Consider the following 44,903-nt stretch of genomic DNA (forward strand, 5'->3'; position numbering starts at 1 on the left):
CTGGGCCTTGTTTCGCTTGCGGATCGGGCGCGATTGGATGGGCTTTCCATCATCGCGCAGCAGCGGCTTTGATCGAGGGCGAGGGGGCTTTGTCATAACACCAGCCTGCGCCCGAAACCTTTACAATTATTTGTCAGGCACCCATGTCAGGAGGCATGAAGAAATATCCCGACGATCCCGGACCGGAACCGCGCTACCGCTGGCGCGAAACGTGGCCAAACGAGGGTCATGAAGATTATCGTGCATGGGACGGCGACCGGTCATTCGGCCGCATTATGCTTGAAGTCACCGGCACCATGAGGACAAAGTGGCGCTGGTCTATCAGTCATATTGACGGCGTAAAACAGACCATCTTGCCGCATAATGGCTGGGCGGATTATCCACGGGTCGCGGCGGCAAAGGTCGAGGACACATACGAGCAGATTGCAGCGCTCAATGGGTTGCCGATCAATCAGCCGCCACGAAAGCCCTGAAGGAAAATCATTTCAGCATTCGCCGGCGGCCGAGACGCCGGCATGAAACATTCGTTCGCAATCTTGTAATTTTATTGCTGCCGCGGATCCGCTCGAGCGCGCGATCGACGCTAGAAATTAGAATGTCATTCCCGAAGCCAGCGCCAGAAACGCAAAAAGCCGCCCGGCGTAACCGAGCGGCTTTTTTTGTTCATAGCAACGGCAGGTTTGGGATTGCAGGCTCTTTGCCGTCAAGAATGACGACTTCGCCAACTTCTTTGCCTTCGCCGCCCCGGATGGTGTAGGTGAGCGAAACCGGCGTCATTGGATAACGGCCGAAGATTTCACGCACTTCCGGCCGGTCATTGAGCGAGATCATGAAGCGGCCCTTGATCGTGCCGAGACGTTCGGCCATTTCCGCGAAATCGTCCCGCTTGAAGACGTTCTTTCCATAGTCGTTCTCGCAGCCATAGTAAGGCGGATCGAGGTAGAACATTGCGCCCGGCCGGTCATACCGCTCGATGAGCGTACGCCAGTCGAGGCATTCAATCACGACGCCGGCGAGACGTTCGTGGACTTCCTCCAAGATCGGCGTAAGCCGCGTGACATTGAACCGAGCGCCGCCCGTGGTATCGACACCAAAGGTCCGGCCGGAAATTTTGCCACCAAAGGCCAGCTTCTGGAGATAGAGGAACCGGGCCGATCTATCGAGATCGGTCAAGGTCGAGGGATCGCACGCGGCCAGCCGCTCGAACTCCCGCCGTGACGTAATCTGGAATTTCATCACCTCCAGCAGCTGGGGCAAGTGACGCTGCAGAATGCGAAACAGCGTCGTCACGTCGCCGGAAATATCGTTGATGACTTCCGCGCGAGGCACAAGGCGACGGCGGAAGAATACCCCGCCCATGCCCGTGAATGGTTCCACATAGAGATCATGCGGGATTTGTTCGAGCAATGCAGCGATCCGGCCGGCGAGCTGCTTTTTGCCGCCGAGATAGGCGGCAGGGGGAGACACCGGCCGCACTTCAGAAAACTGAAAGAGATTTTGCATTTGTCTAAGACCATCTTTTCTGACAAACCGCACCGGCCTGCGCAGGCGAAGGGTGCGGCAATGATCTTTGATGTTGTCGGGCGGGGTATGACGCCAATCTGCACCCGCTGTTGCAGCCGTGAGGCTGCGGCCACCCGAGGGCAGCTATAGAAACGGGCCGGGCGGGGGATTCCTGCCGGCCCGTTGTTCTTGCAAGGTCAGGCGACCTTTTTGCTAAACCAGCGTTGGAAGAGAACTTCCGTTCCGCGCGGCCCGAGATAGGCGAGCGCGGCAATAAGCCCGGTTGATGCGGGCTGGCTCATGCCGAGGTATGACGCAACGCCTTCACCGATTAGCGCCATACCCACGGCCACCGGAAATTCCCAAAGCAGCTCGCGCCCGAAAAACTTCCTGTTGCCCTTTCTGGCTTCGTTGCCGTGCCACATGAAGCGGCCGGCAAGTGCGCCAATGATAGTTGTGAATGCCCCGCCGCCCCATGCGGTCAGCATTTCGTTGAACGAGTTGAACTTGTCCACCTTCAGCCCCTTGGCTTCCCTGAAGCCTTACGATTTCTATTTGCGGCAGGCAGGGTCTTTCATGCACTGCTGGTTGTTTGAGTGGATGGCAGGGCCAGCCGTTGCATCCTGCGAAGCCAGCCGGGCCGCCTTCGCACTTGAAAAGCGCGTAATCTGATATCCGCTGCCTTCAGTCGTCGCAGGCGCTGTCAGGCAACCCGCTAGAGCGCATGAGAGCGAGGCAACGATGGCGAGGCGAAAGATCGCGGAACGATGCATTGTTTTTCTCCATGTTGGTGATGCGTTGGAGCGCGTTTTTTGCGGCCTTCGCCTCGCCCTCTGCGCGCTCGATGGAGCGCCCTTCGTGCTTTCCGAGGTGATAGGAGCCAGCGGTGAGGGCGAACGCGCAGAAAAGCCCCCCAGCCGCCATTTTCAGCCATCCGGCATCCAGTCCGAACATTAGCGCGCGGCACTCCGGTTGATCGTGATCCGGCCGGAACTGACAAGCCACGTCAGAACCACCGCTCCGGTTGTGGCAAAGACCAGGCTTCCGAAGGCCCACGGATTTGAGATCGCGCCGAACAGGGTTGCGCCGCTTTCAACAACGCCCTTCAGATCGTCCACCGCGCCGAGGCCGATAGCGCCGAGGAAGCTGCCGATGATCGTCAAGAGCGACTTGCTTTTCATGGCCGGAACATTGTCCGGCTGCGCATCGCGCTCGGCAACATCATCGGGCTGGCCCTGATGGTAGGCGAGGGCGGCGGCCTCCAAAGCATCAAGGAACGATTTGTAGTAACCAGCGATCAGCTTTGCTTTGTCCCGGCCGTTGACGACGGCGCGCGCACCGACCGGATCATCTTTTTTGAGATTGAAATATGCCAGCAGCTTTTTGCCGGTAAACAGGCCTTCCAGCATGCCCACGATGGCAATTTCTGCGCTGATATCGAGATTAAGGGCGAGCGAAGGATTGCCGACCAGGTCAACATCGATCCGCTTGCCAAGGGCATCGTAGTTGACCTTATGTGTGAGCTGGATTTGGCCACGTCCGAACCAGCTCTTTTTGTCTGCATCCTTGCGCCAGTAGGCTTCGGACACCTGCCCCAGCCGGCCGGCCTTAAATGCCTTATCGAGAGCAGCGATAGCGCCGGCGTCGGTCGAGGCGAAGGTTTCGCGCACCGGTAACATCGTGCCGCCCGTTTCGTGAAACACCGACGCCAGAATGTAGGCGAGGTGGCGATTGTCCGGACCGGGGATTTTGTGAGATTCCCAGCACCGGAACAGTGCATTCATGCCATCAATCTGGCCCTGCGTGAGACGGCCGCCAAAAGGCGCGCGCCTCGCATATGCGAAAAACGTTGTCGCATCCATAAGGATAACTCCGATTTTGATGAGGATTGCCCGGAGGCGAGGGGAGAGATTGAACCTTGTGGTTCAAGCGCCCGGCGAGGCCGGACTTTGCCAAGTCACGCGATGCGACCAGACAGGAAAGGCCGACGCATTGCGCCGGCGATCAGTGATTTAGTTTTCGTCTGTGCGCCCCAGCCGAGGCGTCAGGAAGTGTGCCGGCGTTGCAGGTGTACCAGGTGCGCTGTTCGGCGCGACCTTGCCGCCGCCTTCCGTTCCGCCCTTTGAACCGCCAGCGCCGCCAGAGGAACCGCCGCCCTCGTCATCGTCGCCTTCCGTCGATGATTTGCCATCGTAGAGCTTGCCGGAAATGTCGGTGGTGAAGGTGCCTTTCGCGACATATTTGTGCGTGGCCGTGTCGATGATGTAGGGCACCCCATCAAGGCCCGGCCGAATGCCGGCGTAGAGCAGGGGAGCGCCGGCGCAGATCGAGGTATCGCCAATCACCGTGACCGATGTGCTACCCTCGCCACGCTTCAGGCTTTTGGCTTTCGCCTGCGCCGCCCTGTCGGCTTCATCAGGCGAGGAAAACGGCTCCGGAATGCGGTAGACGCTTTCGCCGTCCGCATCCGCGTCCGCTTCAATTTCGACGCGCTGCGCCTTGTCGCTGTCCTGATAGTAGGCAACCACCTTGCTGTACTTGGTGCGGTCGCCGATATCGAATTTCAGGCTACCGAGCTGCACCATTTCACGGGTGACGATGACGCTACCGATATTGTTGCCGCTCGCCGATCTGCCCGATCCCAGCCTTGAGAATAGCAACCGGCCCTGCTTGATCGAGAAAAGCCCGTTATGGCGCTGGGCGAGCCGGCGCAGGAAATGCAGATTGCTTTCGTCCTGCTGGCCGATCCAGTCATAAACGAACTTCGATAGGTCGGAATCAATCGCCGGCGTCAGCCCGCTTTCATCGGCGATCTGCGAGACGATATCGCCAAGGGATTTTTTGTCCCATGCCCGCTCCTGCCGTTCCTTCAGCTTGCCGCTTCGGAAGTCCACGGCCTTTCCGGAGATCGACAAGCCATAAGGCAGACAAGAGCCGTTGATCTTGTCGGCCGTGAAAGTGCCGAGCGAACCGAGGTTCTGGCCGTAGCCCATCCGGACCGCAATGATGGCACCCTTGCGGGGCAGGGCCAGAAAATCGGGCGAGCCATCGTTAAGCTCGATATCGACCGTGTCGGACTTCAAGCCTTCCTTATCGGTCACGGTGATGGACTTCAGACGTTCATAGAACGTGCCGGCCACGGGCTGGCCGTCAATGGTGACTTCGACGCGCGGATGCATGGCTCAATCCCAAAGGCTGACAAGACGCGGTTGCGTTGTGGTGGACGGCATGGCCGGCATGATGATCGTGGTGCCGAGCGGCAGCACCACGCCCAGCGCCGCGAGGCCCGGATTTGCTTCAAGCACGGCCTCGACGACTTTTTCAGTCCGGCCGTAATGTGCGAGGCAGGCGAGATCGACGGTTTCACCCTGCCGCGTGATGTATGTGTTCGACATGGATAATCACCGGAAGAGATTGGAAAGAAAGCTTGTGGCGCGATCCAGAATGGAGCCACCGGGCAGAGGCATTGTGTCCGGCTGGCGCTTGAGCTTGATGGTGTAGGCGTTGCGCGCAGCCTCGCCACGCGCGTTGTGGTGGGACTTATCTTCCTCAATGCCCTGCACCGTGAAAATGCCTCGAATGACACCCTCGACCGCATCACCCGTCACCAGCATCATGGGCACGCCGGCGAGCGCTTCAGCGGCGATCCCATCGAGCTGCGATTGCCCGCCGAATTCTTCGGTGAAGATCACGCCGGCGATGGTGATTTCGTCTGACGTTGGGCCGGTCCATTGCTGGGGGTTGAGGGTTTGCCCCACGGCCACTTCAGTCCATTGGGTATTTAGGGAGCGTTTGACACCCTGATAGCCGAAGCCCAGCGCCTCGAAACCGAAGCCGCCGAGCATCATTGACGTGTAACCGGACATATTTTACCTCTGGCGAAGCATGATGAATAAGAGGGGGAACAGCGGTGAAGCCAACGCTGATACTTGCACCGCTGCTGATGTTCGCGACGGCAGTTTATGCCGCGCCTGACAAGGTTTCCGGCCAGATTGCAGTCCAGCTCGGGACGGTTTTGGCTGCTGAGGATTTTTGCGGCCTAACCTACGATCATAAGATGATCGAGGCGTACATCGAGAAAAACGTGCCGGCCGACGACATGGGTTTCCCATCATTCCTTGAGCTGATGACATCAGGCAGGAAGGCAAAGCAAAAGAGAATGACGCCATCCGCCAAGGCCGCCCATTGCGCTCAAATAAGCAGGGTTGCCAAGGCGAATGGCTTTATTCGCTAATCGCTATAAGAGCTTTCAACACCCTGCCGCACTTTTTCGCCGACTTGTGCAGCGGCCGCATTGCCGGCCGCCTCCGGATCGGAAACGCCCGTGATGCTGATCTGGTTGTGAACCGTGACGCTAACAGGCTCACGGTTTGTCACCCTGACATCTTGCGTGCCGTTCGGCTTCACCATTTCAGCAATCGAGCCAGCGTCGATGCGAGCCAAAACGGGCTGACCGGAGGCGGCACTTGCCGTGACCGGCGCACCGCTCGCTGGTCCACCGACGCCCGAGATACCGGCATGTTCGCGAAAGCTGAAATCCGGTTTGGCCGCATCGCCATACCAGAAGCGGTCCCAACCCGAGACGCCCGAAGCGTCCTTGTCGAGGCCGAACAGCTTTTGCAGACCTTCCTTGTATTTCTGCTGGTTATTGACCTGGTCTTGAAACGTATCGCCGGGTGTATCGCCGAGGCTTTGGACGGATAGACCGAACGCGAGCTGCGAACCGAAACCCTTCAGCCATTGACCAGCTTGGCTATACCAGGGCAAAACCTCTGGAACATTGCCGCCCCCGCCTTTGGGCGATTTCCCGCCCGGTTTTCCACCGTCGCCACCCAGCCCCGGAAACTCGCTCAAGGTTCCTATAGTCTTCAGGATTGAAAGCGCTGTACTCGCGCCCGAAAGAAGCATCAGCGCTCCCGCAAGCTTGCGGACAGTGCCGGCCAGCATCGCAATGCCTGATGCGTACAAGAAGAGCTGAAAGCCGTAGCCGGACATTTCCGCTAGGAACTTGGCAATCGGATTATCCTTGATTGCATCATTCAGCTCGCGGAGCGCCGCACCCCACTCTTTGGCTTTCATAAAAATGCTGCCGATGCGATCTGCCGCGTTCGCGTCGATTTCACCGAAAAGCAAGTCACCTAAATCTTCCGTCAGCTCGCGAATGCCGCCTTCGTAGCCCAGCCCCTGCATGAACCCCTTCATGGTCGCCGTGGCCTTATCGAGGATCGTCACGCGATTTCCGAGCGTATCGATCACATAGCCGATACCTGCCGCACCCTCTCGGATCGCCGGCAGCATGTCGTCACCCATTTCCGAGAACACGTTCGAAATCTTGTTGCCCAAGAGATCGAGGACGTTGCGCGTGGTGTTTGCGCGCTGGACATACTCGGCAAAAGCCGATCCGGAATATTTCGTCCGGTCGGCCACGGATGCGAGCGCCTGGTCGAGCAACTGAATGTTGCCCACCAGCGGCATGAAGGCGCTGGCTTCATCACCGAAGAATTCAGACAGGAGCGAAGTTTGCTGATGCTTCGGAGCCTTGGCGATGGCTGTAAGAACCTTGCGCAAGGTGCCCTTGGCATCTTTCTGCATATCCTTTGCGATGGTGGGCAAATGCAGGCCGAGGGCTTTTGCCGCGTCACGCTGCGACTTCTTTGCAAAGTCGCCCCGTGCCAAAGCGCGGATAACGTTCTTCATCGCCGTGCCGGCCGTGCTGGCATCCGAGCCGGCCGCGATCATGGCGCTACCCATGGCCGCGACGTCTTCTTTCACAAAGCCGCTCATCTCACCGATGGCGCCAACGCGCAGCATGAATTCGGTGACGTCCTTGGCCTTGGACGCCATGTTGTTTGACAGATGGTTGATGGCGTCGGCCATATCGCCCGTTTCAGCGACATTCAATCCGAGCTGGGTTTTGAGCTTGGCTAGGCTTTCGCCGGCGTCGGCTGCCGTCATGTCGAAGGCAACGCCGACACGCGCGGCCATTTCGGCAAAACTTTGTAGATCCTCCGTTGCCACGCCGGACTCGCCGGCCGCCGCGAACAGGGCTGCAATGTCGGTTGCGGCCAGAGGGATTTCGCCCGACATGCGCCGGATGCTACGGCGCATGTTTTCAAACTGCTCGTCAGTCGCCTCGACAACCTTTTTCACGTCAGCGAAAGCGGTTTCGAACTCGATGGCAGCGCCGGCCGTCGCCGAGATACCTTCGGTCGCGCCGAGGTAGCCGGCACCCAGCGCGATGGCCTGCCCCATCAGCCCGCGCATCGGCGCGAACGCCTTCATCTGCTGGCCTTGCAGCCGGTCGAGAGTGCGGAAGATAGGCGCGGATTTTGCGACGACATCTTCCAGAAGGGAGATGCGCAGGGTGCTTTGCACGACAGACATTTATTGCCTCATGATCTTGGAAAGCTCACAGGACTTTTCGAAGTAGGCCAGCAGCTTTTTAGGAGACCATCGCTCGATTGCTTCAAGCGATGTGGAGTGACGTTCGGAGACGAAGACGGCGATTAGCCGCCAGTCGTGTCCTTCTTCTTCTCGTTTCCCAAGAGGCCGGCCGTCGCGGTGACGATCTTGGAAAAGTCCTTCGCACCAATCTTCTTGAACGCCGGCAGGGGGGTGTCAGAGATTGATGCGAGGATCGCGGTCATCTTGGAAAGCTGGCCGTTCATCTGGTCGCCGATGATCAGATCACCCACGGTCGGCTCGCGGAAGGTCAGCTCGGTGATTGTGGTTTCGCCATTGGTGACGGGCTTGGCGAGGGCAACAGTTACAGTCTCGGTCATAGTAGAACCTCAAAGAAATGGCCCGCATTAAAGCGGGCCGGATGAAAGGAAAATTTGGGAGGCGTGACGCGCCCTTAGATCAAGAGCGCGCTCCGAATGTCGGCGTTCTGCGAAACGCCACCGACCTTGAATTCGAAATCATCCATTTCGTAGATTTCGTCGCCGTCGATTTCGAGCTTGTAGTAATTCACGTCCACGGCGTAGTCGTTTGCGGCCAGATCGCCACCCTTCCAGGTGCCCGGATCGGGCTTGTAGAGCTTGCCACGAATGGACATGACGGCGCTGTGCGTGGTGCCATCTTCATCGACATGCGCGCCGGTCACGAGGAAAGGCGTGTCAGCGCCGGGCTTCAGGCCGAAGAGCTTCAGAATGTCCGGATCGAGGCCCGGCATCTTGAAGCTGAATTCGAGCGCATTGTAACCAAGGTGCACGTTGCGTTCCTTGATCATGCCAGCGTTGCGCATCCCCTCGCGCTTGGCTTCCGGCACGGGCGGCGTGATTTCGCCGATCTGACCAAGCTGGCTCTGGCGATCTGCCCACAGCATGCAATCGCGAAGGATGTAACGGGGTAGGGATTTTTCTGCCATGTCTGGCTACTCCTTATGCGGCAACCGAGAGCGGGCCGGTTTCGATAAGCCCATTCACTTCATCCAGCAGAAGCCGGTAGTAGAGAATGTTGCGGTGAGTGGTGATGTGGATTTGCTCCATGATGGCAACAGGCTCGAACTCGACGTGCAGGAAGATTTTGCCGTTTGCCATCAAGGTTGGATCATTCAGCGCCGGGAACCAGCACCGGCCGCCGAGAATGTCATCATTGTTCTTGAAGACACGAAGGGCGGCGTTCCCGTCCTCAATCATCATCTTCATATTCGCCTTCGTGAATTTGCGATCCACGTATGCGAAATAGATATCTTCCAGCGACTCGTTGATCATGTCGGCCGTCGCGCGGACGTTATCGAACTGCCAGATGGGATCATCAATCGCGAGACGGCTACCCCAGGTGCGGAAGCCGCCACGCTCGTTGATGATCGTCGCCACCTGATTTTCGTTCAGGTAGTTGGAATCATCGGGGTACATGATCGTGCGGGCAACGCCGTCGATGGTGCGGATGACCTTGTTCGAAACCGAACCCGACACGCCCTCGCTGGATGCCACGACGCGAGAGCGCACGCCGGCAAACACAGCCGCAACGGGCTTTGTCACCGGAACGCCATCCACGTTCTTGATGACCTTCGGATCAATGACCAGAATGCGACCACCGTTGATGGTGCGACGGAAGCGCAGGGCTTCGGCATTTGTCGTGTTCGGGCCGCTGATATAGGCGCGAGCGCGGATTTTCGGGGTGATGGCATTCAGCGCCGAAACAAACGGGTTTGCAACGTCACCGACATTGGCCGTCGCTTCCGGTAGCACCTTGGCGGCATCAGCGCCGCCACCCTCGAAGGTGATGACAGGCGGTTCCGAAAGCTTCTTGCCGGGCTTGACGACGCGAACGGCCACAACCTTATCCGCGTTGGTGCCTTCACCCATGACGGCTTCAAGCGTCGGCAGCTCCTTGCCCTGATCATTCCCGCCGCCCGTGGCCTTCACGATTGGCGGCTCGGTCAGCTTGGAACCTTCAGCGACAACGGAAACAGACACGACGCCGGCTTCCACCCAAGCGCCAGTGTTGCCGGCCGTAACGATGACGCGCGGCTGGTAGCTTGTGATACCCTTGGCCCGCAGCGCCGCATATAGACCAGTACGGGCAACAGCATCGCCGATCAGGTTCGCTTGCAGTTCCGCAGGATCGGCGCTGTGTTCCACGCGGTTGATGATGCACCACGATCCGCCTTCGCCGAAAACCGTCTTAACGTCTTCGAGCAAGGTGCCGTCAGCGCCGAGGCCGGTCGCTTGCGTCAGAGACGTAATAAGCGTCGGGGTATTCAGCGGGAAAGCAGCCGGATCGGCGTCAGGTGCCGTACCGTTGATGAAAGTGATGCCTTGGCGCTGGACACGGAGAAGCGACGGGGTTTCCGTGCTTTCGGTCAAGGTCACGCCATGCGCATAGGCCAGGTCAGCCATTATGGACTCCTTTGAAGTTTCCAGATTGTGAAGGGAGGGTTCCGGCTCATGCCCGGAAATGCGGAAACGCTCCGCCCGAAGGCGAAGCGCGGTCTTAGAGATCAGGAAGAGTTTCTGCTAAGCGATTTCGGCCTGTCGCCACATTGCGTCAACCTGCTGTTCAGCCAGATCGAGCGCGGCGGCAATCAGCATTAGCGTTGGGTGGGTGCGCTCAAATTCGGTCGCGTCAGCCCATTCGATCTGAGCTTCTTCCTTTTCCAACCCATCGGGCATCGTGCTGATAGCTGTTTCTACAGCGGCAAGGGATATGCCGTTTCGAACCAGTGTAAGCCGCAACTGGCGACGGGTGATGGGATTGAAGATAAGAGGCTCGGGTGGAGCCGCTACAAGGCCGCCTCCCTGATAAAGCATCCCCTCCGCGATATCGCCCGCATCAGCGTCAATGCCCAAAACGATCTTGTCATTCGGCACCATGCGGGACGGGTCCTGTTCGACGTTGGTAACTTTGAGGGTTACCGGATCGACCATCGCCCAAGCACCATAGATCGCAGTGAGGAAGTTACCCTGCTCGTCCCACGTTGTGAGGCCGCGCCGCAGGTCGTACCAGTCTTGGCCGTCCTCATTTGCAAAGAACTGGATGCCGGTCGTGCTGGTAAGCTTGAAGTGCCCGAAGTCAACGATTTCCATGTGTTTACCTCAAGCGTTGTGTGCTGTGATCCAGCCGCGCACTGGGTCAAATAGTTGGAAGTAGCGGAAATAGAAGTATTGGATTTGGGTGGTGTTAACTGTGTAGCCACCAGTGAGCGCTGCTCCAGCCGGAGCTTCCCACCACGTATTCGCTTGATAGGCATTCACCGTGCCACGGGACACCCATCGGGTGTTCAGGTTAGCCACACGGTCATTGGCGACAGCCCAAGCGCGGGAATCGGCGTGGGCGGCGGCGCGGTCCTCGATGCGGTTGTTCAAGTCGCCAAACTGTGACGTCCATACAGCCCCGTCAAAGTTGACCGAGAAGCGTCTGCCGCCGCCCGAGTTGTCCCAAACATGGAAGCCGCCTTCTTCACGAACCTGCAACGTCCAGTCCCTAATGCCGGGGTAAAGCAAGCGCACAGACGGATAGGCCTTGTTGATGGTGATATCCCCTGTGAGGGTACCACCGGCCAGCTTCAAATATCTGCCGTCGAAAAGAGCCGTAAGCGCGGCCTTGATATTCCCCCACGTCCACCTGAACATGGTGCCCGTGCCGGATTTCGTGCCCGCCAATGCATCGCCGTCATCCGGCGTTGCAAGGCCATTCGCTCCTGCGATGGCTGCGCCGACCGTGGCGGTCGTGGTCAGTGCCGGAAGATTGGCCAGCGGAACCTTGCTGTCTGGGCCTAGCGGAGCAATGCCATCAGCAACGTTTTTCTGATCGGCGCGCAGGTAGTCGGCGAGCTTGGTATCAACAGCCTCCGAAGCGCCCTGCATCGCGTCCTGCACGGCCTGCGCTGACGCATACCATGCAGCTTCTTTTCCGCCGAGCTTGAGGGCGTTCGGCGCTGTACCGCCGACAATGATCTGGTCAATTTGCTCCTGCGCAAGCGAAATCGATTGCTGCAGGGTTGCGATTTGCGGCGCAACATTGACCTGAATGTAATCAAGTGACGCCTGCACGCCCTCTTCCATGAGGCGTTCAAACGATGCTTCCAGCTGCTCGCGGGCTTCAAGCCGAGCATGAATGTCCGCCATCGTAGAATTCCACAAGGGCCGGTCGATGAGCGTCTTTGGCCACGATGGAAGCTGATAGGCGTCAGACCTCTCTGGCATAATCAAGCACCTCGTCGCCTTCCTGCTCGATAATGGCCTCTACGACCGTACCGCGCATCGTGATTTCGTTCAGTGGCTTGTATGTGAACGCCCCGAGCTTGACGGGGCGAGCGAGCTTCACCTGATAGGATTTTTCAGCGTTGATCTGGAAAGCCATGAGAACCCCTTAGAGTGCGGCAATAAAAGCGTCCTGCACGAACGGCACGGAGGCAACATTGTCGGTAGTGGCGGCCGGACGCATGCGAGCGGCATTTGCCGCAGCGCCGAGCGTGTAGGTTGAAAGATAGGTTCGACGCGCAGGCCTCTGCGGATCGATTGTGATTTCGGTCGTGTTCGGATTGACAACCGTGTTTCCGACCATGATGGCCGGGGTGAACGTGTGACGGTCGGGATCGAAGCTATCCAGCGTGTATTGCGTCTGGATGCTTGTGGTCGCAAAGCCGAATTGAAAGCTCTTCGTGACGGCTCGCATGCTGTTGCGATTGCGGGCAACACGGGAAACCGCTTTCTGGTCAAGCTGGATCATCGGTTGCAAGTCAGCCGTACCCATCATCACCATCCGCAATTCCACCGAAGCGGGAAGCCCGACAAGCGGGTTCGTCGTCGGGTCACCATCATCCAGTTCAGTCCAGACGGTCGAACCGGATGGCCGGATTTCCCAGCCGAGCGAGCAGCCGCCCGGCACCCAGCCGGCAAACAGCATATCAATCTGCGTCATGCCGTCCGCGAGGTTCAGCGCCTGCATCGGAATAACCGTGCGCGGGCTGCGATAGCGGGCGGCGTTCAGCCGGAAGCAAATATCCGTTTCCGTCGATCCTTGCGCGAACGCGCCGTCTGTCGTCAGGAACTGCGTCCCGCCCGTGTACTTGTTCGACCCGGAAATATGCAGCGCGTGTGCGCCGGTCGTCACAGTCACGAAAGCATACCGCTTTCCGCTTTCCAGCAATGTGATGGGCAATTCCACCTTGTTCCAGCCGACGGTAAGCTCCGCATGTTTCAGCATGCCTTGCGCCAGCACCGCATCAAAACGCGGCACGCCACCGGTCGTGGTTTCCACGATGAACACATGAACATCGCCGTCGATACCAACGCGAGCAAATGACAGGTCCAGACTTGTGACCTGCATAGGCTGGGCAACCAGAAAAGACTGCGCGCAAATTGAGCCGTTGATGCCAACCTCTTCGGTGACGTACTCCCAATAAGGTTCGCTGTAGATTTCATAGCGAAGCTGGCGAACGCCGTAGGTCTGGTGACCGGGGCCATAGTTGCCGCCGACATAGACCACTTCGAAGGTCTCGCCACCGACATTGAGCATCTGTCCCACCCTGGAATCGCCGCCGAGACCAGCCCACCCCGCCGCGTTTTCGCATGCGCCCATTGTCGGGCCATAAGTGAGGCGCACGCGAGAGGCTTCCTTGCGAACCAGCGTGGTTTCCGTGTGCACCAGCTGCGAAATGTTGAGCGTGGCATCCAGTGACGTGTTCGCAATACGCGTCACCTCGTCAAAGGCAGGCACCATGCGCCGGCCACGGAAGTAGATCTTCGGATCGTCTTCCGCCTGCACCTCGAGTCTTGCCTGCGCTTCGGCGGCAAAGCCAAAACGCACACCCTCTTCGATGCGCGCCAGCCAGTCCACATGCGTCATATCCCACCGGTCGAGGATAAGCCCGTCATCGAAAACGTAGGCGCGCGCCTCGTCCGGCAGATCAACTTTCAGCCGGGCCGCACCGATATCTCGCTGCATCTGGCGGATGACTTCACGACGCGGGATTTCGGTCAGCTTGGCCGTGATATTGACGATCTGCGTCTCGATCGTCTCGGTTCGCATAAACAGGCCGTCCAGATCGACTTCCAGCGCGGCAACGCGACCTTCCACTTCGAAGAGGGTTTTTACGCGGTCGCCGTTGCCCGGTTCAATGGCGTCAATGCCGGTCGACTTCAGCAGCACGAATGCAATGCAGGCGTCGGTGGAGTCTACGACCGGCTTGGCCGGAACCGGGTTCGCTTCGCCCGGCTGCACGATCAGCTCGACAACGCGGCGGATCGTCTTCGGCGTGGTGCGGTTGACGATGACGCTGGTTTCCGGATCGTCCGAGGTTTCGAACGGGCGGGTTGCCGTGTCGATGACTTCCTTGCCGCGCAGCAGGATAGCGACCCAACGCTGGTCAGATGCGGCGACGGGAATATGAATCTGGAGGTTCATATCCTTTGGCGCTTCGTGCGCGTAGACGATTTGCCCGGCAACATAACGGCCGGCCGAAACCGTAATTTCCTGCGCCGATTTCTTCGCCACCGTGAAGGCCGCCCAATGGGCGGGATATCCAATCGCATCATGCCAGAGCTGGTCCGTGGCGTCCTGCGCCTGCTGGCCGATGGCGTCAAAGTCCGCGTAATCTGCGATTTCCGCGTCTGCAAAGGAAGTGCGTTGCATGTCTATTTCCTCAATCCAGCCGCTTGCGGTCCATGTAACCGCCGAAGGCATGGCTTCCATCGATGAAGATGTTGTCGTTAAAGGTGATGCCGCGCCGCCATGCGAAGGAAACCGAGTAAAGCGTTTCCGGTGTCTTGGCGGTCGTCATGGCGCGCTTGGCGCGGCGGATGGGTTCAAGGTCAACCGTGGTCATAGCCGCGCGCCCGAAGGCGCTGCGGCCGATCTGAAAACGGTTCTTTGGAGCCGTCAGCGTGACGCGCACCAGGTAGTGCGCAACGAACGGCCGATGCGCTATTGGCGTTCGCCCGATAACCGCCCGCCCGAAGGTGAAGCGGTTTGGGTGCGCGATGCGATCCACAATGACCGCATCGACAAAGGCAAGGTAGCGTTTCAGCCCGGCAAGTGTGCCCTTCAGCGCCGCCAAGGGTGACGCAGGGTAGACCGTGGAAACGCCGGCGCATTGCGCGATCATTTCCCGCTTTCGCTCTTCGGTCCAATCGTCAAACCAGAGATCGACCGAATGATGCACGGCAAGCCAAGGCAGGAACCGCGCCGGCGTCCGGTATGGGTCCATCAGCACGGCGTAAGGGATCGGCAAGTCATCCGACATTGCGGCGGCAAGCGCCTTCTCGAATTCTTCCGACGATGGCGGAAGCAAAACGCCTACATCGCTCATGCCCGCACCTCGATCTGAACATCAAGGCTGGCCATGACGGGAACCTTGTACGGGTCAGGCTCGATGACAACGGGGGCGAGATCGCGAACCCGGATTACGCCATCGCCGAAGGCAGCGCCCGAAAGGAGGGCTTCCGGGATTTCGCCGCCAATCAGGATGCGGGAGGTTGCCGCTGCGATGATGCGCTTTTCCGCTTCGGCCTTGATGATGGCGGCGCTGGCGCTCGCGGCCACGATTTCGAGCGAGAGCGAAACCGCATATTCGATGCGGCCGGCCGCCATGACCGAAATGGCAACGGCTTCAGGCGCGCGGTCCGGATGCGTCACAGCAGCCCGGATAATGGCCAGCTCGGCATCTGTCGGAAGCCTGCCCATCGGGCCAGCGATGACAACATCCGTATCACCGCGCCGGCCGTGGACCGCCCGGCCATTCACCCGCGCATCCCAAAGCCCTAACGACTTGTCAGCGGATTGCGGCCACGCCGTCCAGGCATCGAAGAGATAGCGACCGGCCGAACCAGCAGCCGGCAAATCGAAGGACAGGAGATAGCGGCGAAGCAAGGCGTCATCGCTTTCCATGATGGCGGGCGAGCTGGGCGTGGCAGGGGAAACGACCAGACGGACAATATTGCGGCCGGCTGTGATGGCTTCCAGATTGCCGCCCTTGGCATAAGCCGCCAGCAGCGACCGGAAAGCATCGTTGACGCGCTGGCGATCCATCAGGCGCAGATAAGACCACGCTTCGCCGACAATGCCGGCAGGATCGGTTTCAAGGTTTTGCACGTCATAGACCGGCAGGGCCGGATTGATGGCGCGCATCTGATTCCAGAATTCGAGAAACCGGACCTTGAAGGCCGAATAGAGGGTTTCGAAATCCAGTGCCTCGATGGCATCCGGAGCCGGCAGGCGCGAAACGTCGATGGCGGCCGGCGCGTAAACAGCAAGTGTCATGATGATCTGCCCACTATGACGACCCGCGTGCTTTGATCTTCCGCAATGGAATAATCGCCGCGATGGCCGAGAGGATAATAGACGCCGAAGATTTCCAGCGAGATTTTGCCGCTCGCGTCGGCACGGCTGACTTTTCCGAACCGCATCCGGAAACGCGGTTCCCATTTCTGGATTGCGATTGCGGCCGAGGAATAGAGCGCCAGCACGTTGCGGCGCGTCATCTTCGCATCGACCAGGTCCGGCAGCTCCGAGCCGAAATCACGCCGCATGACGCGCGCGCCAATCGGGGTGTTGAGGATTTTGGCAATTGACTGCTGGGTATGATCCCAATCAGTCAGGGGCGCGCCGGTTGCGGCGTTGACGCCGGTTGAGCTTGGCATCCTCTTTCCCCTTTTCATCGATTGGCGAAACGACATCGCCGAAGGGCGGCGCAAGCTCGCGGGCCTGATCGGCAGACAGTTGGATGGGTTCGCCGGCATCACGCCAGCGCCCGGCAATCTCGCAGCCGGTACGAACCTTGTAATTTTTCATGGGGGTTCCTCAGTCTATCGCGAAGACTTTTCCCGAGCCTTCGACAATCGGCCATTTTCCGGAAGAAGAGCCGGACATGACGTGCACCAGGTCGCCGATCCGCGCGACCTTTTTGCCGCCGTCGCCGCCGAGCTGCACGTTGTCGGATTGCACAATGACCTTGTCGGCGGTCACTTTCACAAGGCCGCCCGTCGCCTCGATGACGGTGTCGCCGATCTTTACGTGAAACGGCGTGTCGCTGTTTTCGCGGGCGTTCTCGTCGCTATAGGTCGAGAAGTCGATCTGCGCGTCTGCGAGATCGCCGCTTTCTGACACCACGTCCACTTGCTCGCCGACGCTGTAAAGCACATCGACCTTGACGCCACCGGCAGAAAGCGTGCGGGCCTTGATCCATGGCGTCAGGTAAGGTTCCTCACCCTGCCGAGACAGCTCGACGCGATACCTGCTCTTGTCGTCGCTGATTTCGGCAATCTTGCCCTTGCGGCGACGGTTGCGCTCGCGCCGTTCGATATCGGCAATTCGGTAATTCAGTTCCTCAATATGGTGGGCCAGCCACTCGGCACCTTTCATGGCGCACCCCCATCCGGAAGCGTCAGCAACATGGCGTCGGCCTCGCTATGCGTCATACCGTAGCGCCGCATCGCCGCCGCCAGCTCTTCGTCATTGCCGGCGATCTGCGCTTTCATGAGTGCGATCTTTTTGACCATGTCCGGCTCGCGGTGCACCAGGTCGCTCTCGCATTTGGCGAAGAATGCGGCCATCGGCGTTCCCGGCTTCAGGGGGTGGCCGGCGACCGGCTCCGCGACGGGTTCGACCGTAATCTTGATCTGGTGCGCCGCCAAACGAACGCCGTTCGTGTCGCCACTAATCCGCGAACGTTGGGATTTCACGAATTTCAAAACCAGACGATTGAAGATCGCTGCCCACTCGTTTTTGGGATCGGCCAGAGCGTCGGCAATCTGCCGAAGCGTCATGTTAAGATAGAACTCGAAGTTGGCGTCGGTTGCCGGCAGGCCGGCCATAATCACCTTTTCGTCGGTTTCGGGATCGGAAACCAAATGCGGCGTTGCTACGCCGGCCTCAAAGACAAGGTCGATTTCTCCGCTGGCGATCAGAGAGCGCAATTCAAGGCCGGTCATCTGCCTCCCTTCGTCGGTATAGACCGACACGAATTGCTTTTCCTCCGGGGTATTAAGCTCGCCGGCAGAGCTGGTTTCCAGAGCGCCAATTTCGCTATCGAGAACATTGTCGCCAACCAGCGTCCGGCCTTTCACGGCTTGAACGGCGCAGATGCGAAGGGCGATACAGACAAGGGACATGGCACCTACCAGCGTCAGGCTTGATTAAGCCCGGCGATCAACCGGGTGTGATTTCGGTCATCGACCGTGGAAATTTCAAAGAGGGGTTCGCCCGGCCGATCCAAGGCGCGCAGCTTGTCTTTCTTGCGAAGGACGATATCGGGATATTCGGTGCGGTCGATGTAGAGAGCCGCCTTTCCCGCCGCGATCCGCGAGTGCAGGGAGCGGCCGCCGCTGACATCGAGCGGCCCGGCCGTTTCGTCGCCAGTCCGCAGAACCGCCATGATGACGACTTGCGGCCGGTCCGGATCGGCTTTCTCGTTTTTCATGGGCGACAGTCGAATGCGCTCCGCAAACCTTTGGTCGACTCCGGACACAACCGCATCGCGCGCGGCCCGAAAGGAAGAAGCAATCGGCATGGCAATCCCCATGGAGTGCGCCCGGCCGCCGAGCTGGCGACCGGACGATTGTTGATGATCAGTTGCTGGTTTTGAGCTGCACCAGGCAGTCAGGCTGCTTGCAGATGGCCAGCATGTTGGACTGAGATTTCATTTCGAGGCCGGTTCCGTGATCGAGAACCTTGGTCGAGATGAAGATCGAACCGTCTTCACCTTCCGTAGGCGCCTGATTGACGCGGTCGATATGATAGGCGGGGCCGTCATAGGTGCGGAACATGGATTGCGTGCCGGTCGGATAGGCCGTGCCGCTGTTGTCATCCACATTCTTGACCGTCGAGATAGCGCCATCGTTCGCCTTGACCGGCAGACCGCCCTTGTACTCGCGGAAGAGAATGTCGCCGAATTCGAAGACTCGGCCCCAATTGCCGCCGAGGCGCTGGCGTTCGAGCGTTGTGTGAAGGCCTGAATTATTCGCCTGCACCCAAAACTTTTCGACCTTGGCATGCGAGATCAGCTTGGAGAAGAATTTCGTATCGACCACGGCTTCCACCGCGCCGACCGTTTCGCCTCTGGCATTGCTGATGATGTGGTCGCTTGCTTCCTCGCACTTGGCGCGGACATCGGTAGCGGCCGTGCCGAGCGCGAAATCGATTTCCTTCTTTTCGACGCCGAACGTGTCGTAAAGATTGTAGAGCGTGCGAAGCTTGCCGTCCTTGATTTCGCCGCGGAGCATGCCCAGCCGCAGGAACTCGCGGGTAATCGCGTGGTTCTTACGGATGATGACAAGCTTGCGTTCAAGCTCGGCGTCGAGCGAGCGCTCGGTGATTTCGCCGTTGACCACTTCGAGCATGCCGTCGATATCGCCGACAAGGATGTTTTCGAAGTGGGTGAAATGGGGGATCGCAATGATCATGCCGTTCTGGTCATCATCGCCGGCAACCTCACCAGGTGCACCCGGCTCCTGATGCGAAAGAACCACGATCTGGCCGTCGCGGAAGTCGATGCGAACCATGCGCGAACGCTTCGGTTCGCTCGGCGCGATGTTGAGCGCGTTCAGGAGGCCGAAGGTATTCGGCAGTTTGTTGACCTCGTCAGTGAGTTCAACGTTGGAGTAAGGCAGCAAGATTTCAGGCATTGCCGATTGTTCCTTGTGAAGAAAAAGGCGCAGGACATCGCGTCCCGCGCGCGCAGGCTGAAAGGCCGGCTATTGATGGAAAGGGGGGATCAGGCGCGCAGGATCAGGCCGAGGCGGTCTTCGATATCTGCGATGGCAGCGGCCTTTTGCGCGTCGGTCGCGCCTTCAGGCCAGACGACAGAGGCGCGGTTGAGAACCGAGAAGCGACGAGAATAAAGCAGACCGTCAACGCGGTCCACGCCGTCCGGCGCTTCGCAGTCCTTCAGGCAAACGCCGTGCACGATCTGGCTACCGTCCGTCGCGGTCGGGTCCCATGCGACCAGCTTGCCGAGCTTGTCGCCGGCCGGCGCTTCTTCGGTTCCGGCGATCCGGCCGACGAGCTGGCCGAGCTTGACCAGGCGGGCTTTACCGCCAGTGCCGCCGAGCAGGGTGCCAACGGCACGCGAGATTTCGGGATCTACTTCCTTCTTCAGCAGCGTGGACATGCCGGGGGTCTGCTGGAATTTCATGACAGGCAAAGTGCCCATGGTTCTTTCCTTTCGAAAGGAATTGGAGTTTCAGGGGTGGCGCACGGAGCCGATCAGCTCTGTTTCATCTTGGCGGCGCGGGCATCCATGCGAGCGGATAGACCGCCCTTGGCTTGCGGCTTGCCGTTCGGCTCGCGGTTGAGGTTTTCCGCATTCATCATGCGGCGCGGCGGCTGGTATTCTTCCTCGCCGGCGTCCGCTTTCGGCGCGACGGAAAGTGTAGCCTTGGCGGCCTCGACAGTGTTGCCGGCGTTGAACAGATGCTCGGCAAGCGCCTCGCGGCCCTTGGCTTCATCCAGCGCCATGATGGCGGCGCGGCGATCAAGGGCCTCTTTAACGGCGTCGTTCGCGGAGGCCGTCAGTCTCGCAACCTGTTCTTTCAGGCCATTGTTTTCCGTTTCAAGCAGCGCGGCGCGCTCTGCGTCGGTCATGGTGGTTTCCTTTGGAGGGTTTGGCGTTTGGGTCTTCGGCGGATGGCTGGATGCCATCGACCATTTCTTCGTTTTCGCCAGCGCGACCAGTTTTTTGGGCGCGTGCGCAAACAGGCTGTAATCGAAGGCCGCAACCGGCTTTGCCTTTGTGGTGGCCGTCGCATCGGCGAAGCCTTCGGCAACCGCCTCATCGGGGGTAAACCAGCGTTCTGCCTTCATGATTTCGCGGCAGTCTTCAGCGCTCTTGCCGGACTTTGCGGCGTAGACGCGCGCATAAGAGGTCGCCAAGGCTTCCAGCGCCTCGATTGTCTTGCTGTGTTCGCTGGAATTTCCGAAGGTGAAACCGCTCGGGTCATGGATCATCATCACGGAGCCGGCCGTCATGGTGACGGTTGCGCCGGCCATGGCAATCAGCGAGGCGGCCGACGCGGCGATGCCTTCGATGACAATGTTCGTGATGCCGGGGCGAGCCGACAACAGCGCGTGGATTGCAGCGCCTTCGGTCGCAACGCCGCCCCCCGAATTCAGATGAACATCGAGGTCGGACTCGCTGTCGATCTGCGAGAGCGCAACGATCACATCAGCGGCGGTAAAACCGTCATCATAGTAATACTCGCCGACATAGCCGGAAAGCCGAAGCTTTCCGTCTTCAAGAATTGCAGCCATTTGGGATTACCTCAGTAGGGCCGGAAACGACCGCTGATTGCGTGCCGCCGAATTTTGGGTTTCTCGCCGCGCGCAATCTGGCAATTGCGGAGGGCTTCATTCAAAGCGCGCTGCACCTGGTCGAGCGAGGCAGTGGAATAGCGCATCATGTCTTCGCCGAACCGGCCTTCCGTCAGCATCTCGCCGGTCAGCAACGCTTCCTCGACGCGGCGCAGTTTGGCTGCGCGCGCGCACCAATCGATCTTTAGGGGATCGTCATTGTCGGCCATTAAGCGGCCTCCTTTGCTGGATCGCGGTTGCCTACAGCAGCAGCCCCAAGCGGCCCGCCACCCCCGCCCTGCGAGCGGCCAAACGGATGGGGAACGCCTGCGGCCTCAAACATCTTCTTTTCGATGCCAAGCTGCTCGATCTGTTCTTCGCCGTTTTTGCCGGCCTGAGCGCATTCGTCATGGAATGTGGAAATACCAGTTTCCAGACGAATTTTGACGGCGAGCGCCGCCTTGTAGTCATCGGCAGATGGTGCAGCCGGTCCGCTCCATTCAGACTGGTAAACGCTTTCGCGGTCCCGGCTGAAGGCTGCATATCCGCCCTTGAACGGAATGACCTTGCGAAAGATCATTTCATCAAGCCAGCGCTCGAAAACACCCTGAAGGAACGGGGCAACGATCCGCGAGCGGCGGCGCATGACGATAGGCCAGATGGTGGCAACGGCCATGCGAACCGACGAATAAGAGGCGTTGGAATGATCCATCGCCAGCGCCTCGTATGTGATGCCGAGGCAGCGGGCGATTTCCTTCAGGAGACTTTGGAAGAACGGCAGATATTGCGCGCCCGGCGTCGCCGCCGTGTGCATCTCGAAAGTTTCGCCCGGCCCAAGATGGTTGATCCGGCCGGACTCTGACATCGAAATGCCCTTGTTCTTCAGGGCATCAATGCGATTGCCCCAAACGTCCATCAAGTCTTCCTGCAGGCCGCCGATGAATGCGCCCCAATCACCCTCATAACCTTCGGGCGGTTCCATTTCGGAAAGCGTCCGGATGGCGTCGAAGGCGGTTTCGCTGGGTTCGGGACTTTTGATCGTCGCCGCGAAGATGGTTTGCATCAGCGCCGTGGCCAGCGTTGCATCCGCGAGCTGGTCGGATTGTGCGATGACCTTCAGCGCCGGCGCAATGACCGAAATCCCGCGCGGGCTGTTGAGGTTCGCGGCACGGTCCATGACGTGGATAACGTCAGCGCCATCAATAGTCCGATCGGTCTCGATACCGTTTTTGCGGACGCGGAACTTGTAGCCAATCGCCCGGTTATGTTCGTCATGGTAGACGCCCTGATCAAGCCCCTCGCTTTCGTTTGTCGTGCGCGGGCAACGATGCGAGGCGAGAACGGAAACCTTCAGGCCGACGTTCAGGCCAAGGCGGCGCTGTACGTCGAGCGGCAGTTGATCGAGAACCGCAAAGCCTTCGCCCGTGGCAAGGAAGCTGCGCAGAAGCGCTTCCGCCATATCCGCTATCGTCGCCTTGCCAGCGAGATCGCATTCCTTCGGGTTCCACGCAAAGCGCCGCCATGCCCGTTCAACCTTACGGCACCACGCCGAGGCCTGCTTTTTGGTGTAGCCGAAGGCTTCGAGCTGGGAGCGCAGATTGAGTTTCAGTTCGTCGCCGATGGTGTCGGTGATGATCTGTTCAACCGCGCCCGATATCCAGCCGCTGTTCTGCATGAAGTCGAAGGCAAGCGCCGAGGCGCGTTCGGCCGACTCGCGAACATCGAGCCGGGCATCGCGCGTGACGGCGCGGCGCATGGCAAGGGTTCCTGCCGTGTCGCCGCGCAGATATCGCGCAGTCATCTTTCGCGCCATCGGCTTGTTTGCGGCCGGGGCAGTTACCCGAACCGAATTCGCCTTGACGCGATGGCGAGGTTTTTCGCTCAAGAGTATGACCCCCAACGTTTGCGCTGACGCGACTTTTTGCCGGTTGCTGGCGCTGGTTTCGGTTTTTGCTTGCTGAAGGGGCTTTCGTCGGCCAGGTCAAACAAGTCGTTTATCTGTTCCGGTGTGCCGTGAAGATCACGGAGCAAATCGGCCCAGCGATCCGTGGTCAGCCGGCGCTTGTTTTCGAGGTGCCAAGCCAGTGCGTAGGCGTAAACAGTCACGTCAAACCAGTCGTTCTGGCGACCGTTGATCTTTTTCCATTTGCGCCCGGCTTTTGGACTGACCAGCTTTTTAGAGCTGCGCTTGAGGCTGGTTCGCGCCTCTTCGGCCTCATCGACCAGCCGTTCGGCCGTTAGCTCCTGAGCGAATTCACTGTCGCAAAGGTTGGCGGCGAAATGGATGGTGCCCCGTGGCCACTGTTTATCCTCGCCGACGCCTTGCACCAGGTTGGCGAGAGCGGCGGTAACGGCAGTTTTCACATCGTAGAGGCCGACCGGATATAGTAGGACTTTCGCAATCACGCGGTTGCGATGGTCCTTGATATCCTTCTTTTTCGGCGTTCCGAGCCATGGCAGGCCGATGGGTTCGCGACCGTCGAGGGCAAGCACATTCGGCCGGCCGGCGCAGAACCGGTAAACGCGATCCGTTGCCCAACCGGTATCGACACCGGAAATGTCGATACTCTTTTCATTACCGCTCGCCGTGACATAGGTCCGCGAGAGCGCATCCGAAAGCTTGATCCAAGGTTCGTCCGACTTGTCGGGCGATCCCTCGAAAACCTCACGGTCGATAAGGCAATGTTGCCCACGCGGGCCGATGGCGTAGACACCCCACTTGATGCCGTAGCCTTGAACGTCAGCCGCCGAGACCAGCAGAGCCGCCCATTCGGGTATGACGTTATTCGGTATGGCCTCGTCGCGGGCCGCCTGAACGATCTTTTCGTGATCGATTTCCTCGCCGCCCGGATCATATGGCAACGCCAAATCCTGCTGATAGAACGTCTTCAGCTTTGTGGTGTTGCCTTCGGCGTCTTTCCAGCGCTTCCAGATTTCGGACCACTTTTCGCGCGGCGCATAAGCCGCCCAAAGGTGATAGCTCGGTTGCCAGTCTCGGCACCTGCCCTCTAGCGGAGGGCATAGCCATTTCGGCAGATCGGCCGGCGCTATCGCGAACGGCACGGGATTTTCATCCTCCTGAACACGCCGCGCGATCCAGTGCGCCTGTTCTTCCATCTGGCGCTTGTGGCCGTCAAGGATCGGTTCGTTACACCCGAGGCAACGAATGTGGACCGGCAAGCCGCGCTCCGCATCGGGACCGCGCATCTGATCGAATTCGAGCGCCTGATAGGTGCCGCAATGAGGACAGGGCATGTAGCGGTAACGCTGGTCGCCAGCCTCGAAGTCTTCGGTAATGGCGCATTCGCCAGCGATGCCCGGCGTTGATCCCTGCCATTCCTTGGCAAGATCGCCGTACATCTTCTGACGCGCCCGCGCCTGATCGCGAGGACTACCGCGACCGTCAACATCGGCCGGGTAGCCCGTGACTTCGTCCATCGCCAGATACTTGATGGACACCATCTGCAAGCCCTTGGAAGAACCTGCATTGACGATCTGACAGAAGCCGCCGGCGTAACGCTTGAACGCTGACGTGCTGCCCTGTTCGTCGCGGCTGTTGACCGGCAACACCTTGTGAGCGATGCGGGGCGATACCTCGATTGTCGGCTGCAATTTGATGCGGTTGAACTTCGTCGCTTCTTCCAGCGTCGGCAGCACGATCATCATCGAGCCGGGCGCTTGATCCACGATGAAGCAAAACCAGTTTTCAATTGCGGTCGATTTGCCGAGCTGGGCGGCCCAGCGGCACGTCACGCGCCGCGCCGGATGATCCGGATGCAGGCAATCTTGAGGCTCGCGCAGATATGGAACGCGGTCCGTCAGGAAGTCACCCGGCCACGGGGAACCCGATTCCGGCGACACCTTGCGATAAGCGTCAGAAAATTCGCTGATCGTCAGGTCTTCAGTCGGCCGGCTGGCGGCGGCCATTCCGCGAAAGAGGACCAATGCGCCATGGGTAAGCTCTGGAAATCGTGCGCGCGCATTGTGAATGGTCACTGTTAAGCCCGCCCTGATTACTCTTGCTGAACGAGTTCACCGCCTTCGGCTTGGCGCTTCAGCGCTTCAAGCTGCTTTGTCACCTGCTCATTGAAGGTCGCCAGACCGAGTTTCGCGAAGCCCTTCAGGGCGAGGCGAACGGTTCGTTCGTCCCAGCCGAATTTGAGGGAGAGCGTTGCGGCTTCCGGCTCGATGGCGCGCTCGAATGCGCTTTGCATCAGGGCAACCGCATCGCGCCCGGCCTGATCGACTTCATCGACGGTGGTGAGTTCACCCCGCCGTTTGGCGAGGTCCATTTCTTTCAGCTCCGCTTCGGCGAGCGCCTTGCGCGCGCTGCCATCGGCTTGCGTTTTGTTGCGGCTTTGGATGCTGCCCGAGGCAGGTGCCGGACTGGCCACGCTACTGAAAAGCGTCCCGGCCGGGGCAGAGCGGATGCGGATGTTGCCAGACCGATGTTCGACCAGGGCGATGTAATCAACCTTGTTCGACTTTCCGTCTTCGCGAAGCGGCAACGCTTCCGCGTGCTGCTTGAGGTAACGGGAGAGCGTCGAGCGGTCCACCTTGTCGCCGGATTGCGTCAATCGCGCCGCCGCTTCGGTGATGGAAATCCAGTCTTCGTCCATCAAATCCATCCGTGCAAGCGTGCGTGCATCGTGCGTGTATGCGTGTACCGCTTTTCGAAAGTGCAACTAGTGAAATCCCGCAGTACCCCTGTCCCGTATGGTCGATTTTCTTCGAATACGGTCCCTAAATGGGGGGGGGTGGGGGGTGCCGCCCCTCAAAGGGGGCAGGGTCGAAGGGTCACGGGACCAGCTTATCAAGCACCGCCGAGACACGTTGATCGAGGAGCGGCGCGGCGATCCGATGGAAGGCGGCGGCTGTTGCGCCCGTGGACATTTCCACGGGAATGAAGACACCCGACCGCGCGAAGGTGATTTTACTGCCCGACGAATTCAGCCGGTAGTAAACGTGCCCGTTGAACTTCGGAACCTCTTTGCGATCCGGGAACAAGCCGCCCCGCATGAAAGTGCCGGGGTAAAGCGTTGCCTTGCCGAATGGCCTTGCCACCACGCCAGCCGGCGTTTCCTTCGGCCGAAGATACTTGAGGCGAATGTTTCCGCCCCGCGTCGTCATATCGTAGACATACCGACCGGGCCGAGCTGCCGCAGGATTGCCAATAGCCTTGACGATAACCTGCCTTGGCAAGCCGGTCTGTTTCGTCAGCTCACGGATGACAACCGTTTTCGAGCGGTTGCCCACCTGGTTGACGATGCGCGGCAAGACTTTCGGGAATTGCGCATTCAGCGCCTGAAGGCGCTTGCCGTACTTGGCAAGGTTTCTGTCGGCCCATTTGATCGTCAAAACACCAGACATGGCCGTGCCTCCGGGAAATTACCCCTATACAAACGCAAAAGGCGACCGGTTAAGGTCGCCTTCTGAAAACATAGCTATCGCACCGACCCTGACTCGATGCCTCAGAAGCGAGGCCGGCAAGGCTGGGTTCCGGATCGCCTGTTCCCTGTAACCGTCTGGTTAGCTTTGGCAGCGTCTAGCGCTGGCATATGAGGGTGGCGAATCCGAAATATCCGTTGCCCAAATGACTCTCACACCTTTTTCAGAAATGCAAGCGGCAGTGTGACGGGCTTTAAACGATCCCCAAAAGCCTCAATCCAAACGGTTGCTCTGGCGTTTCTGGCGGCTGTTACCTGCACCACGACGCAATCATGACCGGCAAAAGGCCCGTGGGTGATTTGAACTTTGCTGCCCTGCCCTATCGAACGATCAACGGCCATGCGGCTTACATCGTTCGTGTCGCAGATGGCCTTCAGCTTCGTAACATCAGCCAGCCGGACTTCGTAATAGCCCGTGGAACCGCCCACGAAATCCACCACGCCCTCTTGCAGTTTCAGCCCAAAGAACGCTTCGGCCGAGGGCAGCACCCTAACCAGCATGTAACCGGGCAGAAGCGCGCTTTCGCCTTCGACCTTCACCCCTTTTTTCACAGCCGTCCAACGCTCGCGTGGCACGAAAACGTCAACGCCGGCATCTTTGAGGTTTTGTTCAAGCGTCAGTTCCCGGCCTCCAAAGACCGCCATGCAGAACCATTTTGCCCTTGTCGGCTCATCCTCGAAACGCGCCATGGCGGCGGCGCTGAGTTGCTGGATTGCAAGTCGCAGCCGTCGCGTCATGCGCCTTTTTTGCCATTCCGATGGCTCGTTTTGTGCGCAAACGTCCACTTGCGCCCCTGATTTCTTTCCCCGCATCCGCGTCAAACCTTGCTAATCTGTGTTTCAAATTCGGTGATAGCGGCCTCAACAGCCGTATCGAGATTGGTTTCGTCCGGATCGACGGGCGGAAAGCGCATTCCCATAGGCGGCACCCATGAGAACCATGGCCAGCATCGACGTTCGTGCAGACGCTTCCACGCCGCCAGCAGCTCGCTATCAGGCGCGACCCATTGGAACCGTTCGGAAACCGGCTCCAAAAACGTGGAGCATCGCCAAGGCTCGCGCCGTCTGGCCGCAAAAAGCATCCCCTCGACAACGCTTGCGCAGTAGTCAATCAGCTTATTGCGGCTGATTTCCTCAAAAGACTTTTGGCCGGAATCGACCATGATCTTTTCGATAGGCGCTAACCGGATTGGCTGGTTTGAGGCCGTCAAAAGCATTTCGAGCCATGTCGCCATCCAGAGATTGGAAAATGATTTTGCCGGCACTTTCGCGACCGGACCACTCGCGGGTGGCAGCTCTTTCCATGCCTTTTTCCGCAAGTAGATGGCTGGGCTGTAGGGCTTCACCCTGCCCTCAATCCACCTGAGATACGATGGCGTCAAACGGATGCAGTCACGCCGATCCGCGTCAGCCAGCTTGTCCCATTCCGCTTTCGCCTCGTCACGGCTGTAATCTTCGTGGCGCGGCCAAGTCGGTTTCCACCGCTCAAACTCGCGGTTTATCCGCTTTCGCTCTGTCGGCGTCAGTGCGCGCTCGCCCGCGCCTCTTTCTGGAGAGTTAATTGGAGAGGTAAGTGGAGAGTTATTATAGAGGGGGCGCTCTGCCCCCAGCTTATGGGGCGCAGCGCCCCCAGCTTCGGGGCGCAATTCCCCCACCTCGCCAGTGCTGGCATCGTCATAAGGTGAGGGCATGACGCCGCCACCTTGCTGCAACAATTCTGGATGGCTGTAGCCGTCTGGCCAGCGTGCAACGTACTTCTTTTGACGCCATTTTTGACCCTTCATCCCAGCGCTTTCCACCCGCAACCAGCCTTTTTCTTCGGCAGCACGCAGATGAATCCGGATTGTCTTGCGGTCACGCCCGCTTTTTTCGACCAGGTCGCCAATGGGAGGAAAGCAACGGTCGCCCTCGCGGTTCATGAATTCGGAGAGCACGCGCAGAACGTCGCGCGTCGTCGCCGGCAGATCGGAATTACCGATTGCCCAACGCCACCGCCACATCCGCGATTGCTCCTTTCGTGTTCTGTTTTCGCTCATTTTCTGTCCTTAATCCCCGACATATGCTCGATTTCACCCTTTCCAGTTTTCGTAAGCGCGGCGCAGATCGAGCCATCTGCGGGCCGCTTGCGTGTCTTCGTTGAGTTGATTTTTGGAACTGATCGCGAGAACGCTTTTCAGCCGCGTATCGGCCGCCGTTTGCGTTCGGACCTGACCGCCCGCCGTGGTGGCCTCTAGGAAGCGCCAGAACGATGGTTCTTTCGCCGTAATGGCTGCATTGGCCGCGTAGTTCTTTTCGCGTTCCTTGCGGTCCTCATGGCCCAAGGCGCGGCGCAGGGCGGCGATGATCTTGCCGGCCCTTTCACCAACATCGAGAAGCAGTCGAGCGACATCGAGGCCGAGCGCGACCAGCTCGATTTCGTGTGACAAGGCATCCTTGCTGAAGGTTGCGATAATGGTCGCTTCGTCCATGTGGCGAAACGAGACCAGGTGCACCCGGTCATCGTCGGTTTCGACAACCCATTTATCGCCGGCCAGCCGGTCCGCGAGGTAGCGAACCCGATCAACCTTCCGTTGTTCGGCTTGATGATCCCTCATGCGGCGACCGCCTTGACCGCGAGGTGATTGCAGTTTGCCGCCGCGAGTGCTTTTGCCACGGGCGGGCAAACGCTATTTCCAACACAGGAAATCTGCACTTCCTTCGTGAATGGAACCCACGCCGGGCCGCCATTATGGCCTATCTGCGAGCGATCGTAGTAACCATCGATCTTGTAATCAGCCGGGAAGCCCTGCGCCGTGTAAAGCTCGCGGGGCGTGAGCATACGCATGCCGATATCGACAACAACAAATGTCAGGCCGTCGATATCCAGCGTGACGAACTCGCGATCATCCCAAAGGCCATGGGACCGCATGAAATCCGCCACCTGCCGCGCGCGAGCTGCTTGCGCCTCCGTGAATGGCGGAATGCCAATTTCTGCCTCAAGATGAGCGTGGCGCGCCTTACAAGTCGCGGTCCGCATCGGCTCATCGCCGCGCGAACCTTCGCCAGTCTCGTAATAGGATTGAAGGAACGGCAGTATCAGACGGCTTTTGCCCTGCCCTTCCGGCATTACAGTGCCGCAAGGCTGTTTCATGCTGTGGCCGGTAGAGGTTCCGAAATCCCGCGCCACGTAAGCGGCAACGAGTTGTTGATGGCTTCCAGTTTGGGTGACGGCCGACAAAGGCGCGGACGCCGGACGGCCCGGATTTACTCCGCCGATGCGTCGGCTATCGTTATTGTGCTGGGCCATGAACGCGCAAATGACGGCGTTTTGATCCTTATCGCTGGCAGTGATGGTATGCGCGGGCGTCCGAACAGAACGGTTTGCCCCTCCCTGCTGGGCGTAAGTCAGCACAGGCGCGACCAAGGCATGCTTGCCGCTACCGGCAACAACGGTTCCTAATGGTTGATCAGCTGACATGCAGCGTGGCGCTTGCCCTGCCCGCTCACCGTATCCGACCTGCACCAGGTATGGCCGACCGGCACGCAACACAAACCTGTCAAAGCCGCGCGCCACCCGAGCCAAGGAATTGTCAGCAAGGGGCCGCTTGGCTTGCACGCCGTGCTTTTCCTTGATTTCTGCAGTCGTGTCGAAGATTGAAGGGCAAGGAATGCTGTAGTCGATGCAGTCACCCACGATAGGCCACGGGAGCTTGCGGCCGGCAATTACTTCCGGATCATCCGGACGGCCATGCGTTGGCACCGGCCATACAATGGGCTGGCCGTCAAAACGAATGATGATGAACAACCGCTTACGGATCGTCGGCGCGCCATAGTCGCACCCGCGCAGCTCGCGGCTTTCCATTTTGCCGCCAAGCTTGCGGATGGCCTTGCACCACTTCCGATAGCTTTGCCCTTTCTTTTCAGGATCAGGCATTAGGCCGCGCGGGGTCATGATGAGCGGGCCGTAATCCTTAAATTCCTCGACATTCTCCATCATGACGACATCGACCTTGCCGCCGCTTTTCTGGATGCGTTCAATCCAGCCGGGAATGATCCAGCAAAGGTCACGGATATTCCGCTCTACAGGCTTGCCGCCCTTGGCTTTGCTGAAGTGCTTGCAGTCAGGCGAGAACCACGCCAGTCCAATATGCTTGCCGCGCAGATGGTCTAGCGGATCGACCTTGTAGACGTTTTCCGAAAGGTGAATTGTGTCCGGGTGATTTTCCTCATGCAGCCTAAGCGCCAGAGCATTGTGATTGATGGCATAGTCTGGCGACCGGCCAAGCGCTTGCTCAATGCCCGTCGAAGCGCCGCCGCCACCCGCGAAGCTGTCTATGATGTACGGTCCATTTGGGCCGATGGCAGGCGTCGCCGCCAAAAGCGTGCTTGCGAAAAGTGCACCAACATGAGCGTTCATGCCGCACCGCCTTCCGGCGCGCCGGCTTGATTGCCCCAAAAATCCCATAGGCCGTTGAGTCGAATATCGCTTTCGGCCAGACTGTCTTTGCGCTGAAAAAGTTCAAGCTTGCGCAGATTAGGCCACAGCCGGTCAATCTGCTCGGCGAACCATACCGGTTTGCGGCTATGCTCGGTCTTGGCCTCACAGTGTAGGCTGGCTGGCTGGGTGCCCTCTAAAGGAGCCATCGAAATGGAGCCGCGCTTTCCTATCAACAGCAGCTCGTGACGATCCCGAACCCATCGACCCATGCCGATGTTGACCTTGTCCCAAGCCATGCAGGTGACGTACTCAAAGCCCCAAGCTTCAAGCACGGCGATGCCGTCAGGCAGGCGATTGGCGGTCACCCAAAGATAAAGCACCGCATCGCGTGTAAACGGCGACTTGTCGCCAGCGCAGAGCGCCTTGATTTCCTCTACCGGCATAGGAGGATAAGGAAGCCCCTTGTCCTGCCCGGTTTCGTCGCTCCAAGCCTCTTGCTTCCATGGCGGATCAGCATAACCAACCGAATACGCCGCACGCGGCATTTCGGCCGTGGACCTGCGGCCCTGCTCAGCAATCAGGCTGATCATCCGAAGGCGTGACGCCCGACTACTTGCGCGCTCGGCATTGCGAACGACCTTGTTTTCCGCCTTCACCGCCCTGTCAGCAGCGAGTAGCGCGCGGACATAGCTTTCCTGCGCTTCGGGCGTCTCAATCTTTTTAAGATGATCGAGCGTCACCCCGTTGTTGTGTCGGGTGCCGATGAGCTGCTGAATTGCGGACTTGGAAATCTTTTCGCCACGCTCGACATCGCGCCGGATGGAACGTTCATCCCTACCAGTCGCCTCGGCAGTTGCGGCGGCAAACGACTTGGCGTCACGGACAACTTGTCCGCCACGTCCCTGCGCTGCGTTTGAGGCCAGAGCCTGCGCAACCCCTTTGGCCGTTTCCGGGTATTTGATGAGATGCAGCTCTTTGCGCCGAGCCATGAACAAAGCGCGCTCGGCGACACTCAAATCGGAGCGGATGAGGTTCTCGTCAATTTCCCATAGCTCGCGATCCGTGTCGTCGCCCTGCTCATGAAAGCAAAGAATGGTTGACATGCCCAACCTGGTGCACGCTTCCAGACGATGACCGCCGGCGCTAAGGCGAACCGTCGCATCCGCCTCATCGCCATACACCGTGATAGGGGTTTTAAGACCAACCGCTTTGATTGAATCCATGAACGAAAGCACTTTGGCTTCATCCAGATTGCGCAGCCGGGTTCCGATGATGATCTTTTCAATGTGCCGGGCGACGGCAATCTTCTTCTTTGGTTCGAGGATCATCGGCTAGGCTCCGTCCGAACATAGTTCCCGTGATCCGACGCCTTCAGCTTTTCGGCGACGCGCTTGCCACTCATTCCGCGCGCGAGCATCTTTTCGGCCGCCTGCGGATGAAACTGGAAAGCCGCACCAGAAATGGCGCGGCGAGCATCGACCGGGAGAGCATCGAAGCGCCGCATCGTCGCGGCCTTTTCTGGATTTGGGGGAGGAAGCCGATCTGGACCGTCCATCAGTCAGCCCTCACGATGACATCGAGATATCGCCGGCCGCTATCCTTCAGATAGACGCGGGCTGGCCCGGTCTTCGGTTCTTCGATCCGGCAATATCCGGCCTCGTGCACGCCTTGGCACGGTCGCGATCATAGATGCGAATGAGGCTCATCTTTCCGCCCGCCACATCGCGCAGCATGAAAAGAAACTGCCGATCCAGCCTGCTAAGTGGCTTCTGGAAAATCCGGGTGGCCGGTGAGTTGCGAGCGGGCTTCATTCGTCACCGCCGATCATCATCGCGTCGAGGCGGGCCAAAGCGATCTTTGCGGACGCAATTCGCTTGCGGATTTCCTTCCGCTCGTAAGCATCCGCATGGCCGTCCGACAGTGCGTTCGCAACCTCATCGACCACATCGTCGAGTACGCGATCAAGCTTGAGCAGGCTCAGCGGGCAGAGCTTGACATCATCCCCTTCCGGCAGATCGTCACGGACCAGCGCAAAGCCCAGCTCCCTTGCCATCGTGGTGACGATGAACGGGTGCGGCGATCTGCGATCCAGATCGACAGCAAGATCAACTCGAATGAAATTCTCTTTCCACTGCTCGTCTTGCGATGCGTATTTCGACAACGCGGAAATGCCGACGCCGAGCAACCCGGAGGCGGAAGATGTTCCGCCGACCGCATCATATGCTGCCTGCGTATTAGCCTTGAGAGCACTTTCAAAAATCTTGGAATTCTGACGCACTTAGAGACCCCACAAAAGCAAGGAAAAAAAATCTGGAAATGATTCCGTGAATGCCGTTCGCAGGCGGCGTATTCAGGTGACAGCTACAGAGTTTTGGAGATCACCCGATGCGAAACAAAGTTAGAAACCCGCGCCAGAGCATCAGTGAGATTGCGCCCCGGCGCGGGCCGCAGCAGGCCGGGAGGAAAGGCCGCGCGATTGGAAACTATGGTGGTGCCCGCTCTATTCATTTGCGGCACCTGCCGGTTCAGAAAACAGGTCCGAGCGATTGGCTTTCAACCATTCAAGACGCTGGTTGTGCATGTCGATGACGGCAACGTCATTGTTGGTCACATCACGGATGCGCTCGACCAAGTGAGCATCGGCGCGATTTTCCCCGTCCTCGTAACGCTGATAGGTGCGCGCCCTCTCGATACCGAGAAGCGCCGCCATGTCAGCCAGGGTCTTTCCGCGCGTCAGTCGCCACTCTTTCAATCGCATGGCCGGGAATATGTCGATAAACGACAATAAATGTCAATCAAAATACTTGTCGAAAACCGACATACCGCATTTGTCGAAAATCGCTATAAAGAAACCATGACAAATCAGATCAGAAAAATCCGGGAAATGAGTGGCAAGACGCAGGCGGAAGCGGCTGCGGTGCTTGATATCACTACTGAAAATTACAACCGGCTGGAAACGGGCAAGACGCAGTTAACCCTTTCCAAGATAGAAAAGCTGGCCGAGTTTTTCCACAGGCAGCCGGCCGAACTGATCGCCAGCCACGGCAATGTGCGGACGGTTAGGGTGCGTCAGCATGTGCAGGCGGGGGAATGGGCAGAATCACTGCTCTGGCATGAAGACGATTGCTATGACGTAATCGTTCCAAATGATCCAGAGTTTCAGAATGTCATGCTTTATGGCGCGGAAACGCGCGGACCGTCTATGAATAAGCGTTATGCCGAAGGTTCGGCAGTCATTTACACCAGCCTGATGGAAACGGGAGAATCCCCTATCCCCGGCAAAAGATACATCGTGGAGCGAGAGCGTGCAGACGGCTTGCGCGAAGCCACGGTGAAAACGCTGTTCAAGGATGACGAAGGGAAATTCTGGTTGCTGCCGGAATCGAATGATCCCCGTCACCAGCAGCCCATCGACTTGAGCGGCGGCGATAACGACATCGTGAGGATCGTAGGTAGAGTGACGTTCTCGGTACAACGCGAGACGTAAAGCAACCAACCACAGCACCCGAATTTTTCAAAGACCTATGTCATTGATCGACATAGGTCTTTTTTTGTTCTCCTTATGTATTGTCGAAAATCGACATTCGGTTGCTTGACTTTGATTGTCGTTTATCGACATATTCCCGCCATCCCGAACCGTTGAGCCCCCTCACGGCAGAAGGGTTCCCGGATGGGCGGCTTTCCTCGAAATGTCATGCCGCCCATCCACCTCAACAGGATGGAGAACCAGGCATGAAACAGCGCTCGCAGGAAGAGAACAAGATCATCAACAAGATGGCGGATGCAATTTTGGGCCTTGGCGAAGGTTGCACCGAGAACGATATCGCCGACCGATTCACCCGCGAACAGATCAAAAAGTACGGCGAGGAGGCCCGCGAGCTGGCCGGCCGCCTCGCCCGTCGCGAAGCGGCCTAACGCCCCTTCCGGTTTCCGCACCTTCGCCTGCGCAGGCAGGTGCGGTTTCCCGAATAGACGGACAGGCCATGCCCAAAACCCCAGCACCGAGCGACTTCCAAATGAATGCCAGCCCCAGCCGGAAGCCAAGATCGCTTTTCCGCGTCACCTATCGCGACGGCGCGACGTTGACGACAACAGCCGCCACTTCGGTTCTGGCAGGCGCACAGGCCGAGCGACAACGCCCCGGCGCGATCAAGAGCATCAAGTTTTTGAAGAAGGTTTCCCATGGCTGAAACAACGAACATTTCGTGGGCAGACATGACGTTCAATCCTTGGATTGGCTGCACGCGGATCGCGCCGGCTTGTGATGGCTGTTACGCTGCCCACCTGATGGAAACCCGCATGCACCGCGCCGAGTGGGGCGGGCCGGGCAAAGGCAACGGCACCCGCGTCCGCACCAGCGCCACTAACTGGCGCAAGCCGCTTGCATGGAACGCCAAGGCCGCAAAGGAAGGCACGCGCCCATTTGTGTTCTGCGCTTCGCTCGCTGACGTGTTCGATAACGCCGTCCCGGATGAATGGCGCCGGGATCTATTCGATCTTATCCGCGCCACGCCTCACCTCGTCTGGCTGTTGCTGACGAAGCGTCCGATGAACATTGCCAAGATGGCCGAAAAGGCCGGTGGACTGCCGGAAAATGCAGCGATCGGAACCACGGTTGAGGATCAACCGCGGGCGAATATCAACGTGCCGGCATTGCTGCAGGCGAGCGTCGATCTATGGCACGCCAAGACGCGCCCGCTCTTCCTGTTCCTGTCATGCGAGCCGCTTATTGGCCCCGTCGATCTGACGGCGTTCAAGGAATACCAGGCATCCAAATATCATACCGACGCTTTGCGCGGCAAAGTCTGGATGCGGCCGGAAGACAACGACATGCCCAGCACATCCAATGTCCACAACGGCCGAGACTATGTCGGCCTTTGCCACAGCATTCAGTGGGTAATTGCCGGCGGCGAAACCGACCAAGGCGAACACAAGGCGCGGCCGGCGCATCCGGATTGGGTTCGCGGCCTGCGCGACCAGTGCGCGGAAGCCGGCGTTGCCTTCCATTTCAAGCAATGGGGCGAGTACGTGCCCCAGCTCGGCTCGGTCACACTCGATGATGACCCGGAAATCAGCCGGTATGATTGGATGGAGTGGACTGGCGAGGAATGGGAGCACTGGCATAAGCCCATGTGGTGCGACGAGCTGGACCCCGACCACAGCATGATCCGAGCCGGCAAACGCAAGACCGGCCGCTTTCTGGACAGCATCGAGCATAACGCCCGCCCCGTCGCCCCTGCCCTCACCCCGAAAACCTCAGCAGCCTGAAAGGCGATCCGATGATGGAAGCGACCACGACTAAAAAACTTCAATGGCACGCCCTCTACAGCGATGGCGGCGAGGGCGAGCCTTGGATGGCCTACGTTGAAGGCCATCACGACCTGTTCGCTTTGGCACCTACCGCAGAGAAGCAAATTTGCGAGGCGTTTCCCTGCCACGGCAGCACCATCACGGAATATCTGGACAACGCCGGCGGCGCGGGCCTTGCCCATTTCTGGCTGAAAAAGGCCGATGAAGCCGGCGTGGACGGTCAACCAGTTTACGAAACAACAAATGCTAACGAAGACGGTGCGTTCGCCGTAACCGGCGTGAGGTTCGAATGAAGAACTTCGCGCAGGAACTCGAAGCCGCCGCCCGCAAACTCGCCAAAGCCGTCGAGCATGACATGAACGGCACCATGGGAAAGGGCGGGAATGGCGGCCTGCTTTCAGATACGACCTTGCGCGCAGCCCATGAAGTGCAAGCTATCTTGAGCCGACCGAACCCGAGGAACAACGGCACGCCCCTGACGTACCCTGATGAGCTGACGGGCGATCTTAAAACGGTGCTGTCCAAGATGCTTTGGGAAACCGGCCAGATAGCCGAATTGCTGCGCGCTGGCGGCGAGGCGATTCCACATCGAGCTGAAGACGAGCAAGCCCATGTTCTACATTGGCTTATCAAGCTTCTCCTAAAGCACGGTGACGATTATCGCACCGCCGCTGTCGAGCATTTGAGAAAGTGCGATGTCGCTCGCAACAAGGAAGCCACCCAATGACTAATCACCCTGTTACAGATGAGTTCATTGCCCAGCGCTGGCCCGAGATCGACACACCGGAAGGTCGTGAAGAAATCCGCCGCGAGTTTGATGCGCTCATGGAGCAAATCAGAAACGCCGCTTGGAAACCTTTCCCCCGGTTTCATGATCATATGGCGAGCATTGTGGTTGAGAAGTCGAGAACACTTCCGGATCGACTTAACAACCTGAAGGCCGCGCTTGCGGGCATTCCGCCCCATCTGCTGAAGTATCAGTGGAAGGCCGATGAGCGCCCGCACTTCGGCAACAAGTCAGTGCGAGTGGAGCCGACCGATGTTGTGGGAGATGATGGTCACGGCTTCGGCCGCCAGTGGATTGCCCGCGTCAATCACGTCTCCAAGAATTACGTGGGGACGCTTGCCGACTTCATAGCCGCCGCCAACCCTGACACTGTCGGCATGATGATTGCCCGAATTGAGTACCTCGAATCTCTCGTCGCCGAGCGTACGCTTGATAGTGCTGAGGCACATCGCATGCGCACTATCGCGCTCGATATTCAGGAAGGGTACATACAGCTTTCAAAAGCACATGAATTGGCGCCAACCATCGCCGGGTTTGAGCGGGATTATCCCGAACTATATTGGCACGTTGCCAAGGGGAAAGTCAGTGCAGGCGAACCACTATATGGGGCGATTATCACCGACAATCGGGGGACCGAACTTGGCCATGGCGAAAGTGACATGAGCGCGCTCACAGCGTTCAGAGCTGCCCTCGCTAATGCCAAGCTTCCGGCAGCTTACATAGAGCAGGACATTGCCACGCTTGAGGCGCATCTGAAAAACCTGATTGCTGAACATCCAGCAATGGCCGCGCTCGCGACGAGCTACCAAGACCAACGCATGTGGTTCGTCGCCAAGCTTACCAGCATCGCCAGCGGCAGAGTACCCCTTACGAAGATCGAGGCACTGGTAACACAGGCCTTGTCACCGACCAAAGGCGACCCGCGCCCTAATTAAAGATGCCGGGTGTTGCCAGCGTCGAACGCCATCACCGAGGAAACTTTGTGACGCCGCTTGCAGAATCACACGGAATCACTGTTACCTGTAACCATCATGCAAAAAACACGCGCACCCATCAGTAAACGAGTTGCAGCTCATCGGGAAAGACAAGCCGCCGCAGGTCGCGCGGAGGTTAGTGCCTACATGCCCGCCGAGCTGGTTGCAGCAATCGACAGGATCAAACAGGAACGCGGGGCATCGTCCCGCGCCCCGATATTGGAAGAGGCCGTCAGGTTTTATTTAGAACAAACAAGGGCATAAAATAAAAAGCCCCACCTTTGGCGAGGCGGGGGCTTTTTGGATAAGTAGACAAAACGATCTTGAGAACCGTCGAACAGTCTCAAGATAGTTCAGAATTAACGAACTCGCAAGATGTTAGCGCTTGCGGGAGCGCTGATTTTTTGTCTGCTGTCCATGCCCTCTTGAGAGAGGACAAAGGAACCATGTTCCAGCAGATTGGCGCGGTGCAGGCGAAATCCGGCACCAGACGAACCGGCGCACCTGTGCGCAGAAATTCCCGCCTGAAGGGCAAGTGCGAGGCGGTATTCTGGAAGCCCCTGCCCCGACACGAAGCCCGCGAAATCCTGCTTGCCGCGCGCAAGTATGAGCTGGCAATGAAACAGCCAGGTAAGCGCACCGGCCCGCTCGGTCATGTCGCGCTTGAAGTGCTGGACTACCTCACCAATCTGGTTGATTTCGGGAACGGCCGGCTTGATCCGTCCATCAGCACTATCATGGAAAAAATCGGCCGCGCCCGAGCTGCGGTATGCCGCGCGCTCGATGCACTTCGCACCCACGGCTTTGTTGATTGGTTGCGTCGCTATATCCCAACCGGCAACGAGGGCGCAGGCCCGCAGGTGCAGCAGACAAGCAACGCCTACCGCTTGAGCCTGCCGGCGCGCGCCAAGGCGCTTCTTGGCAAGTATGCGAGGAAGGCCGCGCCCCTGCCCGATGACGCTGCACAGGCCCGTCAGGAACGCCAAGACGCCATCAAGGCGCACATGGACAGCCTTTCGCCGGCAGATCGCCTAAGGGAGACTGTAGAGGACCGGGTACGCGCCGAGCAGTTGGCGGGTTATGTGGAGCGGGCAGCAAAGAACCGCGCAGAACGGGCCGAGGAAGGCCGCCAGACGCCGGCAGCAAAGCAGATGCAGTTTCACTACACCCAGCCGGCTACCGCGAACCCTGCCATCGAGCGCATCCGCAAAAATTTGGAGGCACGAAAGGCCGAAAAGCTTTTGAATGAGCGTGAGTTCACTGAAAGAACTGAATCCGGTCCTGATTTTTATAATCCTGCGGATTAGTAAGCGGACGCCGCTTGTTCGGTCCGCTATCGCGGCCCTGCGGCGGTTCCGAACCGCGTTAAAGTGCGGTTCGGCGGCAACCTATACGCAGTTTCAGGACCGTTCAGACGCCCGGATAGGCTTCTTGGCTTATGAGAGGTCGCAAGGGGAAATCTTGAAGGGAATATTATTCCAAATCGCCCGGAGCAGCGTCTTGCGATGCACCTTTAAGGCGAGAGATTGTCAGGCGGCTGGTGCCGAATTTTCGGGCCACTGCGGCTATGCTGGTTCCGGCCGCCAGATCGGCAAGCGCCACCTGTTTTTGCCGATCCGTCAGGGCGGGCGGCCGGCCGAAACGTTTTCCCTTTTCGCGCGCCCTCGCCACGCCTGCTTGCGTGCGTTCAATATTCAAATCCCGCTCGAATTGCGCGACGGCGTTTAGAACGTTCATTGTCATGGTGCCGGCCGAGCTGGTGAGATCGAGGCCGCCCAACTGGAGGCAATGCACCCTCACCCCGTTTTCGGCGAGCATCTTGACCGTGCTGCTGACATCGATGGCGTCACGGCCGAGGCGATCCAGCTTCGTGACGATCAACACGTCGCCCGGTTCCATCCGGTCGAGCAACTTCATAAAGCCAGGTCGTTTAGCAGCCGGCGTACTGCCCGAAATCGTTTCGGATATGATCCGGCGCGGCTCGACCGAAAAGCCAGCGGCCGAGATTTCTGTAATCTGGTTTTCGACCGTCTGTCCCGTGGTTGACACTCTGACATAAGCGAACGTGCGCGACATAGCTGTTTCCCTGTTCAAAAGTGTCCCGTTCTTTTTGAGCATGCAAGAAAGTCGGGATAGGCACTTTTGAGCAGAACCGCCCTGCCCTGTCTATAACCGGACGGTTTTGAGCATCCTGCGAGCGGCGAGCGCGAGGGGTCAAAGCATTGTTAATGCGTGGCGCTTTCGTCAGGTTGAAAATTAAGTCTCTGTTTACTTTCATCACTTGGCATATCGGATTTAGGCGCATACCCGGTTCGAATTTTAACCGGGTTCAACTCTTAATCTGATTAATTTTTAAATCGGATTAGTTTAAATACCCGATTGACGTACAAACCGGATTCATAATTATATCCGGTTAGTTCAGTTACCGGATTTAAAAATTAATCCGATATCAACTTTTACCGGGTATCTGAATAAACCAGATAATTATTTAAACCGGAGTTCTACCATGCCCGTTGTCGTTATCGCCTCATCTAAAGGCGGCGCAGGAAAATCAACCACCGCTGTCCTGCTGGGCACCGAGCTTGCCCGCAAAGGCGTGCCCGTCACAATGCTGGACTGCGACCCCAATCACTCATTGAGCATATGGGCAGGGAAGGGAACCTTGCCCAGTAACATTCAAGCGCTGACCGATGTCACGGAATCAAGCATCGTGAAGACGATCAAACAACACGACGTCGATGGCGCGGTTGTCATTGTTGACCTTGAAGGCGTTGCCTCGCGCATGGTTTCGCGCGCTATATCGCAAGCCGACCTGGTGTTAATCCCTATGCGAGCCACCATCCTAGACGCCACTATCGGTGCGCAATCGCTCCAGCTCATCGCGGAAGAGGAAGAAGCCATAAACCGGGAGATAGCGCATGCGGTTGTTTTCACAATGACACGCGCCATTCGTTCGAAGCAGCAAAACGGGATTGAAGCCTCTTTGAAGGAAGGGGGAATAGACATCGTGGAACCGCCCCTCATGGAACGCGCCGCATTCTCGGCTTTGTTCGAGTTCGGCGGTGACCTGCATTCGATGGAAACAAAGCAAGGCAACATGTCATCTGCAATCGAGAACGCCGAGGCATTCGCCATGGCTGTTTACAAACGTCTGACGGAGGCACTGAAATGACCGATTTCAAACTTGATCTAGGCGCACTGAAGCGCACCCCAAAGGCAGCAACCGAAGCGGCCATCGCCAAAGCCGACGCAGCAGGTGAGGCGAGGGGGTTTGTTGACCGATCACCACGCGGCAAGCCCGGCCGAAGGAAGAGCGAGCGCACCGGCCAGGTGCATGCTAAGGTACTGCCTCACGTTTCGGACGAGATCGCCGAGGAAGCGGCTCGTCGAGGCGTGGTGCAGGGCGTAATCATAGAAGAAGCATGGGCACTCTACAAAGCTAGGAGAGAGTGAAGAATGGTCGATCCAGAAAAGCCTAAAAGCTATTTTCTTTGGGCGGCAATGGCAGCAAACGCGCTGCCGAGCGCTATGCTTGGAACACCCCGATACGAAAACACTTTTGAACAGATGGTGAGAGAGTGTCAGGTTCTGACCGGTCGCAGCCATCGTGTTTCCTCGGCAGGAATGCGGCGGCTACTACATCTTGCAATGACGCGGCCAATTTCGCTTTCGCTTCTGTATGGCGAGTGGCGGCAGCGCACCATGCTTCAACGATGGGGAGCTATTCGTAGGTATGGTGACGTATTTTTCACAAAACAGGGCGGTTGATAGGCCGTATTGGGAGAGGCGCAGCGTGGAATTCAAAGGTTCATTCCAAATCGACCAAGACGCCATTAGGCGGCTCCAAGAAATCGCAGATAGCGAGTGGCCGAAAGTTCTAGAGCGTATCAAGCTCCAATCTCTGGCGAGCGGTATGGAGGTCAAATACGACTTATCCAATTGCGGAATGGAGTGGTCGCCAGTCTTCTGGCACGAAGTGGACCACCCGATAGCATGGATGCACAATACCACAGGCGAACGCCGCAAAGGCGCAACCTATCCAGACGAACCCGCATAGCGGTCGTATAAAAATCTTTGTCAGCAAAAAACTTACATCACCCCTTGCATAGTGTAAGCAAAAAGCTTACATTGACCTTGTGATCAACAACAAGAGAAAGGGTTCAAGATGGTGATTTAGGACATGACGGAGATGGCAAGTGATTAAGGATTTCAAGGACAAGGGGTTAAGCGAGCTATTTGAGACAGGCAAAACTTCAAAGATCGATCAGAAAATGCATCAACGCATTAAAGTTCGATTAGACCGCCTGGAGCAAGCAGCATCCCCAAGCGACATGAGGCTGCCGGGCTTCAATTTTCACCCTCTAAGTGGGTTCAACCCCACTAGATATACAGTTCACGTCAACGGCCCATGGTGCATCACATTTGAGTTTCTGAATGGCGATGCATACAATGTTGACTTCGAACAATACCACTAGCGAAACCAGTGCCAGCCAGACGCCGCTTGTCTGGCTGGCGCTTAAAAATAAAAAAAACCCACAGAAGTAACAACGCCACACGAACGACGAGCACGATGGAGAGTGCTGGTTGTTCCGCTAATAGGAGACGAGAATGGCTTATGAGGTAGAGAGGCCCCTGAAACGGTGCCCATCTCATCCGGGCGCATTACTCAATGATATCATCCCGGAGACTGGGAAGACGAAGGTAGAGATAGCAAACATGCTGGGAATTTCCCGGCAGCAGCTGTACGATATTGTTAACGAGAAGAAGCCCGTATCGCCCAACATTGCGGCGAGGTTAGGCAAGCTGTTTGGAGATGGAGCCGCTATCTGGCTCAGGATGCAGGCAGCTTACGATGCTTGGCAGGCAGAACATAACGTGGACCTGAAGGACGTACCCACTTTAGAAGTTGCCTGACGCGGAGCCCATGACCAACAAGAAAGCCGCTCACCCTCATGAGCGGCTTTTTTGTATCTTGGAGTCTACCGGCGATTGCTTGACACTTTTTGCATATGAGAACATTCATAGAACAAAAAGGAAGGATCAATGCCCGCGCCGCTCCTTAAATCACCCGAAATTCAAACGACAATCAGGAAGCCGCTAAGCTGGCCTATGCTGATTTGCCATCAAGGTGAATGGCAGGTTTGCTACAAGGCGAAGGGAAAGCTTGACTGGCGAACGATCACCGCGTGGGTCTACGGCCGGGAAAGCATTTTCTTCTGCGAAGTGGGGCAGGAGCAACATGTGGTGGACCTGCCGGACCCTAAAAAGGTGCCTTTCTTCGACACAAACTTTCCCTTCACCGTTGATGAAATCACAGACGAGGGCTTTCGATGCATGGAGCTTGCCGGCGCTGGCAACATCATGGCGGCTAATGCCGCCTACCAGGTCTACAAGCAAAATATAAACGGCATCGTGCGGCTGCGACATGGGGGCCGAATAGTGCGGCGATCCGATGAAGAAAAATAGTCGCTAGAAATCTAGGTCATCATCTGGCGAAACAGACAGGAGCGCTTCATGGGCGGCCTCAACAAACGCCGCGCGGGCATCTTCCGGTCGATCATCCAAGCCGTTTTCCAGCACGGCCGAGCAGACCATGAGCGCAGTGACATAAGCTTGCCCATCCGTGCTTGCCGGCCATTTGTCGAGCAGGCAGCGGGCCAAGTCCGTTACCGTTTCATAGGTTTCGAAATCACCCCAATTGACCGTGATCGGTTCTATCCTGAATTCGCTCATCAGGGGAGCTTACACTAAAAGCGGCGGCATTTAATCAAGCCGGTAGACGTCCGCGTTATCCTGCCGCTCCCTGAGGCCTTTGTAAGCCGCATGACGTAGCTTGCGATCCGGCGTCGTCTGGCGGAACTCTATTTCCGCAATAAGCGTCGGCTGCACCCAAACGACCTCGCGCCGGCCCGAATAGGTCACAGGTGGCTTTTTCTTCCGCCAAGCTAATTTATCGAGCATCCGGCGCAGCTCGTTTGCGGCGCGCTCTTTAAATCCCGTGCCGACGCTTCCAACGTAGCGCAGCTCGTCGCCGTCATAGGCGGCCAGCAAGAGCGAGGCAAAGCCGCCGCTTGCCGACAGGGAGGGTTCATATCCCACGATCATGAACGGTTCGGACTGGACGCATTTCACCTTGATCCAGTCGCCAGTTCTTCCGCTCCGGTAGGGGCTATTTCGATCCTTGCCGATGATGCCTTCCAGCCCGAGGCGGCAGGCATGGTCGAGCATCAAACCGGGATCGTCTGTTTCCACTTCTTCCGAAATTCGGATAGCACCCTCAAAACCGGCCAGCATTTCTTCAAGCAGGTGGCGGCGGCTCCTATACGGCAGCTCGCGCAGATCGCGCCCGTCGAGGTAAAGAAGATCGAAGGCGTATAGCAGGGCATTGCCGGCCGTCTTCTTGCCACTACGCGCACCCACGGCACCCAAGCTGTTCTGTAGCGCATTAAAATCCGAGCGCCCTTGTTCGTCCAGGACGACCGCTTCGCCGTCAATGATGAAAGAAGCCGGCCCGAGGTCGCGCGCCGCTTGCTCGATAGCGGGGAACCGTGCAGCCCAATCATAACCGCCGCGCGTCAATATCCGGACACCGTCCGCGCCGGCGTGCACTGCGAGGCGATAGCCGTCCCATTTTATTTCCCATCCCCACTTATCGCCCGAGGGCGGCTTTTGCTTCAGCAGCGCAAGGGCGGGTTCGACACGCGCCGGCATTGGCTCCAGCGGCAATGCCG

At 58.3% G+C, this 44,903-nt stretch carries 59 protein-coding genes; 17 read left to right on the forward strand and 42 right to left on the reverse strand.

The features are described 5' to 3' along the window. Nucleotides 1-155: 155 nt before the first annotated feature. Nucleotides 156-473 carry a hypothetical protein gene (locus tag L904_RS17195; RefSeq protein ID WP_020811210.1) on the forward strand — a complete coding sequence of 106 codons (318 nt, stop codon included), beginning with the start codon at nucleotides 156-158 and terminating at the stop codon, nucleotides 471-473. A gap of 190 nt (nucleotides 474-663) precedes the next feature. Here L904_RS17195 and L904_RS17200 read toward each other — a convergent pair whose 3' ends face one another. The 7 genes from L904_RS17200 to L904_RS17230 form a co-directional block, all read right to left on the reverse strand. After that, nucleotides 664-1,503, reverse strand: coding sequence for a DNA adenine methylase (locus L904_RS17200; RefSeq protein ID WP_020811209.1), 840 nt, complete (start codon nucleotides 1,501-1,503; stop codon nucleotides 664-666). 197 nt (nucleotides 1,504-1,700) lie between these two features. Continuing rightward, complete coding sequence (locus L904_RS17205) at nucleotides 1,701-1,991, reverse strand: phage holin family protein (RefSeq protein WP_031234067.1); 291 nt, start codon at nucleotides 1,989-1,991, stop codon at nucleotides 1,701-1,703. 196 nt (nucleotides 1,992-2,187) lie between these two features. Continuing rightward, nucleotides 2,188-2,457, reverse strand: a complete 270-nt coding sequence (locus L904_RS17210) for a hypothetical protein (RefSeq protein WP_020811207.1) — start codon at nucleotides 2,455-2,457, stop codon at nucleotides 2,188-2,190. Further along, on the reverse strand, nucleotides 2,457-3,365 hold the full coding sequence (locus L904_RS17215) for a glycoside hydrolase family 19 protein (protein WP_020811206.1): 909 nt from the start codon (nucleotides 3,363-3,365) through the stop codon (nucleotides 2,457-2,459). Before L904_RS17215 ends, L904_RS17210 begins: the two co-directional genes overlap by 1 nt. Before the next feature lie 150 nt (nucleotides 3,366-3,515). Continuing rightward, complete coding sequence (locus L904_RS17220; protein WP_035264224.1) at nucleotides 3,516-4,682, reverse strand: phage late control D family protein; 1,167 nt, start codon at nucleotides 4,680-4,682, stop codon at nucleotides 3,516-3,518. A 3-nt stretch (nucleotides 4,683-4,685) separates the two neighbouring features. Then, a complete protein-coding gene (locus L904_RS17225; RefSeq protein WP_020811263.1) occupies nucleotides 4,686-4,898 on the reverse strand; it encodes a tail protein X in 213 nt (70 codons plus the stop codon). Nucleotides 4,899-4,904: 6 nt separating this feature from the next. Continuing rightward, nucleotides 4,905-5,369 carry a phage tail protein gene (locus tag L904_RS17230; RefSeq protein ID WP_020811262.1) on the reverse strand — a complete coding sequence of 155 codons (465 nt, stop codon included), beginning with the start codon at nucleotides 5,367-5,369 and terminating at the stop codon, nucleotides 4,905-4,907. A gap of 44 nt (nucleotides 5,370-5,413) precedes the next feature. Between L904_RS17230 and L904_RS17235 the strand changes: the two genes are divergently transcribed. Next, nucleotides 5,414-5,737, forward strand: a complete 324-nt coding sequence (locus tag L904_RS17235) for a hypothetical protein (RefSeq protein WP_020811261.1) — start codon at nucleotides 5,414-5,416, stop codon at nucleotides 5,735-5,737. On the opposite strand, the gene L904_RS17240 is transcribed toward L904_RS17235, so the two are convergent. The 32 genes from L904_RS17240 to L904_RS17390 all read right to left on the reverse strand — a co-directional run bounded on the left by L904_RS17240 (nucleotide 5,734) and on the right by L904_RS17390 (nucleotide 33,859). Continuing rightward, nucleotides 5,734-7,887: a phage tail tape measure protein gene (locus tag L904_RS17240; RefSeq protein WP_020811260.1), complete on the reverse strand. Its 2,154-nt coding sequence runs from the start codon at nucleotides 7,885-7,887 to the stop codon at nucleotides 5,734-5,736. The two genes, L904_RS17235 and L904_RS17240, sit on opposite strands and share 4 nt — an antisense overlap. Before the next feature lie 122 nt (nucleotides 7,888-8,009). Next, the gene (locus L904_RS17245; RefSeq protein WP_020811259.1) at nucleotides 8,010-8,285 is read right to left on the reverse strand and encodes a phage tail assembly protein; all 276 of its coding nucleotides are present in this window, start codon (nucleotides 8,283-8,285) and stop codon (nucleotides 8,010-8,012) included. Between the two features lie 74 nt (nucleotides 8,286-8,359). Continuing rightward, nucleotides 8,360-8,872, reverse strand: coding sequence for a phage major tail tube protein (locus L904_RS17250; protein WP_031234078.1), 513 nt, complete (start codon nucleotides 8,870-8,872; stop codon nucleotides 8,360-8,362). A gap of 13 nt (nucleotides 8,873-8,885) precedes the next feature. Further along, nucleotides 8,886-10,349, reverse strand: a complete 1,464-nt coding sequence (locus tag L904_RS17255; RefSeq protein WP_020811257.1) for a phage tail sheath subtilisin-like domain-containing protein — start codon at nucleotides 10,347-10,349, stop codon at nucleotides 8,886-8,888. A 117-nt stretch (nucleotides 10,350-10,466) separates the two neighbouring features. Further along, complete coding sequence (locus tag L904_RS17260) at nucleotides 10,467-11,036, reverse strand: hypothetical protein (protein WP_020811256.1); 570 nt, start codon at nucleotides 11,034-11,036, stop codon at nucleotides 10,467-10,469. A 9-nt stretch (nucleotides 11,037-11,045) separates the two neighbouring features. Beyond that, a complete protein-coding gene (locus tag L904_RS17265; protein WP_155246285.1) occupies nucleotides 11,046-12,077 on the reverse strand; it encodes a hypothetical protein in 1,032 nt (343 codons plus the stop codon). 61 nt (nucleotides 12,078-12,138) lie between these two features. Next, nucleotides 12,139-12,312, reverse strand: coding sequence for a hypothetical protein (locus L904_RS28180; protein WP_020811254.1), 174 nt, complete (start codon nucleotides 12,310-12,312; stop codon nucleotides 12,139-12,141). 9 nt (nucleotides 12,313-12,321) lie between these two features. Further along, nucleotides 12,322-14,586, reverse strand: a complete 2,265-nt coding sequence (locus L904_RS17270) for a hypothetical protein (protein ID WP_020811253.1) — start codon at nucleotides 14,584-14,586, stop codon at nucleotides 12,322-12,324. Nucleotides 14,587-14,596: 10 nt separating this feature from the next. Next, a complete protein-coding gene (locus L904_RS17275; RefSeq protein ID WP_020811252.1) occupies nucleotides 14,597-15,262 on the reverse strand; it encodes a phage tail protein I in 666 nt (221 codons plus the stop codon). Beyond that, the gene (locus L904_RS17280) at nucleotides 15,259-16,212 is read right to left on the reverse strand and encodes a baseplate J/gp47 family protein (RefSeq protein ID WP_035264223.1); all 954 of its coding nucleotides are present in this window, start codon (nucleotides 16,210-16,212) and stop codon (nucleotides 15,259-15,261) included. Before L904_RS17280 ends, L904_RS17275 begins: the two co-directional genes overlap by 4 nt. After that, nucleotides 16,209-16,592: a GPW/gp25 family protein gene (locus tag L904_RS17285; protein ID WP_020811249.1), complete on the reverse strand. Its 384-nt coding sequence runs from the start codon at nucleotides 16,590-16,592 to the stop codon at nucleotides 16,209-16,211. Before L904_RS17285 ends, L904_RS17280 begins: the two co-directional genes overlap by 4 nt. Continuing rightward, nucleotides 16,543-16,743 (reverse strand): hypothetical protein, encoded by a 201-nt coding sequence (locus L904_RS17290; protein ID WP_020811248.1) that lies wholly within the window; start codon nucleotides 16,741-16,743, stop codon nucleotides 16,543-16,545. The genes L904_RS17285 and L904_RS17290 overlap by 50 nt, the downstream gene beginning before the upstream one ends. A 9-nt stretch (nucleotides 16,744-16,752) precedes the next feature. After that, nucleotides 16,753-17,313, reverse strand: a complete 561-nt coding sequence (locus tag L904_RS17295; protein WP_020811247.1) for a phage baseplate assembly protein V — start codon at nucleotides 17,311-17,313, stop codon at nucleotides 16,753-16,755. Further along, entirely contained in the window at nucleotides 17,310-18,017 is a 708-nt protein-coding gene (locus L904_RS17300) for a hypothetical protein (RefSeq protein ID WP_245267341.1), read from the reverse strand. Before L904_RS17300 ends, L904_RS17295 begins: the two co-directional genes overlap by 4 nt. Before the next feature lie 59 nt (nucleotides 18,018-18,076). Further along, a complete protein-coding gene (locus L904_RS17305) occupies nucleotides 18,077-18,460 on the reverse strand; it encodes a hypothetical protein (RefSeq protein WP_031234075.1) in 384 nt (127 codons plus the stop codon). Nucleotides 18,461-18,518: 58 nt separating this feature from the next. Then, complete coding sequence (locus L904_RS17310; RefSeq protein ID WP_020811244.1) at nucleotides 18,519-19,574, reverse strand: major capsid protein; 1,056 nt, start codon at nucleotides 19,572-19,574, stop codon at nucleotides 18,519-18,521. 89 nt (nucleotides 19,575-19,663) lie between these two features. Further along, nucleotides 19,664-20,101, reverse strand: a complete 438-nt coding sequence (locus L904_RS17315) for a head decoration protein (protein ID WP_020811243.1) — start codon at nucleotides 20,099-20,101, stop codon at nucleotides 19,664-19,666. A 53-nt stretch (nucleotides 20,102-20,154) separates the two neighbouring features. Beyond that, a complete protein-coding gene (locus L904_RS17320; RefSeq protein ID WP_020811242.1) occupies nucleotides 20,155-21,198 on the reverse strand; it encodes a head maturation protease, ClpP-related in 1,044 nt (347 codons plus the stop codon). An 11-nt stretch (nucleotides 21,199-21,209) separates the two neighbouring features. Beyond that, complete coding sequence (locus tag L904_RS17325; protein WP_020811241.1) at nucleotides 21,210-21,467, reverse strand: hypothetical protein; 258 nt, start codon at nucleotides 21,465-21,467, stop codon at nucleotides 21,210-21,212. Then, a complete protein-coding gene (locus L904_RS17330; RefSeq protein WP_245267340.1) occupies nucleotides 21,467-23,038 on the reverse strand; it encodes a phage portal protein in 1,572 nt (523 codons plus the stop codon). Before L904_RS17330 ends, L904_RS17325 begins: the two co-directional genes overlap by 1 nt. Before the next feature lie 80 nt (nucleotides 23,039-23,118). Then, a complete protein-coding gene (locus L904_RS17335) occupies nucleotides 23,119-25,233 on the reverse strand; it encodes a phage terminase large subunit family protein (protein ID WP_031234073.1) in 2,115 nt (704 codons plus the stop codon). A 17-nt stretch (nucleotides 25,234-25,250) separates the two neighbouring features. Continuing rightward, complete coding sequence (locus L904_RS17340) at nucleotides 25,251-25,856, reverse strand: hypothetical protein (protein ID WP_035264227.1); 606 nt, start codon at nucleotides 25,854-25,856, stop codon at nucleotides 25,251-25,253. 178 nt (nucleotides 25,857-26,034) lie between these two features. Beyond that, complete coding sequence (locus L904_RS17345; protein ID WP_020811237.1) at nucleotides 26,035-26,607, reverse strand: hypothetical protein; 573 nt, start codon at nucleotides 26,605-26,607, stop codon at nucleotides 26,035-26,037. 230 nt (nucleotides 26,608-26,837) lie between these two features. Then, a complete protein-coding gene (locus L904_RS17350; protein ID WP_020811236.1) occupies nucleotides 26,838-27,422 on the reverse strand; it encodes a transcription termination/antitermination protein NusG in 585 nt (194 codons plus the stop codon). A gap of 80 nt (nucleotides 27,423-27,502) precedes the next feature. Next, nucleotides 27,503-28,720 (reverse strand): helix-turn-helix domain-containing protein, encoded by a 1,218-nt coding sequence (locus tag L904_RS17355; protein WP_155246284.1) that lies wholly within the window; start codon nucleotides 28,718-28,720, stop codon nucleotides 27,503-27,505. Between the two features lie 33 nt (nucleotides 28,721-28,753). Further along, complete coding sequence (locus L904_RS17360; RefSeq protein ID WP_020811234.1) at nucleotides 28,754-29,278, reverse strand: hypothetical protein; 525 nt, start codon at nucleotides 29,276-29,278, stop codon at nucleotides 28,754-28,756. Further along, entirely contained in the window at nucleotides 29,275-31,080 is a 1,806-nt protein-coding gene (locus L904_RS17365) for a DNA cytosine methyltransferase (RefSeq protein ID WP_020811233.1), read from the reverse strand. The genes L904_RS17360 and L904_RS17365 overlap by 4 nt, the downstream gene beginning before the upstream one ends. Then, the gene (locus L904_RS17370) at nucleotides 31,077-32,429 is read right to left on the reverse strand and encodes an MT-A70 family methyltransferase (protein ID WP_020811232.1); all 1,353 of its coding nucleotides are present in this window, start codon (nucleotides 32,427-32,429) and stop codon (nucleotides 31,077-31,079) included. The genes L904_RS17365 and L904_RS17370 overlap by 4 nt, the downstream gene beginning before the upstream one ends. Continuing rightward, entirely contained in the window at nucleotides 32,426-32,656 is a 231-nt protein-coding gene (locus L904_RS28425; RefSeq protein WP_020811231.1) for a DUF6525 family protein, read from the reverse strand. Before L904_RS28425 ends, L904_RS17370 begins: the two co-directional genes overlap by 4 nt. Nucleotides 32,657-32,702: 46 nt before the next feature. After that, nucleotides 32,703-32,912, reverse strand: a complete 210-nt coding sequence (locus tag L904_RS17380; RefSeq protein WP_059775512.1) for a hypothetical protein — start codon at nucleotides 32,910-32,912, stop codon at nucleotides 32,703-32,705. Then, nucleotides 32,909-33,379: a hypothetical protein gene (locus tag L904_RS17385; RefSeq protein ID WP_020811229.1), complete on the reverse strand. Its 471-nt coding sequence runs from the start codon at nucleotides 33,377-33,379 to the stop codon at nucleotides 32,909-32,911. The genes L904_RS17380 and L904_RS17385 overlap by 4 nt, the downstream gene beginning before the upstream one ends. 222 nt (nucleotides 33,380-33,601) lie before the next feature. Further along, a complete protein-coding gene (locus tag L904_RS17390) occupies nucleotides 33,602-33,859 on the reverse strand; it encodes a helix-turn-helix domain-containing protein (RefSeq protein ID WP_031234071.1) in 258 nt (85 codons plus the stop codon). Between the two features lie 30 nt (nucleotides 33,860-33,889). Between L904_RS17390 and L904_RS17395 the strand changes: the two genes are divergently transcribed. The 9 genes from L904_RS17395 to L904_RS17425 all read left to right on the forward strand — a co-directional run bounded on the left by L904_RS17395 (nucleotide 33,890) and on the right by L904_RS17425 (nucleotide 39,479). Beyond that, nucleotides 33,890-34,588, forward strand: coding sequence for a LexA family transcriptional regulator (locus L904_RS17395; protein ID WP_020811227.1), 699 nt, complete (start codon nucleotides 33,890-33,892; stop codon nucleotides 34,586-34,588). A 245-nt stretch (nucleotides 34,589-34,833) separates the two neighbouring features. Beyond that, nucleotides 34,834-35,016: a hypothetical protein gene (locus L904_RS17400; protein ID WP_020811226.1), complete on the forward strand. Its 183-nt coding sequence runs from the start codon at nucleotides 34,834-34,836 to the stop codon at nucleotides 35,014-35,016. A gap of 68 nt (nucleotides 35,017-35,084) precedes the next feature. Further along, nucleotides 35,085-35,291: a hypothetical protein gene (locus tag L904_RS27840; protein WP_155246283.1), complete on the forward strand. Its 207-nt coding sequence runs from the start codon at nucleotides 35,085-35,087 to the stop codon at nucleotides 35,289-35,291. Next, the gene (locus L904_RS17405) at nucleotides 35,284-36,369 is read left to right on the forward strand and encodes a DUF5131 family protein (protein ID WP_020811224.1); all 1,086 of its coding nucleotides are present in this window, start codon (nucleotides 35,284-35,286) and stop codon (nucleotides 36,367-36,369) included. The genes L904_RS27840 and L904_RS17405 overlap by 8 nt, the downstream gene beginning before the upstream one ends. 11 nt (nucleotides 36,370-36,380) lie before the next feature. Continuing rightward, on the forward strand, nucleotides 36,381-36,704 hold the full coding sequence (locus L904_RS17410; protein ID WP_020811223.1) for a hypothetical protein: 324 nt from the start codon (nucleotides 36,381-36,383) through the stop codon (nucleotides 36,702-36,704). Then, complete coding sequence (locus L904_RS17415) at nucleotides 36,701-37,138, forward strand: hypothetical protein (protein ID WP_020811222.1); 438 nt, start codon at nucleotides 36,701-36,703, stop codon at nucleotides 37,136-37,138. Before L904_RS17410 ends, L904_RS17415 begins: the two co-directional genes overlap by 4 nt. Then, a complete protein-coding gene (locus L904_RS17420; protein ID WP_020811221.1) occupies nucleotides 37,135-38,133 on the forward strand; it encodes a hypothetical protein in 999 nt (332 codons plus the stop codon). The genes L904_RS17415 and L904_RS17420 overlap by 4 nt, the downstream gene beginning before the upstream one ends. Before the next feature lie 186 nt (nucleotides 38,134-38,319). Continuing rightward, on the forward strand, nucleotides 38,320-38,436 hold the full coding sequence (locus L904_RS28430) for a ribbon-helix-helix protein, CopG family (protein ID WP_234797460.1): 117 nt from the start codon (nucleotides 38,320-38,322) through the stop codon (nucleotides 38,434-38,436). A gap of 182 nt (nucleotides 38,437-38,618) precedes the next feature. Beyond that, complete coding sequence (locus tag L904_RS17425) at nucleotides 38,619-39,479, forward strand: hypothetical protein (protein WP_020811220.1); 861 nt, start codon at nucleotides 38,619-38,621, stop codon at nucleotides 39,477-39,479. Nucleotides 39,480-39,645: 166 nt separating this feature from the next. On the opposite strand, the gene L904_RS17430 is transcribed toward L904_RS17425, so the two are convergent. Next, nucleotides 39,646-40,248 (reverse strand): recombinase family protein, encoded by a 603-nt coding sequence (locus L904_RS17430; RefSeq protein WP_020811219.1) that lies wholly within the window; start codon nucleotides 40,246-40,248, stop codon nucleotides 39,646-39,648. A gap of 430 nt (nucleotides 40,249-40,678) precedes the next feature. Here L904_RS17430 and L904_RS17435 point away from each other — a divergent pair, with 430 nt between their 5' ends. From L904_RS17435 to L904_RS17460, 6 genes are all read left to right on the forward strand, one after another. Beyond that, on the forward strand, nucleotides 40,679-41,344 hold the full coding sequence (locus L904_RS17435; RefSeq protein ID WP_020811218.1) for a ParA family protein: 666 nt from the start codon (nucleotides 40,679-40,681) through the stop codon (nucleotides 41,342-41,344). Beyond that, entirely contained in the window at nucleotides 41,341-41,625 is a 285-nt protein-coding gene (locus tag L904_RS17440; RefSeq protein WP_020811217.1) for a hypothetical protein, read from the forward strand. The genes L904_RS17435 and L904_RS17440 overlap by 4 nt, the downstream gene beginning before the upstream one ends. A 3-nt stretch (nucleotides 41,626-41,628) precedes the next feature. Then, complete coding sequence (locus tag L904_RS27845; RefSeq protein WP_155246282.1) at nucleotides 41,629-41,940, forward strand: hypothetical protein; 312 nt, start codon at nucleotides 41,629-41,631, stop codon at nucleotides 41,938-41,940. 428 nt (nucleotides 41,941-42,368) lie between these two features. Beyond that, entirely contained in the window at nucleotides 42,369-42,647 is a 279-nt protein-coding gene (locus tag L904_RS17450; protein WP_020811215.1) for a type II toxin-antitoxin system RelE/ParE family toxin, read from the forward strand. A gap of 133 nt (nucleotides 42,648-42,780) precedes the next feature. Continuing rightward, complete coding sequence (locus L904_RS17455) at nucleotides 42,781-43,086, forward strand: HigA family addiction module antitoxin (protein WP_020811214.1); 306 nt, start codon at nucleotides 42,781-42,783, stop codon at nucleotides 43,084-43,086. Between the two features lie 129 nt (nucleotides 43,087-43,215). Next, nucleotides 43,216-43,638 (forward strand): hypothetical protein, encoded by a 423-nt coding sequence (locus L904_RS17460; RefSeq protein ID WP_020811213.1) that lies wholly within the window; start codon nucleotides 43,216-43,218, stop codon nucleotides 43,636-43,638. Between the two features lie 3 nt (nucleotides 43,639-43,641). Here the strand turns inward: L904_RS17460 and L904_RS17465 are convergent, their stop codons facing one another. Both L904_RS17465 and ligD read right to left on the reverse strand, forming a co-directional pair. Next, complete coding sequence (locus tag L904_RS17465; RefSeq protein WP_020811212.1) at nucleotides 43,642-43,905, reverse strand: DUF982 domain-containing protein; 264 nt, start codon at nucleotides 43,903-43,905, stop codon at nucleotides 43,642-43,644. Nucleotides 43,906-43,935: 30 nt separating this feature from the next. After that, nucleotides 43,936-44,898, reverse strand: a complete 963-nt coding sequence (gene ligD, locus L904_RS17470; protein WP_371260959.1) for a non-homologous end-joining DNA ligase — start codon at nucleotides 44,896-44,898, stop codon at nucleotides 43,936-43,938. Nucleotides 44,899-44,903: the final 5 nt, after the last annotated feature.

Source organism: Agrobacterium sp. LY4 (genome assembly GCF_001526585.1).
In the GTDB taxonomy this organism is placed as follows: domain Bacteria; phylum Pseudomonadota; class Alphaproteobacteria; order Rhizobiales; family Rhizobiaceae; genus Agrobacterium; species Agrobacterium leguminum.

Excerpts from the sequence above, each read along its gene's own strand:
- L904_RS17380 (WP_059775512.1), bottom strand. The coding sequence starts at position 32,912 with ATGAAGCCCGCTCGCAACTCACCGGCCACCCGGATTTTCCAGAAGCCA.
- L904_RS17200 (WP_020811209.1), bottom strand. The coding sequence starts at position 1,503 with ATGCAAAATCTCTTTCAGTTTTCTGAAGTGCGGCCGGTGTCTCCCCCT.
- L904_RS28430 (WP_234797460.1), top strand. The coding sequence starts at position 38,320 with ATGCCCGCCGAGCTGGTTGCAGCAATCGACAGGATCAAACAGGAACGC.
- L904_RS17210 (WP_020811207.1), bottom strand. The coding sequence starts at position 2,457 with ATGTTCGGACTGGATGCCGGATGGCTGAAAATGGCGGCTGGGGGGCTT.
- L904_RS17230 (WP_020811262.1), bottom strand. The coding sequence starts at position 5,369 with ATGTCCGGTTACACGTCAATGATGCTCGGCGGCTTCGGTTTCGAGGCG.
- L904_RS17315 (WP_020811243.1), bottom strand. The coding sequence starts at position 20,101 with ATGGGCACTTTGCCTGTCATGAAATTCCAGCAGACCCCCGGCATGTCC.
- L904_RS17330 (WP_245267340.1), bottom strand. The coding sequence starts at position 23,038 with ATGACTGCGCGATATCTGCGCGGCGACACGGCAGGAACCCTTGCCATG.
- L904_RS27840 (WP_155246283.1), top strand. The coding sequence starts at position 35,085 with ATGCCCAAAACCCCAGCACCGAGCGACTTCCAAATGAATGCCAGCCCC.
- L904_RS17390 (WP_031234071.1), bottom strand. The coding sequence starts at position 33,859 with ATGCGATTGAAAGAGTGGCGACTGACGCGCGGAAAGACCCTGGCTGAC.
- L904_RS17430 (WP_020811219.1), bottom strand. The coding sequence starts at position 40,248 with ATGTCGCGCACGTTCGCTTATGTCAGAGTGTCAACCACGGGACAGACG.
- L904_RS17440 (WP_020811217.1), top strand. The coding sequence starts at position 41,341 with ATGACCGATTTCAAACTTGATCTAGGCGCACTGAAGCGCACCCCAAAG.
- L904_RS17265 (WP_155246285.1), bottom strand. The coding sequence starts at position 12,077 with ATGGCGGACATTCATGCTCGGCTTGAAGCCCGCGAGCAGCTGGAAGCA.
- L904_RS28180 (WP_020811254.1), bottom strand. The coding sequence starts at position 12,312 with ATGGCTTTCCAGATCAACGCTGAAAAATCCTATCAGGTGAAGCTCGCT.
- L904_RS17250 (WP_031234078.1), bottom strand. The coding sequence starts at position 8,872 with ATGGCAGAAAAATCCCTACCCCGTTACATCCTTCGCGATTGCATGCTG.
- L904_RS17460 (WP_020811213.1), top strand. The coding sequence starts at position 43,216 with ATGCCCGCGCCGCTCCTTAAATCACCCGAAATTCAAACGACAATCAGG.
- L904_RS17295 (WP_020811247.1), bottom strand. The coding sequence starts at position 17,313 with ATGAAAGGTGCCGAGTGGCTGGCCCACCATATTGAGGAACTGAATTAC.
- L904_RS17405 (WP_020811224.1), top strand. The coding sequence starts at position 35,284 with ATGGCTGAAACAACGAACATTTCGTGGGCAGACATGACGTTCAATCCT.
- L904_RS17240 (WP_020811260.1), bottom strand. The coding sequence starts at position 7,887 with ATGTCTGTCGTGCAAAGCACCCTGCGCATCTCCCTTCTGGAAGATGTC.
- L904_RS17205 (WP_031234067.1), bottom strand. The coding sequence starts at position 1,991 with ATGCTGACCGCATGGGGCGGCGGGGCATTCACAACTATCATTGGCGCA.
- L904_RS17410 (WP_020811223.1), top strand. The coding sequence starts at position 36,381 with ATGATGGAAGCGACCACGACTAAAAAACTTCAATGGCACGCCCTCTAC.
- L904_RS17320 (WP_020811242.1), bottom strand. The coding sequence starts at position 21,198 with ATGGCTGCAATTCTTGAAGACGGAAAGCTTCGGCTTTCCGGCTATGTC.
- L904_RS17225 (WP_020811263.1), bottom strand. The coding sequence starts at position 4,898 with ATGTCGAACACATACATCACGCGGCAGGGTGAAACCGTCGATCTCGCC.
- L904_RS17305 (WP_031234075.1), bottom strand. The coding sequence starts at position 18,460 with ATGCCGATTGCTTCTTCCTTTCGGGCCGCGCGCGATGCGGTTGTGTCC.
- L904_RS17215 (WP_020811206.1), bottom strand. The coding sequence starts at position 3,365 with ATGGATGCGACAACGTTTTTCGCATATGCGAGGCGCGCGCCTTTTGGC.
- L904_RS17365 (WP_020811233.1), bottom strand. The coding sequence starts at position 31,080 with ATGAACGCTCATGTTGGTGCACTTTTCGCAAGCACGCTTTTGGCGGCG.
- L904_RS17355 (WP_155246284.1), bottom strand. The coding sequence starts at position 28,720 with ATGAGCGAAAACAGAACACGAAAGGAGCAATCGCGGATGTGGCGGTGG.
- L904_RS17465 (WP_020811212.1), bottom strand. The coding sequence starts at position 43,905 with ATGAGCGAATTCAGGATAGAACCGATCACGGTCAATTGGGGTGATTTC.
- L904_RS17425 (WP_020811220.1), top strand. The coding sequence starts at position 38,619 with ATGTTCCAGCAGATTGGCGCGGTGCAGGCGAAATCCGGCACCAGACGA.
- L904_RS17415 (WP_020811222.1), top strand. The coding sequence starts at position 36,701 with ATGAAGAACTTCGCGCAGGAACTCGAAGCCGCCGCCCGCAAACTCGCC.
- L904_RS17420 (WP_020811221.1), top strand. The coding sequence starts at position 37,135 with ATGACTAATCACCCTGTTACAGATGAGTTCATTGCCCAGCGCTGGCCC.
- L904_RS17270 (WP_020811253.1), bottom strand. The coding sequence starts at position 14,586 with ATGCAACGCACTTCCTTTGCAGACGCGGAAATCGCAGATTACGCGGAC.
- L904_RS17220 (WP_035264224.1), bottom strand. The coding sequence starts at position 4,682 with ATGCATCCGCGCGTCGAAGTCACCATTGACGGCCAGCCCGTGGCCGGC.
- L904_RS17290 (WP_020811248.1), bottom strand. The coding sequence starts at position 16,743 with ATGAAAAATTACAAGGTTCGTACCGGCTGCGAGATTGCCGGGCGCTGG.
- L904_RS17260 (WP_020811256.1), bottom strand. The coding sequence starts at position 11,036 with ATGGAAATCGTTGACTTCGGGCACTTCAAGCTTACCAGCACGACCGGC.
- L904_RS17340 (WP_035264227.1), bottom strand. The coding sequence starts at position 25,856 with ATGGACGAAGACTGGATTTCCATCACCGAAGCGGCGGCGCGATTGACG.
- L904_RS17245 (WP_020811259.1), bottom strand. The coding sequence starts at position 8,285 with ATGACCGAGACTGTAACTGTTGCCCTCGCCAAGCCCGTCACCAATGGC.
- L904_RS28425 (WP_020811231.1), bottom strand. The coding sequence starts at position 32,656 with ATGGACGGTCCAGATCGGCTTCCTCCCCCAAATCCAGAAAAGGCCGCG.
- L904_RS17280 (WP_035264223.1), bottom strand. The coding sequence starts at position 16,212 with ATGACACTTGCTGTTTACGCGCCGGCCGCCATCGACGTTTCGCGCCTG.
- L904_RS17400 (WP_020811226.1), top strand. The coding sequence starts at position 34,834 with ATGAAACAGCGCTCGCAGGAAGAGAACAAGATCATCAACAAGATGGCG.
- L904_RS27845 (WP_155246282.1), top strand. The coding sequence starts at position 41,629 with ATGGTCGATCCAGAAAAGCCTAAAAGCTATTTTCTTTGGGCGGCAATG.
- L904_RS17395 (WP_020811227.1), top strand. The coding sequence starts at position 33,890 with ATGTCAATCAAAATACTTGTCGAAAACCGACATACCGCATTTGTCGAA.
- L904_RS17350 (WP_020811236.1), bottom strand. The coding sequence starts at position 27,422 with ATGACGCGACGGCTGCGACTTGCAATCCAGCAACTCAGCGCCGCCGCC.
- L904_RS17435 (WP_020811218.1), top strand. The coding sequence starts at position 40,679 with ATGCCCGTTGTCGTTATCGCCTCATCTAAAGGCGGCGCAGGAAAATCA.
- L904_RS17310 (WP_020811244.1), bottom strand. The coding sequence starts at position 19,574 with ATGCCTGAAATCTTGCTGCCTTACTCCAACGTTGAACTCACTGACGAG.
- L904_RS17195 (WP_020811210.1), top strand. The coding sequence starts at position 156 with ATGAAGAAATATCCCGACGATCCCGGACCGGAACCGCGCTACCGCTGG.
- L904_RS17345 (WP_020811237.1), bottom strand. The coding sequence starts at position 26,607 with ATGTCTGGTGTTTTGACGATCAAATGGGCCGACAGAAACCTTGCCAAG.
- L904_RS17325 (WP_020811241.1), bottom strand. The coding sequence starts at position 21,467 with ATGGCCGACAATGACGATCCCCTAAAGATCGATTGGTGCGCGCGCGCA.
- L904_RS17275 (WP_020811252.1), bottom strand. The coding sequence starts at position 15,262 with ATGAGCGATGTAGGCGTTTTGCTTCCGCCATCGTCGGAAGAATTCGAG.
- L904_RS17360 (WP_020811234.1), bottom strand. The coding sequence starts at position 29,278 with ATGAGGGATCATCAAGCCGAACAACGGAAGGTTGATCGGGTTCGCTAC.
- L904_RS17285 (WP_020811249.1), bottom strand. The coding sequence starts at position 16,592 with ATGCCAAGCTCAACCGGCGTCAACGCCGCAACCGGCGCGCCCCTGACT.
- L904_RS17455 (WP_020811214.1), top strand. The coding sequence starts at position 42,781 with ATGGCTTATGAGGTAGAGAGGCCCCTGAAACGGTGCCCATCTCATCCG.
- L904_RS17370 (WP_020811232.1), bottom strand. The coding sequence starts at position 32,429 with ATGATCCTCGAACCAAAGAAGAAGATTGCCGTCGCCCGGCACATTGAA.
- L904_RS17255 (WP_020811257.1), bottom strand. The coding sequence starts at position 10,349 with ATGGCTGACCTGGCCTATGCGCATGGCGTGACCTTGACCGAAAGCACG.